The organism is Planctobacterium marinum (assembly GCF_020687805.1).
Taxonomy (GTDB): Bacteria; Pseudomonadota; Gammaproteobacteria; order Enterobacterales; family Alteromonadaceae; genus Planctobacterium; species Planctobacterium marinum.
In genome coordinates, this window is record NZ_JAJEWQ010000002.1 from 815,261 (window position 1) to 872,931 (window position 57,671).

Sequence of the window (57,671 nt, forward strand, 5' to 3'; positions counted from 1 at the left end):
CTGAACGCCAAGATTCAGAAAACCCAATGCACTGATATCCAGAATGGCGATAGACAACGCCAACGTGCCTTGTACCACCAACATTTCCACCATGTTTGGCAGAAGTGAAAATACGAAAATTCTGGCGGGCGAAGCACCGTCCAGTCGCGCCGCAATGACATATTCTTTGTTGACTTCTGTTCTGACGAAATCTCGTGTGTAATGGATAAATTGCGGAATTAAAGCCAACGTTATGGCCCACATGGAATTAACCAGCCCGGGTCCTAATATCGCAACGATGATAATGGCAATTAACAGCGTGGGAATGGCCATCATTGAATCTAACAAATGATTTAAAATACTACTGCGCATACCGGTATTCATACCGGCAAACGCGCCAATCAAAACCCCAATCAGCATGGCCACAAGTACCAGAAAAACACTGATGCCAAAGGTTACCCGGCTTCCGTGAATGACCCGGGTCAATACATCTCTGCCCAGTCCGTCCGTACCCAAAACATGTGATATACCGCCATTGCCATCCCAGGCGGGTGGTACCAGCAGGGCGTCTGTATTCTGAGTCAGTGGTGAGTATGGGGTGACAAATGGCCCCAGTATTACTATCAGCGTAATACTGGCCAGGATACACAAGCCTATAAAAGCAAGGTGGCTTTTCCGAAACTCATACCAGGTTTGGCGAAGTGGAGACGGAAATTGTTCTTCCTGATACAGATTAGATTTTAACACGTTGTCTGTATAACCTCTGTGGGTCGATGATTTTATGGACTATATCGATGGATACCGTAAAGATGACTACTAAACTTGATACTGCCAGCATGCCGCTTCTTATTGACGGATAGTCACCCTGATAAATGGCCTGAATAAGCCAGTTGCCTATGCCCGGCCAGGAAAAAATACTTTCAACGATCATGGCATTGGTAAGCAAGGTTGTAAATTGTAAGGCTAACTGCGGCATAATGGGAATAATAGTATTGCGAATACCGTGTCTCAAGATGACCTGGTAGCGATTCAATCCGCGTGCAGTAGCCGCTTTGATATATTCACTGCCCATAACTTCAATTACCGAGCGTCGGGTAATGCGTAAAATAATGGTGCTGGTTACAATTGAAATCGACAGCGTGGGCAGAAATAAATGCCGCAGTGCGTCGTTGAACGCATCCCATTTATAACTGACATCTGAGCGAATAATATCAATTAATATGAAACCGGTATCCAGCGGGATGTAATAGAGCAAACTGATGCGACCAGAAATGGGAAACCAACCCATTTGCAGCGATAAAATTAAGATCAATATTAAGGCCAACCAGAACACCGGGATTGAGTAACCAATAAAACTCATTGACAAAATACTGTAATCAGCCAGCTTGTTGTGACGCAAGCCGGCCAGGAATCCCAAAGGAATACCGACAACCAGTGATACAAAAAGTGCGTAAGCACTCAGTTCAATGCTGGCCGGAAGATAGGTGGTTACCTCCTGATACAAAGGTTGGTTGGAGCTAAAGCTTTGCCCCCATTCTCCTTGCCACAATAAGTCCAGATAAGCGATAAATTGCCAGAAAACCCCATCACTTTCTTTATACAAGGTGGCGTACAGTTGCCGTTGTTGTTCGGACTCGAAATGAATTCCGGTGAGGTTAGTCAGGTAATCACCCGGAAACAGGTAAGCCAATCCAAAAGACGCCATTGCCAACATGAATAGGGTGAACACCAATAAATTGAGCCGGCGCAAAAAATAGAAACTCACTGGGTATTCTCCACATCACCGAATCGGATACCGCCAAATGGGTTGATTTCCAGGTTAGACAAGCCTTGCCGGTAGGCCTGAAAGCGATATGCATGGGCGATAGGCACGATTGGAATTTGATCTGCAATGATGGCATTCGCGGTTTGATACAGTGCCGCTCTGGTATCAGTGTCTGAGTAGGTCAGTGCTTCATCGATAATTTCATCGAACGTTTCATTACACCAGCGCGCGCGATTTGTACCTGATTCAATGGCCGCGCAACTTAACACCGGTCGGTAAAAGTTGTCGGGATCGCCATTGTCTGCTGACCAGCCAATTAATACAGAGTCATGTGCGCCGCTGTCCAGGCGTCTTCTGAACAGGCTCCATTCAAAGCTTATCACTTCAACATTAATCTCTAATTGCTCCAGATAACCCTGGATAAGCTCAGCCATCATGGTGGCATTGGGGTTGTAGGCCCGCTCAACCGGCATTGCCCAGATATTCATGGTAAATCCCGGCTCGATGCCGTTTTTGCGCAACAGGTCTTTGGCCAGTACCGGGTTGTAGCTGTTATCTCGTAAATCTTCCTGAAATGCCCAACTGCTGGGGGGAACCAGTCCGTTTGCTTTTACTGCGCTGCCAAAATACACGGCTTCCAGTAAGGTGGTTTTATCGATACCCATCGCCAATGCCCGCCTTACCTCCGGGTTGTCAAACGGGGGCTTGCTGGTATTAAAGGCCCAAAATCCCACATTGAGTCCTGGTTTCTCATCCAGCACTAAATTATTGCGATCCCGGATGATATCCAGTTCGCTATGTGCCGGCAAAGACATAACATCACATTCGCCAGTCATTAGTTTGGCAAGGCGCAACGAGCTCGACGGTGTGATGTCATAAATGAGTTGTTTTACTGCGCGGTCGTGTTTCCAGTAGTTTTCGTGTTTTGCATAGCGAATAAAACGACCTTTTCGGTAATTGATATATTTAAAGGGGCCGCTGCCTATGGGCTTTTCGTCCAGTAATTGAGGCTGGTTTTTTTCCAGTAAGAATTCGGCATATTCTTTGGAAAGAATGATGGCGAAGTCCGTAGCCAGATTTGCCAGGAAAGAGCTGTCAGGCTTGTTCAGGTCAATCACGATGCGATAGCCGTTAATGCGGCGCACATCTTTGATCAATTTATCCAGGCCTAAGCTGACAAAATAAGGATAACCACTTACATCGATGTCGTGATAAGGATGCGATTCTAGCCGCCAGCGATTGATACTAAAAATCACGTCATCAGCATTCAGGTGCCGGGTGGGAGTGAAATAATTTGTTTCATGAAACGCCACCTGTTTACGCAACTGAAAGGTGTAGTGCAGCCCGTTTTCACTGACGCGCCAACTTTCCGCAATGCCCGGGATGATTTTACTGTCTTGCGGGTCAAATTCCAGCAGCCTGTCGTAAAGCTGGTGTGAGGTGGCATCGACGGTGGTCCCGGAGGTGTCCAGTTGCGGATTAAAGCTGGTAGGGCTGCCTTCTGAACAATAAATCAGGCCCTCATCTTTAAATTTCAGGTCGTGATTACCGCCACATGCCACCACACCTGTTAAAGTGAGCAAGGTGGCTAAAATCTGACGATAAAACACTTTAATCTTCAACAGAAGTATCCAGCAGGTTGTATTTTTTTAGGTATCCCCTGAGCTGATGGTAGGTCAGAGAGAGTTTGTCGGCGGTTTTCTTTTGATTGTAATGGCTGTCCGCCAGCGCCTGCTTAATCATATCAATTTCGTAACTTTGACTCAGCTCTTTTAAGTTCACCGGAAACTCAAAATCAAACGCCGGGTTAATGTCAGCAACGGCCGGTGCCGGTTGACTGTGCTGCACCGGATTGGGCGGCGTGTCGTTATCCTGTGGCTGAGAGGGTGATTGTGTAATTCTGTCCTGAGTTTTAATTCGGGTATTTGGGCGAAATTTTGATTCGAAAGGGTCAATTATAATTTCATGCACCGGCACATAAGGGTTGTTGGTACGGTATACGGATCGTTCCACCACATTTTTTAATTCCCGAATGTTACCGGGCCAGTCATAGTCCAACAACACCCGCTTGGCTTTTTCAGTAAAACCGCTGAACAACTCAAGTTCCATTTCTCTAATCATATTAATGGCAAAATGTTCAGCGAGAATAATGATATCTTCTCTTCTTTCTCGCAAAGGGGGTAGTGTGATGACATCAAACGCCAGTCGGTCTAACAGGTCTGCCCTGAATTCGCCCGTTTCTGCTAAGGTTGGTAAATCTTCATTGGTGGCGGCAATTAGGCGCACATCGACTTTGACAGAGCGAGATCCACCGACACGTTCAAATTCACCGTATTCAATCACCCTGAGTAGCTTTTCCTGAATTAACCCCGAGGTATTGGCCAATTCATCTAAAAACAAGGTGCCGTTGTGAGCCACTTCGAAGCGTCCTTCGCGTCGTTTACTGGCACCGGTAAAAGCCCCGGCTTCGTAACCAAATAGCTCGGACTCCAGCAAAGATTCACTGAGGGCGGCGCAATTCAATTTAATGTAGGGTTGATCCCAGCGTTTCGAGAGGTAATGTAAGCGCGCAGCAACAAGCTCTTTACCAGTCCCTCTTTCTCCTATCACTAATACCGGTTTAGTAAGTGTTGCGATCTGAGAAATTTGTTCCAAAACCTCCAGAAAGCTATTAGCCTGACCGATTAAATTATCTTGTTGGCGATATCGACTCATGAAAAACCTTATTATTTGGTGTATTTAACCAATTTGTGGTTAGAAGACAATGATAGGTCAATTCCCTTTAAATTGCTAAGCCAAATAATACTATGTAATTCAGTGGTTTAAACAAAATATTAGATTGGCCTGTTATTTGAATAACAAACTCCAACATTTTCGCAATCAGAATGAGATAAAAACTAAGAGGTAAATGATTATGGGTATTTTTTCTCGTTTTTCCGATATTGTAAATTCAAATATCAACGCATTACTGGACAAAGCCGAAGATCCGGAAAAAATGGTGCGTCTCATCATCCAGGAAATGGAAGACACCCTGGTAGAAGTGCGTTCAGCCTCTGCTAAAACCCTGGCAAACAAAAAGGATATTACCCGTCAGATCGACAAAATGGAGCAGGAATCTCAAGATTGGGCAGCAAAAGCTGAATTAGCGCTAAGTAAGGACCGCGAAGATCTGGCACGCGCCGCTTTACTAGAAAAGAAAAAATGTCAGGAACATGCTGAGAGCCTGAAACATGAATTGGGGCTACTCGACGAGCAATTGAGTAAACTTCAGGCTGAAGTTGAGCAACTGCAGGAAAAATTAGCGGATGCCAAGTCTCGTCAGAAAGCCATTATTATGCGCCAAAAAACGGTGAGTTCTCGACTTGAAGTTAAGAAGCGTCTGGACAGCAGTAAAGTCGATGATGCGATGGACAGATTCGAGCGTTACGAGCAGAAGATTGACAGTCTTGAGTCACAGGTGGATGCCTATGATCTGGGTAAGAAAACCCTCTCTGACGAGTTTGCGGAGCTGGAGTCCGAAAACAAAGTTGATGACGAACTGGCGGCTATGAAAGCCAAGCTAAAAAATCAAAAGAAAGCCAGTAAGTAATTAAATAATAAGACGCAGAGGTAACTGACCGTGGAAGATGTCATTGGAATTATTGTCGCACCCATAGTGGTATTTTTAGTCATAGTAGCGCCTATATGGTTAATTTTACATTACCGCAGCAAAAAGCAGTTGAGCCAGGGACTGTCAGAAGCTGAAATCAAAACGCTCAATGAACTGGCGCGTCAGGCCGAAGGAATGGCCGATCGCATCAAAACCCTGGAAGCGATATTGGACGAAGAGTCTCCAGAATGGCGCAGTAAGGTGTAGTTATGAAAAAAGAACTTTACAGAGACACTGAAAAAGGAAAAGTAGCCGGCGTTTGCGCCGGGCTGGCTGACTACTTTGGATGGGAGTTATGGTTAGTTCGAATCATTTTCATCTCTGGGTTTTTATTAACCGGCTCCTTTTTCTTCATGGCTTATGTTATTGGTTGGTTCATACTGGATAAAAAGTCCGACAAAGAAATAAAAAAGAGCGCTTTCGCGGTTGCGGCTGATAAATCCAAAGGTTGGGTATCTAACCTGGGTGAGGATGCAAAGGTCGAGGTCAAATCTAAAGTCTGGCAAGCCGGTGAACCCCCTAAACAGGCTTTTAAAGATATTCACAATCAATTTGGCAAACTGGAACTCAGATTACGTAAACTGGAATGTTACGTTACATCTTCTGAGTACCAGTTAAACCGGGAAATCAACAAGCTTTAACAATGCCTCTTCCGGCAAAAACCTCTGAATAGCACAGAGGTTTTTTGTTTTTTACAGTCTCACTTTTTTGTCTAATACTTCTAACGCCATTTCTTAGCCTGTTGCATCCTGTAAGGGGTGTAAACATCTCAAAAATAAGTGCTCAGCAGGCAATTTTAAGATTTGGAGAACAGGTTGAACAAACCGGAACCCTGCGTTGGCATATTTTGGTGTTACAGACAGCACATCATTGCAGAAACAACGCCACGACTAGCCGTTGCCACAGACTCTCTGGGAATAGTGGATAGTTACTTTCAACATATCGATAGTTGGGAACACAAGCACTTGTATTTACCTGATTTTCCGGAACTTTACGGATCGGAATATCAGGAGCTACCCAGAGGGCGAGTGCTGTACAATGCCCGGCGACAGCATTTTATTGTATACGCGGATCGCAGTGTTATGGTATCGACAATAAAGAAGCGTATTGCCGCGCGGTTCTCGTTTCCGGTTGCAGCCTGTCTCTGGCAAACGGATCCGCACTATCGGCATTTTCACAGGGTATCTGATGATTGATAGATACTTACGCCAGCTTGCGGTCAGGCAAGTCTTGTGTGGAGAATGTATCGCCCGCAGTATAAATGTGGCAGTACCGGAGCAGCCTTGATTATTAAACAAAGGGCAGTGCACAATGCCACTTCGGCAATCTTCGCCACGTTAAATGTTCCTGCAGTTTAAAAGAGGAAAAGGAAGATGGAAAATAACCTGCTGGTCAATTTGAGGAAGTACCGCCCCAGGGAAAATACTAATCCCCTTGAGAACTTTATTACTGAAGCGTTCGCACACTTGTTACGCAGTAGTGAAGTTATCACCGGCGCACTGGTGACTTACATCAATGGGTTACTGGAGGACGAAATTACCTGGCACGGGCTGGATTATCAGGTTTCCACGCAGGAGAATTTCGCCAACAAATACCCTGATATGGTGCTTAAGTGGGAGTCGGGGGTTTTGGTCTTCGAGCACAAGGTCCGGGCTGATTTGCATTTTCAACAACTCGAACATTACCGGAATTACGCCGCTGAGAATTTCAGCGACTATCGTCTGGTGCTGATCACCGAACGTGAGTATCAGCATCAACAATCTCCTGACTGTGCCTTTTGCTGGAATAACGTTTACAGCTTAATCAAAAAGCAGTTAGCGCATATTGAACCTGATGTTATCTGGTATGCCAAGGAGTTCATGGCGTTACTAAAGTCTGAAAGTCTCGGACCCGTTGCGCCAATCAATCCAATCGCAATTCAACATTATCTGGAAGCTAAAGCCCTGGATGATCAGTTAGCGTCTTTGTTTTGCATGGCGACATTGCCTCAGAATAACTGGCCACTAGGCAGCGGTTTTGGCACTGTGATTAACGACCTCAGTAAAAAAGTGGAGCAACGCTTTGGTATTGAGTTTCGCCCCATAGAAAATGGCTCAGCAAGAGGCTGGTTTCCCGGGATTTTTCACGGTGTGATTTTTGATGGAAGTGACCACCATTTTAATGAGGACATGGGCAATCGTTTGCATGTCGCAGTGGTGTTTGATTTTGACCGAAGAACACATCAGTTGTTACGTAAAAGCGATACTTTCAGACGTTTTAGTTTGGATTTTTGCCAGCGGATTGCTGCACTGAATGCTGACTGGAAAGTGATAAACAAGCCACAGCAGTCAGGTATACAGAACATTAACTGGTATCACCCGTTGGCTCTGATACAACCCATGGAGCAGTTTTTTGCAGGGCTACACAACGCAGAAGATCAACTTGCCCATTTTGTGCAGCAGATGAGCAGGGTGCAGCAGGTTATTGTCGAAAGTACAGATTTCGCATCATTAGTGGCTGAAATGTGTGATGAGCGTTTGTTAACTTAGTGTCGGACAACCTGTGAGGATAGCGATAAGCGCTTTTTGCTGAAATTATTTCTATGTTATGAGGTTTTTGTTACTGACTGATGCTTCCTTTTTGCAGGGTAATGAGATAAATTCGTAACATTATCTTTACAATAGATTTTGGGGTACGAAGTGCGTCTGGAGATTACCTGTCATGACAGACTCGGGATCACGCAGGATGTTTTAGACATTCTGGTTAAATATAATATTGATCTCAGGGGGATCGAAATCGATCCTAACGGAAAAATATTTCTGAGTTTTCCCACCATTGAGTTCAATGAGTTTCAACACCTGATGCCAGAAATTCGTAAACTCAGTGGTGTCACCGACGTAAAAACAACACCTTTTATGCCCATTGAGCGTGAACGCAATGAATTAACCGCGATTCTGGAAACTCTGCCTGATCCCGTGTTCTCTGTGGACGCCAAAGGTAAAGTCATGCTGACAAATGATGCCGCCGCTTCCAGCCTGGATGTCGACAGAAAGAGCTTGCTGGGTACTCATGTCGCGGAATTAGTTAAAGGGTTTAATGTTGTAAAGTGGCTGGAGGGGCGTGATATTGGCGTTCAGACCCACAAAGTAAAGTTCGTTGAGCAGGACTTCCTTGCTGACTTTTTTCCGGTATATGTTCCTGATTCTAATCAGGTATCCATTTTGGCTGGTGCGGTAATTCTGCTTAAATCAGAATTCAGGTTAGGCCAGCAATTCAGTGCCTTTCATCAACCCAACGAAGAGAGCTTTAATCATATTTTGGCGCAAAGCCCGGTAATGAAAAGAGCGATTAGGGAGGCCAAAAAGTTTGCTGAGTCTGCCCTGCCGCTGTTGTTTGCCGGTGAAACAGGCAGCGGAAAAGAAACGTTGGCAAGAGCCAGCCACTCTGTCGGAGCGGGACGTGATAAACCGTTCGAACAGATTGTGGTTTCGGGCCATTCACCACAAGAGTTGGAAGAGATGTTGTTTGGTGATTCTGCGTCTGGTGGTGTGCTCAATAACGTCAGTATTGGCACTGTTTTACTCAAAGAAGTGTGCGAGTTAGCGGAATCTACCCAGGCAAAATTGTGCGCCTGGCTGGAGCATGCTGAACAACTGCGCAGCAAGGCGCCGAATAAGGATGAAGAGCTACCGCGGTTGATGACCACAACACAACAAGATTTAAGTTTAAAGGTTGCTGAAAATCGTTTCAGAGAAGATCTGTATTTCCGACTTACCTCGTTGATCATTGTTGTACCCTCGTTGAGAGAAAGAAAAGGCGATATTATTGGTTTAGCTGAATATTTCCTGAAACAACAAGCCATGAAAATGGGCAAGCGAGTCCCCAAGCTATCCAAATCTTGTGTTGAGTTATTGCAATCTCATGCCTGGCCTGGCAATGTCAGACAACTGGAAAACACGGTGTGCCGGGCACTTTTGACGGTGTCTGGCCGGGAAATTCACAAGGAGCATATTCAGCTACCTGGCGCAGCTTCCAGCTTTAACTTTTCCTCCAGTGACTTTGAAGGGACGTTAGATGAAGCCGTTAAAAAATTCGAAAAGTCATTGCTAAGACAACTCTATCCTAGTTATCCCAGTACCCGACAGTTGGCGCGTAAATTAGGTTTGAGCCATACCGCAATTGCGAATAAGTTGCGTGAATATGGCATTAGTCGCAAAACAATTAAAATATAATTAAATTCTGAAAAGTGACCGAAGAAGTTGTTGAGTATTTAACGACAGGAGATAGAAATGAAACTGTATGGCTATTGGCGTTCATCGGCCAGTTACAGGGTTAGAATCGCGCTCAATCTGAAAGAGATTGATTATGAGTATATCCCCGTTCACCTCGTCAAAGACGGAGGAGAACAGCATAGTAATGAATACAAATTGCTAAACCCTGCCGAATTAGTGCCAACACTGGTGGACAGCGATAATGAATCAGACATTATCCTTAATCAGTCTCTGGCAATCATCGAATATCTGGATGAACGATTTCCCGAAACGAATAAGTTGATACCGGATCACAAACTGGATCGGGCCCGGGTTCGTGCCGTGGCCTATGATTTAGCCTGCGATGCGCAACCTATTCAAAACCTGAGGGTGTTGCAGTACCTTGAGCAGCACTTTAATGCTGATCAAAATGCCAAGACAGCCTGGGCAAAGCATTGGATAGAACAGGCGTTTGCCTCTGTTGAGCGTCGAATTCAAAACTCGGCAGCGGATTTTTGTTTCGGATTTAATGTGTCAATGGCTGATGTGGTGCTGGTGCCCCAATATTACAACGCACAGAGGTTTGGTGTTGATATGAGCCACTATCCATTGATAAAAAGAGTTGTAGATAATTGTAATAAGCTGGAGGCTTTTGTTCAGGCTGCACCGGAAGCACAACCTGATGCTCAGTAGCGGTCGAGACGCTACTGAGATTTAATCGGCAGTTCTGTGGTGTTTTTCACCTGTTTCAATGCAAACGTTGAACTCAGGTGATCAACACAGGGCAGGTGAGTCAGTTTAGATTTTAATAAATGCTCGTATTCTTCAATACTCTCAACAATCACTTTCAATAAATAATCTTTTTCACCACTGGTGGTGTGGCACTCGATGATTTCTGAAATGTCTTGTACAGCCTCTTCAAAGGCATTCAGCGATTCAGTATCGTGATTTTTTAGTGTCACATAAATGAAAACACTGACACCTAAGTTGAGCAACTTATTGTTTAGCAGTGTTACTTTGCTTTTTATAATGCCGGCACTTTCCAGCTTTTTAACGCGTCGCCAACAGGGGGTATGCGACAGACCAACCAATTGACTGAGGTCAGCCATGGATACGGTGGCGTCTCTTTGCAGAACGCGTAAGATTTCACGATCAAACTTATCTAATTTCATTTAGGAGATAGGGTTTTTATTTTTTGTGAAAGGTAACAGGATTTTTCTATTTCAGAAAGAATTTTAGTACAAAAAACTCGTTTATCGTGTATCTGATGGCAAAATTGGGTGAAAGATATTAATTCCTGAAAATCGCGAAATCCACATGGAATATTTTCCTTACAGCTATTCTGGTCTTACCCCGGATTTTCTTTGAGATCCCAGGTTACGACTGTGTCAAAATAAGTACAATCCGAACAACGCAATAATAATTGAAAAGAAAGAGTCCTATGTCTGTATTTGAACATCATGAATTTGATCAACACGAAAAAGTGTTATTTTGCAAAGATAAGTCGTCGGGCTTGCAGGCGATTATTGCAGTACATAACACCAATCTTGGCCCGGCTTTGGGCGGATGCAGAATGTGGCACTACGCCGATAGTAGTGAAGCATTAACTGACGTATTGCGCCTGTCAAAAGGCATGACTTACAAAGCAGCCATGGCCAATCTGAAATTAGGCGGTGGTAAAGCTGTTATTATTGGTAATCCTCATACAGATAAAACGCCAGCAATGATGACCGCGATGGGGCGTTTTGTGAACGCTGCTCAGGGCGACTATATTACCGCTGAAGACTCAGGTATCAGTATTGATGATTTAAATCTGATGTCTGAGCAAAGTCAGTATGTCGCAGGGATTCATTCTCGTTATAGTTTTCATGGCGGCCATGCCGATGGCAACCCGGCGCCGGCGACCGCCTACGGTGTCTTTGTTGGATTGAAAGAATCCGTCAGATACAAGTTAGGTACAGACTTAAAAGGCCTCAAAGTGGCAATTCAGGGATTGGGCCACGTAGGCTACCGTCTGGCACAACAATTAAAAGATGAAGGCGCAGAGCTGATTGTTACCGACATCTACGAGCAGCAACTAAAGCGCGCGGAAGCAGAGCTTGGCGCTATTGTTGTAAGTCCGGAAGAAATTGTGCAGCAAGATGTCGACGTGTTTGCTCCCTGTGCACTGGGTGCGGTGTTGAATGAACGCACCATCCCGCAGTTAAAATGCAAGGTAATTGCCGGTGCTGCTAACAATCAGTTGGCTAAAGAAGAGCATGGAAAACTGTTGGTGGAGGCGGGCATTCTTTACGCTCCAGATTATGTGTTGAATGCCGGTGGCATCATTGATATTTGCCATCAGAACCAGGAAGACAGCAGCGCACAGGCGCTGAAAACTCACCTTGAGGGTATTGCCCTGACCCTGCGCGAAATATACACCCGTGCTGATCAGGAGCAGTTGCCCACTAATCGCGTGAGTAATTTGATCGCTGAAGAGCGATTCGGAAAATCCTGGTAATACCCCGCAGGGGCTGAATTAAATTTGCAGTCCCAGGCTGAATTGGGCATAATGCGCGCCGCGATTTCAATGGCGGTCCTGTTGGTCCTCCCGCAATGATAATTTGTGAACTCGGTCAGGCCCGGAAGGGAGCAGCCGCAGCAGATGACTCATGTGCCGGGATGTGGCTGGCGGGATTGCCACCCTCAAATTTACTTTTATTTTTCGCCTCTGCTTTCCCTTTCGTCTAAAATCTTAATACCCAAATCTATGGCTTCTTCGACTTCCTGCTCCATTTGGATCCGTTCTAACTGCGGCAGAAAAAAAGCCATGTCTACTTCGTACCTGATGTATCTCGGCGGCACTTTATTCAATGCCAGACAGCATAAATCGGCAATATAATCTGCCGTCTTTTTCCTGGGTAAGTTGAGCTTTTCAATGCGCTCTAAAACCAGGTGTTCGTAATAGTTGTGAATATCATCATCAAGTTTCATGACCGGCCACAGTGATGTTAAACTCAGTAATTAATCGTTGACCTTGTATCAATTTAAATAACCGCTGTTGGTTGTTCAATTGAAACAGTTTTAACCTAATCTTTTATATAGACCAGCTTACTTCAAAGAGCAACATACTCGTTTTACAGAGCGTGGTGCAAATGTCGTGCAGGAGAACAAAATGAAAAAAAACACGACCCCGGTATATTACGGCGATTACCTACATCTTGATCGCATTTTAAGTGCTCAGGAACTTCAAAGTGAAAAGTATGCAACTGCCGCTCACGATGAAACCTTATTTATTATCGTACATCAGGTGTATGAGCTTTGGTTCAAGCAAATTCTGCATGAGTTGAGTACGGTTATTGACGTGTTTTCTCAACAGGCCGTGGAAGATCATCAATTGTCCACCGTGGTGCACCGGTTAAACCGGGTAATAAAAATCCAGAAATTACTCAATGATCAAATCAGCATCATGGAAACCATGACCCCACAGGAATTTTTGTCTTTCAGAGATTATTTAGTTCCCGCATCGGGATTTCAGAGCATTCAGTTTAAAATGCTGGAAATTGGACTGGGTTTGAAGTCGCAGTATCGCATCGATTTTGACAAGCAGTCTTTTTACCAACGGCTGGAAGAAAAAGATCGGCATTTTCTTGAAGCCCTGGAACAAAAACAAAGTTTGTTCGAACTGGTGAACGCCTGGTTAGAGCGACTACCTTTGTTGGAGTTTGATAATTTTAAGTTTTGGCAACACTATGAATCTGCCACTAAGGAAATGTTGAAGAGTGATCGGGAAATCATAAAAAATAACAATATGATTTCTGAAGAGGATAGGCAAAAAGAACTGCTGGAATTGCAAAAAACCGAAGCCAGCTTTAACGCCATTTTTGATGAACAATATTATCAAAAGCTGATGGAAGAAGGGCATTACAGGCTTTCTCAAAATGCACTGATGTCAGCGTTATTTATTCATCAATACAGCGAAGAGCCTGTCTTTAATCTGCCGTTTCAGTTTCTGACGTGTTTAACTGAGATTGATGAAAATCTAACCTTGTGGCGGTACCGGCATGCGATGATGGTACAAAGGATGCTGGGAACGAAAATAGGCACAGGTGGATCCTCAGGGCACGAGTATTTGAAAAAAACCACTGAATCCAACCGAATTTTTAAAGATTTTTTCAATATGGCGACTTTCCTGTTGCCGAAAGAGGTCTTACCTGCACTTCCCGTAAACGTAAAGAAAAACCTTGGGTTTTCACTGTTTTCGGTTTAGCCTTGTTACAAAGTGTAAACTTTTTATTACGTCAATTGAAATGTTAGGGAATTGTAAATTTGAACTTTCACTGATTTTTAAAAAGTTTTCAGCTTGACCCCGCTCTTTTCCTTTGTGTATATTGTTTGCGGGTTCACTACCCGTTAGGTTCACTACCTAACAATAATCGCCGCGACACGAGCGGCAATAACACTAAATAAATTAAAAAATTAGTGGTCCAGGGAGACAACACATGTATATTAAATCCAAACTGGCTAAGTCAGTTCGACTAGCTATGGCTTTTGGTGCCGTTTCTACTGCTGCATTCAGCGGTTCAACAATGGCCCAGGAAGAAGCAGCCCAAGAAGAAGCTGTAGAAAAAATCGCAGTAACAGGTTCTCGTCTACGTAGAGCGGACCTTGAAGGTTCTGTTCCAATTACTACGATTGACAGAACTCAGTTAGAGTTCTCCGGTCAAGTTTCTGTATCTGACCTTCTTCGTAACACCAGCTTCAACGCTGCTGGTTCATTCAGACCTCAATCAGGTAGCTCAGCACAGGGTGTTTCTACTGTTGATTTGAGAGGTTTAGGTTCAGAGCGTACTTTGGTACTTATCGATGGTCGTCGTTTACCTAAGTCGCCTTCAACAGGTTCTTCTGCTGACCTTAACTCAATCCCAACTGCTATCATTGAGCGAATCGAAGTATTAACTCAGGGTGCATCAGCGGTATACGGTTCTGACGCAGTAGCAGGTGTAATCAACATCATCACCAGAAAAGAATTCAACGGCGTTGAAATCAAACTTGGTGCGCATGAAATTGAGCACGAAGGCGGTGACCGTGAAGAAGGCTCGATCATTATCGGTACTTCAAGCGACAAAGGTAACATCGTAGGTGGTGTTTCATGGAACCATCGTGACATCGTATTCCAGAGAGACTTCCCTTGGTATGCACCAGGTGCATCTTTGTACGGTAACAGCTTCTCTACTGCGACTGACAACGGTGATGGCACATACACTGATGACTTCAACGTAACTTCTTTCCCAGGCGGCTGTAACGACGGTGAAGGTTTCTACGAAGTTGACTATGCAGCCTCTATCACTGGCCAGCGTTGTGCTTATAACTTTGCATTAGTATCTGCTGACGAAGCATCTACTGGTGTAACCAGCTTGTTCATGAACAGCGAATATGAAATCGCTGACGGTTGGAAACTACTGTCTAAAATGAACTGGAACAAAACTGATTCATTCGGTCGTTATGCACCAGTTCCAGATTCACCTTCACCGTTCGCTGGTGGTACTGGCAACCCAATCCCGGTTGATAGCCCGAACAACCCAACTAACCCAGAAAGTGCGATGTATGACCCAGCATTTGGTCCAAACGTACCAGTTTTCTGGTGGCACCGTTTTGACGCATTAGGTAATCGTGACAACGAAGTTGAAAACGATACGCAGAACCTGATGGTTATGGTTGAAGGTGAAGTGGGTGACTTTTTCGTAGACTTCGGTGTACGTCGTACTAAAAACAAAACTTACGATATCGGTCGTAACTACTTAGTACGTACCACTGCAGAAGCTTACATCAACGACGGTACTTACGATCTGCAAAACCCAAGCGCAAACCCAGATTCAGTTCTGAACGCGATGAAAGCAACCATTTCTCGTATCAGTATCTATGACCAGGACGAAGTTTTCGCTTCTGCTCAAACTGATCTGTTCGAAATGGGCGGCGGCATGTCTTCAATCATCTTCGGTGTTGAATGGCGGGAAGAAGATTACAACGACCAATACGATTCACTGTCTGAAGCTGGTGCAATCGGTGGTTCTTCTGGTAACTCTGCAGGTGGTGGTCGTACTGCACGTGCAGCTTTCGTAGAGACTTTGTTGCCAGTAATGGACAACCTGGAAGTCACCTTAGCGGGTCGTTACGATGACTACAGTGATTATGGTGATGACTTCTCTCCTCAGATCTCTGTTCGTTGGGAACCAATGGAAGATTTAGTTGTTCGTGGTGGTTGGGGACAAGGTTTCCGCGCACCAACACTGGACATCCTGACTCAGAAAGATTCTTTCGCAGCTGACTCTGTGTCTGATGACACTCACTGTGCGGCATTGAGTTTGCCAGTAGGTTGTTCTGTACAGATCAACGGTCTGCGTACTGCTAACCCGAACCTGAGTTCAGAGCAATCTGAGCAGTTGTCTGTGGGTATCGCTTATCAACCGCTTGACAGCTTAAGTTTCTCATTAGATTACTTCGATATTGAGATTGAAGAACGTATTAACTTCTTCGATGCTCAGGAGCTGGTAAACAGAGAAGCCGCAGGCGACCCAATCCCAGCTGGTTTAGGTGTTGAAAGATTACCTACTGGTGCGATTACTCGTATCGTTCAGGGTTATGGTAACGATGGTACACTTGAAACTTCTGGTGTTGACTTGAACGTTAAGTACTCTCAAGACCTTGGTTTTGGTGACCTGACTTCTTCACTGCAATACTCTTATGTATTCGATTACAGAACTGACGGTGGCAGAAACGAGATCGGTGATATCGGTCAGCCAGAAGACAGAGGTGTTTGGTCAAACACATTAGCGGTAGGTGACTTCAACGTTGCATACAACCTGAACTACATCGGTGACAACGCTGAGAACGTAGTTGACGGTGAGCAAATTGGTCACGTTGGTTCTTGGGTTACTCATGATATCAACGTAACTTACCACACGCCGTTTAACTCTAAAGTTACTCTTGGTGTGAACAACGTTGGCGGTAAAGAGCCACCTCTTGAATCATTCCGTGGGGGCGGTGGTAGCCGTTCTTATAACTTCGACTTGTACGATGGTTACGGACGTATCGTTTACGCGAGATACGTACAATCTTTCTAATTTGACTTAGAGAGAAACATAAATGAGAAAGCCAGCGCAAGCTGGCTTTTTATTTATGGGCCGATATAATGAAAACAAATAACAATAAGATTAACCCATACAATACCCGAAAGGGCGCAATGGTAAGCAATGCTATTGACCATTGAGACTCGGTATCTTTTCTATCATGCATAAGCAAACAATTCCCTGGCAGTCCTACTGGCAAGACGGCAACTTCGATACTTTTGGTAAATCCTTTTCTGATGGCAATCCGGTTGCTGATGCGTTAGCAGTAAAATTAAAAGAGATTGCACTGACAAACAGTGAAGTGCAGACTTTATTGGATTTGGGATGTGGTAAAGGTGAGCACTTTCAATGGTTAAGAGAGATGTTACCCGTTCAGATAAATCAACCCCTTCATATAGTGGGAGTTGATGCTGCAATTCCAACCATGGAAATTGATAGCCACACCAAAATTGTCAAAGATAACTTTGAATCACTGAGTCATGTACTGCAGTCAGAACAGTGCTTTGACGTTGTCTTTGCAATGTTTGCTGCGGAATATGGTCAGTTCAACAGAATCCTGAAAGCACTGCAGTTATTACATAGTGGACAACTGGATTGCATTTTTCTGATGCACACACCCGGCTCAATCATCACTGAAAAAACCAGGCACACTCTGGATTTTTACCGTTTGTTTTTAAATAAAGACCTTGATAAGGCCCTGAGAAAACTCAAAAAGACAACTAACATTAAAATGTTCGAGACAACTGTACTCAATAACCTTAACGCGGTAATTGGACTTAAGCGTTCTGAGTTGATGTACGACCTGCACACGGTGGCGGAACGATTACAGCGCTTGTTTAGTTCCATAAATCTGAGCCAGAAGTCAAAGCACGTAGAGCAGTTGTTGCATTACTTTGAGCAATTAAGTATGCATAAGTTGCGTTTGGAGCAGCAATTAGCAGCGTCTAAAAACAGTGAACTGTTAAACGGTGCATTGGCAGATGCGGGTCATCATATAAAAACTGATGAGATATTGTTTAATAGTTATGGTGAAATAGGGCGTTTTATTCACTTTGTTATCCAGCACTAGCGCAGACAAAATTATAGACTGAATAGAATTAATACACTTATGCCAAACATCTTTCCAAGCCATGCTTCCGCCATTGTTTATCGTCAGTCGACGCTGATGCTGGTTTCACTTTCTGGTGTGCATCCCGCAATTAATCTGTCGCTGGCGGACGTACTGCTTATTGATGCAATGTTGAGACACAAACAAAACCGTGATGTGATTGGAAGTTTTTTCTCCACTGCTATGGGGAAGCGCTTAAGACAAAGCGTCAGTGATGCTCAAATACTAAACAGAATAAATGAATTAGAAGTTGTTAAACATCAATGTAACGCATTCAGTGATATTGAGGTCGTGCCATTATCTGAACAGCCAGTAACCGATAGTGGCAAACTAACTTCGATGGATGAACAATTCTACCTAAGCATGCACCACAGTGTCTATTTGGCGCAATCCGGGTTTGTGTGTTATGCCCCGGCTATGGGCACCTATGTCAGCCTGACCGGTGAACAAACAATTTTGCTGTTGTCATTTGCCGGCGGCACCAAGCCAGATGCCTTGTTTTCCCATAATAATTTTGCCGGTGCAGACCAACAGGCGCTTTTTAGTTGGTTGCAAAGTATGCTAAATGCCGGGGTGCTGGTGACTAAATCTGTTATTGAAACACCCCAGAAAGCAAAATTAAGTTCATTCTCAACGCAATCCACTGACAATCCTACCATTGAATTGGATTGGAAAGCCGTTGATTCGGACGGTCGAATTCCCGTTTATTTTGTACCCCATATGGAAAATCATTTTCCGCTGGCTTTAGGGGTATTACTCAATGCCTTAAATGAACATAACTCGGGAGTGTTACGAGATAAGTTTCTGTTTTTGCCCATAACCTATCTGGAACCGACTGATTTGATCAATGGTCCATATCGAAAATTCGGTACCGGGATATGGTTGTTTTCCAATTATATGTGGTCAATAGACCTGAATATGCAAATCAGCAATGCGATTAAACAACATGATTCGGGTAATTTCACCATTCATGGCGGGCCCAGTACACCCGATTATCCAGAAGCGTGTGAAACTTTTCTGAAAGATAATCCTTCGGTTGATATTGCCGTTCATGGTGAAGGTGAAGTGACAATCACTGAAATATTTGAAGTCCTGGCGCAGTCATTTACTGCTGATGGCGATATAGATCGTTTTAGACTCAGTAAAGTGACGGGCATTACCTTTAAAGATCCCATTGCCAACAATATTATTCGCACCGGAAGTCGTGAACGCATGAAAGAACCGGACAGCGTGCCATCACCTTATCTTTCTGGCGTTTTTGACAATTATCAGGGCAGGGTGGAAGCAGCGATAATAGAGACCAACAGAGGTTGCCCTTACGGATGCACATTTTGTGATTGGGGGTCAGCCACTAACCAGAAAATACGCAAGTTCGACCTCGAGCGGGTGTATGACGAAATTACCTGGATAGGTCGAAACAAGATCCGGGTTATTTGGATTGCCGATGCCAACTATGGTTTGTACGAAAGAGATATTGATATTTCCAAACACATTGTTGCCACGAAAAAGAAATACGGCTTTCCACAAGAAGTTGTCGTTAATTACACAAAGAATTCAACCCGAAAACTCGTAGATATTATCAAGGTTTTCAGCGAGGGAGGGATAATTAGTCAGGGGATTATTTCCATACAAACCACAGATGAGAAAACCCTGGAAGTTATCAACCGCAAAAACATTCGCACAGAACGCTATGATGAATTGTCTGAGATCTTTGCTGAACAAAAGTTGCCGCTTTCAACCGATTTGATGATTGGCCTGCCTGGTATAACTGTGGATTCGTTTAAGTTGGATTTGCAGCGCTATATAGATAAAGATATTTCGGTTAAGGCCTATCCAACTCAATTACTGCCTAACAGCCCCATGGCTGACCCTGAGTACATTAAGAAGTACCAGATTAAAGTGGATAAAAATAATTTTATTCTTTCCACCTACAGCTTTACCCAGCAAGAGCTGGTGCACATGAAAGGGCTGTTTCAGGTTTATGAAATGGCAGAGGGTTATGGTTTACTGAGATACCTCACTCGGTACTTACAGTGGGAGTATGAGATTCAGGCAATTGAGTTTTTGGAAACATTACTTATCGACGTCAATGCCAATCCGAATACCTACCCACTGCTGACCTGGGGAGTTCATTATTTTAATGTAGAAAAGAACATTCCGGGTGGCTGGCACGCTTTTTATCGCGAACTGGCCAGCTACCTGATTAACAGGTATGAGATAGCCGATGATAGCCGATTAGCTACGGTGCTGGCCGTCAGTGCTGCCTCAATGCCAGATGATGGATTGCAATATCCCTACGTAGTCGAGACCGAGCATGACTTTGTCGCTTACTTCGTTGCAGCGAAAGAACAGTTCCAACCGCTCAGCGCCTACGGCAAGAGTGAGTTTTCAGTTTCTGATCCCAATTCTCTGGTGGATATCGATCTCAATGCCACGCAATATGATTCACATCAGTATTTTTGGGAGCTGCAATCCGAAATATCACGACCTAAATCGGTTGTAAAGGTATGATCAAAGCAGCGGCTTGCTGGGATTATAAGCAGCCTGGAAATATAGTGAATTTTACCCTATATAAAAGCCTGTAAACGTCAGCCTTTTATCGCAGAACTGCCCAACAAGTATTGGTTAAATGGCTGGTCGCCTTGCTATATTGTTATGACGCATTCAAAAATAGTACACAGTACGCCATTAATGATTGCTGAATTAAGGATTTAAACCCGGTTACTTACTGTTTAATGGTATTAGTTAGCGAATGAGTGCAGATTTATTTAAAAAAGCGTTACAGGCTCATCAGTCTGGTGATCTTCGGAGTGCCTCAGAATATTATCAGAAGGTATTGCAAAGAGTTCCGCGGGAGCACAACGCTTTACAACTTCTCGGAGGGGTTTTTCATGCGCAGGGTGACAACGCAACGGCATTAAAGTATCTGCAGGCCTCTCTGAATATAAAACCTGACCAGCCCCAGGTCATGCTCAATGTCGCAACTTGCCAAAGACAGTTGCAAGACTACAGCGGCGCCTTAACAACGTTAAAGCAATTAATGCGTCGCGATTCCGCCAATTTTGGCGCGTTCAAATGCCGTATGTTCGTATTGGTAGAGATGGGCGATTATGAAAGGGCCTATCAGGAGCTCAATGCACAGATACATAAATTTCCCGGCCATTATGAACTGTATAATTTATTGGGTGCGGTTGCTTCTGAATGTGAGCACTTTGAAAAAGCCATCAGAGCTTACCAGAAAGCGTTAAAGATAAGACCAAACTCCGACGTCGCCAGACATAATCTGGGGTTAGCCTATCGACAAAATGGCGAACCTGAAAAAGCCCTGAAAGAATATCAAATTGTTCTCAATAGTGGTAAACACAGCTATCAGCTAATGCACAACTTAGGAGATACCTATTTTGATCTGGGGCACTTTGAACAAGCTGCCACTTATTACCGCAACGCACTAAAGCTTAATTTTTCCAGTCTGGAATCTCATATCGGATTGAGCGAAACCTTGTGGCAATCCGGGGAAGACAAGTTGTTTTTAAGCAGCTTTGAAAAGGCAGTACTCAAATTCCCTGATAAAACCAGGTTACTCTACAGTTTTATACGACGACTGTGGCGTGTCGGGCAATACAAACAGGCGTTTAATCTGCTCCAAAGCCGTGAGGGTGCTTCTGGCACTGACCCGATATTCCAATTTTTGCTGGCTAAATGCTGGTTGGCAACCGGAGATACAGGTCAGGCTAATACTTGTTTTAAAAAGTCGCTGCTGGGACGAGAGCTCCCTTTATCTGATAAGTTAGAGGTGTGTCGGATATACCTGGACCAGGCAAGGTTCAGTGAGGCAATGACTATTTGCACCGACATCTTAAAGACGGCACCAAACCACACAGAGGCATTGGCATGGTGGGCCGTTTGTCTGGGGCAAAGCAAGGATAAGCAAGTTGATAAACTCTATGATTTTGAGCATTTGATTGGCAGTTACCAGCTGTTTGACAAAAACACAGACGGCAACCTTTATCGGGATCTGGTAGACGAGCTAAGCCGAAAGCACCGCGCCAATGAACCTGTCCGGGACAAGTCATTACACAATGGGACTCAAACGCGGGGCCATTTGTTCCGGAAGTCTCAAGTTTCCTGTCTGAACGAGCTGGAAAAACGGATGCTCGACAGGGTGGCAAGTTATTTAGAAGGCAGGCCGGAAACCGCAAAATTGCGACAGTGGCCAGACAAGGCACATTTTGAGCTAACCTCGGCTTGTTCTGTAAAACTCAATAGCAATGGCTATCAAACTACGAAAATACATGCTGAAAGTCAGCTTACCGGGGTGTTTTATTTAACCACTTATAAAGCACCATCTTCTGGTACTGAGGAGGGGGGATATCTAAAAATCGGTGAAGCGCCGCTGCAAAATCCGGAATCATCATCGGTAATGAAATTGCTAAAAGCCGAAGTGGGGCGGTTATATATATTCCCATCATACTTTTGGCACGCGACTTCGCCATTGGGGGATGCTGGTCAACAAATCACCGTATCGTTCGAAATTAACTCACCCAAATTTTCCTGAAAAAAAATTTGCTGCGGATTGCTAAAATTTTATTCGGATCTTTTAGCGTTTTATGCAAATTTCTTGCAAGCTTATGTATACAAAGCCCTTGTCGCAGCACTCCTGATTCCTTGTTTCAAAAATTTACAATCTGTTACAGCTTATTCGCATAATAATTAAACAAATGGCTGATGAAATTCATATTTTTGTTATATTTTTTTTAAGCTATTGTTGATCTGTGAGCCTTTGGCTGCTTGACTTAGTCTGTATATCCATGTGAATATCATTGGGTCCCAGTGCCGTATTAAATAAGTAGGCACTGACTCCAATAACAAAAAATTTTTCAAATATCGTCCCTTGTTATGCGATTCCAAATGTAACAAGGATTAAAGTTTAATTGGTTGGGAACTATGTCCAAGATGAGCAAGAGAAATTTAATTGCCTCAGCTGTCGTAGGTGTTTTAGCACTTGGCGGCAGTACCTTGGTCTCAGCAGATCCATTAAAAGATCTGCAAAATGAGGCTGGTAAAAATCACGCGGCTGCAGCGAAAGCCCAAGAAAGAATCAATAGCATTTACGAGCAAACTCAAGATTTGCTTATTGAATATCGTCAGGTGGTTGACGAAACTGAAAATCTGAAAGTATACAACGATCATATTGCTCGTCTTGTTGCAGACCAACAAGAAGCAATCGACGATCTGCAACGTCAAATTGACGGTATCGATGGTGTTAAAAAGGGCGTAGTGCCTCTTATGTATAACATGATCGATTCATTGGAAAAATTTGTCGATTTAGACGTTCCAATTCGTTATCAACAACGTAAAGACCGCATCGCTCGCCTGAAAGAAGTCATGGGTAACTCCAATGTAACTGTTTCTGAGCAGTTCCGTCTGATTCTGGACGCCTATTCAATCGAATTGGATTACGGCAACACCATCAACGCCTATCAGGGTGAATTGGATTACAACGGTCAGACAATCTCTGCTGACTTCTTCAATTTAGGTCGTACCGCCTTAGTTGCTCTGTCACTTGACCAGAAAAATGGTTGGGTTTGGGACAACAATGCACGTGCCTGGAATGCAATGGAAGACAGTTACCTGTCCTCGGTTAACAAAGCTATCAAGATGGCTAAGAAGTTAGAACCAGTGAACCTGGTGAAGCTACCTATCGTCGCGGCGGAGTAAATAATAATGAAGAATACTATTAAAGCACTATTAGTGGCTTCTTCTGTAGCCGCACTTTCGATGCCAGCGATGGCACAAAGCTCACTTGACCAGCTTCTGGACGAAGTTAAGAAAAACCGCGTTTCTGAAGCAAAAATCAATCAGCAACGCGAAGCTGAATTTTTATCAGCTCGTGCGGACAAGCAAGCCTTATTAAACAAGGCTCGCGCAGATCTGAGAGCAGAAACTGATCGCGGTGAGCGTCTGAAGAAGCAATTCGCAGACAATGAAATTGCGCTGGCTAACAAAGAAGTTGAGCTGGATAACGCAGTGGGCACCTTAGGCGAGATGTTTGGTGTAGTACGTTCTGCTGCTTCTGAGGCTTATGGACGTATTTCTACTTCAATCGTAAGTGCTCAGTATCCTGGCCGTACAGAATTGTTGGAAAAATTGTCCAACGAATCTAAAGGCTTGCCTAATATTAACGAGCTGGAAGAGATGTGGTTTGCTCTGCAAACTGAAATGACTGAATCAGGTAAAATTACACAGTTCCAGGCAGACGTTGTAAGTCTGGACGGCGGTTCTTCCACACAAACAGTGACTCGTATAGGTACCTTTAACCTGATCGGTGACGAAGGTTACCTGTTGTACAAAGATGACCTTAAACAAGTACAGCCTTTGGGTAAACAACCAGATGGTCACATGGTTTCTTCGGCTAAGTCTTTCACGACAGCAAGTGGACTGAATCCTCTTTTTGTTGACCCGTCTCAGGGTTCTATTCTGAGTCTGTTGACTCAGGCAGCTACGCTTGAAGACCGTTACCACGCAGGTGGTATCCCAGGTTATATCATTACCGTTATGTTAGCTATCGGTGCGCTAATCGCACTGTATAAAGTGGTAACATTGACAGTGATGGGCGGCGCAATCAGAAAGCAATTGAAAAACATTGACACGCCGTCAACTAAAAATCCTCTGGGTCGCATTCTGACAGTTTATGAAGAGAACAAGAGTGCAGATACTGAAACGCTTGAGCTTAAAGTTGATGAAGCTATTTTAAGAGAACTGCCTTCGATTGAAAGTGGTATCAACATTATTAAGATTTTGGCTGCAATCGCTCCGTTATTGGGTCTGTTGGGTACCGTTATCGGTATGATCGCGACCTTCCAGCAAATTACTTTGTTCGGTACAGGTGACCCAAGAATCATGGCGGGAAGTATCTCTATGGCGTTGGTAACAACAGCTCAAGGTATTATCGCGGCATTACCTCTAATCCTGCTTCACGCTATTACTGCAGGTAAGAGCAAGAGCATATTGCACATTCTCGACGAGCAAGCTGCTGGTATCGTAGCTTCACGTGCAGAAGGGGAGAAAGCGTAAGATGTTATTCCTGATAGAGACATGGGAATCTGTCAGGGATTTTATCGCTACTGGCGGCGACGTATTGTATGTCGTCGCAGGAGCGCTCTTCTTAATGTGGATTTTTATGATTGAGCGCTTTTGGTTTCTTAACGCAGTTTTTCCAGGTATGCACAAAGGTATTGTTGCTAAATGGGATTCTCGTGAAGACACCACTTCCTGGTATGCGCATAGAATTCGTGACGCTTGGATTTCCGAAGCATCGGATAAGTTAAATGAGCGCATCTTGTTAATAAAAACACTAGTTGCGATGTGTCCGTTAATCGGACTGTTGGGTACGGTAACCGGTATGATATCCGTATTCGAGACAATGGCTACACAAGGGACAAGTAACCCTCGTTTGATGGCCGCAGGTATATCAATGGCGACAATTCCTACGATGGCAGGAATGGTTGCAGCATTGTCAGGACTGTTCTTCAGTTCTCGTCTCGAAACCAAAGTGAAAATCGCAAAAGAAAAGTTGATTGACAGTTTGCCTCATCACTAGAGAGAGAATTATATGGCTCGCAAAGAACGTGAACAGGGAGAAGACGCAGCGATCGACATGACGCCCATGCTGGACATCGTGTTTATCATGCTTATCTTCTTCATTGTTACTACATCGTTTATCAAAGAAGCAGGCATCGAAGTTAACAAACCTACAGCCAAGACTGTGGTATTGAAGAAAGGTGCCAACATTTTCGTGGCCATAACTGCTGATGGTGATGTGTGGTTAGATAAAAGACAAATTGACCCTGGTACGGTAAGGGCCAATATTGAACGTCTTTTAGCTGAGCAGGCTTCAGAGGTAGTTATAGTTCAGGCGGATGAAGACGCTGAACACGGAAAAGTGGTCGACGTTATGGATCAGATAAAAGCCGCAGGTGTTAATCGCATAGCGGTCGCGGCGATAGGTGGTTAATTATGGGTAGAATTATCGTTTCAATCATCGTTGGTGCTGCGATTACTTTTGCCTTGTTCTTCGTAATGGCTGAGTTAATTTCTAACTCACAACGTCCGCCAGAAGAATCGCCACCACCGCCAATTATCGACATCGTGATGAACGAGCCGGACGCATCTGTTCAAACCAGAACACGCGTTCCGCCTCCGCCACCGCCGCCACCACAACAGCCGCCAAAGGTGCAACCTACAGAACCTGAGGTTGCCGATGCAAACACTGATGGTATGTCATTTAACATGCCGGGTGTGGACTTAGGTGGTGCCAGCATTGATATCGGTGGTCCAGGCTCAATGCAGCGCGATGGTGAAGCAACACCAATCGTGCGTATTGAACCCAGATACCCAATTCAGGCTGCCCGGGATGGTAAAGAAGGATGGGTAAGACTGTCGTTTACCATCAATGAAGTCGGTGGAGTTGAAGATGTTGAAGTAATCGAAGCTGAACCAAAGCGTGTATTTGATCGCGAAGCAAAACGCGCGTTGAGAAAGTGGAAGTACAAGCCTAAAATTGTTGACGGTAAACCGGTCAAGCAATTTAACATGAAAGTGCAATTGGACTTCAAATTGGAGGGTGATCAATGATTAACGTGAAATCATCAATCGCTAAGCTTTTAGGTGCATCAGTGTTGTCTGTGGGGTTATTGGCCACAGGCACTGCTCAGGCCCAAACGCCACCTATTTTGTGTCCAGATTACAAGCGTGGCCCAACCAGCATACCGGGTCAAAGAACCGGTAAAAAGGTGCAGGGCGCGTTTGAAGCTTATTCTGCTGACCTGATTGATGAAGCAATTGAGATTTTGAGAGAAATCGAAACCAGTGACCCATTTGACCGCGCGTATGTCGATCGGTTTTTGGGTAACTTGCTCGCTTCACAGGAAGGCCAGGGGCAAAATGCATTAGATTATTTGCTAAGAGCGGTTAAAGACCAAGAGCTGAATGACAATGAACATGCTCAAACATTGCGTTTGATCGGCGATTTGAACATGCAGCAACGCAACTTCAAGCAGGCAATTGAGTTCTACAACAAATGGATGGACTTTACCTGTAAAGAAGATGCTGATGTTTATACCCGTATGGCTCAGGCTCATTACGAAAATAAACAACTGCCAGAGATGATTGCACCTGCCAATAAAGCAATTGCAATGTACGACAAACCTAACAAAAACCCTTATGTACTGAAATTGACCTCTTACTATGAGCGCAAGATGTACAAAGAAACCATTGAAGTGGCGGAAATCTTAGTTAAATTATTCCCCGAAAACAAACAATGGTGGACGCAGTTAGGTTTCTTCTACATGTTGGTAGAAGACTATAATAAGGCAATGCAGACGTTTGAGTTAGCTTATACTCGTGGCTATCTCGAGAAAGCGTCTGAGATCAGAGCGTTAGCACAGCTTTACGGGACATTAGAAGTCCCCTATAAGTCTGCTGTAATTCAGGAAAAATATCTTAAGTCCGGTTTGTTAAAAGCCGACGAAGATACATTATCTCGTGTTGCCAATGCCTGGCATCGCGCGAAGGATTACCTGAAGGCTGCTGATTATTATGGTCGTGCTGCAGCTATCGGAAACGATGCTGAACACTATCGCAAGCAAGGCACTTTGCTGTTGTCAGCTGAAAAGTATCCGGAAGCTATTACTGCATTACAAAAAGCGCTGGACGCTGGCAGTGATAAAACCGGCTCAATTCAGATGGCAATAATGGAAGCATATTTCTATCAAGGTAAGTTCAAACAAGCTTATGTGCATGTTAAGGAAGCAGCTAAAGATAGCTCTGTTGCCCGAAATGCCAAAGCCTGGGAGCCTTACATAAAAGAAAAAGCTAAAAATCGAGGTATATCGATTTAATTTAGAAAAAGCCCGAAAGGGCTTTTTTTATGTCTGCTTTTCAGTGCAGGCGTGTTTTTCCGCACATATATTATTATTGATAGCTATCAGGGGCTGTTGCTCTTCGCTGTAAAATTGTACCGCAAAGTTTAACAGCCCCTGGTTCGAATCGTCTCAAATTCTGGATTTTTAGGTTAAAACTCCCAAATAAAACGATTAATGAAATCGTTTTTTATCTAACCAGGTCTATACTGATGGAAACGATTTAAAGATGTCGTGCTTATCAACATTGATTTAAGGAATCAACTATGAAACAAGTTAAAAAGTCAGGTATTGCAACAGCTTTAGGTGCTGTAGTCATCGGTTCTTTGGCATCCGTTAGCGTACAGGCAAATGCCAGTCCTTTCGCTATAAGTACTTTGGATTCTGGTTACATGCAAAGTGCCGCGGAAGGTAAGTGCGGCGAAGGCAAGTGCGGTGGCGACAAATCCGGTAAAGAAGGTAAGTCGGAAAAAGAAGCTAAGTGCGGCGAAGGCAAGTGTGGCGGCGACAAGTCTGGCAAAGAAGGTAAAACCGAAAAAGAAGGTAAGTGCGGCGAAGGCAAGTGTGGCGGCGACAAGTCTGGAAAAGAAGGTAAAACCGAAAAAGAAGGTAAGTGCGGCGAAGGCAAATGCGGCGGCGACAAATCCGGTAAAGAAGGTAAGTGCGGCGAAGGCAAGTGCGGTGGCGACAAATCCGGTAAAGAAGGTAAGTGTGGCGAAGGCAAATGCGGCGGCGACAAAAAAGAAGATAAAAAAGGCAAAGAAGGTAAGTGTGGTGAAGGTAAATGCGGTGGACAGGCCTAACCCCTCACTGACAAGTTAAGAAGGCTGGGGTACCAGCCTTTTTTGATCCGGGCTTCCGTCCAGGGGCGGGCTGTCATCAAAGGAGAATATAAATGCATCAATTGTCAGGCGCAGGACTGGGGTTCAGGCGAGAAATGTCAGCAGAGTTACACGATGGATTGCCTGCCGATGTGGACTTTTGGGAAGTGGCCCCTGAAAACTGGATACCCTTTGGTGGAAAATACGCAAGGCAACTACAGGCTTATACTGACAATAAGCGTTTTGTCAGTCATGGCTTATCTTTATCCATTGGGTCACCTGAAAAGCTGGATGTCAACTTTGTCAAACAGGTGAAATCTTTTCTGGAGCAACACAATATCTTGTACTACAGCGAGCATTTAAGTTATTGCTCAGGCAAAGGTCATATGTATGATCTTATGCCGATTCCTTTTACTCCTGAAGCAGTGCAGCACGTAGTTAGCAGGATCCATCAGGTACAGGAAATTTTGCAACGACCACTGGTGTTAGAAAATGTGTCTTATTATGCTGCGCCGGGACAGGAAATGTCTGAGCTGGAATTTACCCAACAGGTGCTGGAACAGTCAGGCTGTTTATTGCTTCTGGACGTAAACAATATTTATGTTAATGCCATTAACCATGGCTATGACCCGGTCTCATTCCTTGAAGCACTACCCACTGGAAAAATCGCTTATGGTCATATTGCCGGACACTACAATGAAGCAGAAGACCTCATTGTTGATACCCATGGTGCGGATGTGATAGAGGAGGTCTGGAGTTTGCTGGACAGGGCCTATCAAATTCATGGTGTTTTTCCCACCTTACTGGAGCGGGACTTTAATATTCCACCCATGCAGGAACTACTCAAAGAAGTACATAAAATAAAACGTATTCAGGCTAAATATCAACAAACAAACAGTATGAGGGCCTGATAATGGGCTTTAAACAAACTCAGGCTGATTTTATGGCGCATATACGAGACCCGGATAATGTGGCCACTTTGCCCGATATTGAAGAGCGCCGAATGCAGATTTACCGGGATTTGTTTTTTAACAATATTCTGGGCTTTTTAAATTCAGGGTTTCCCGTACTAACTGCCGTTGTGCATGAGGCGCAATGGCTGGCAATGGCAAGACATTTCTTTAAAACCCATGATTGTCGTTCACCTTATTTCGTTGATATCAGTAAAGAGTTTGTAGAGTACCTGGCAAATGAGTTACCGGAACAGGAGTATCCCTATCCATTTATCGCTGAGCTGGCACATTATGAGTGGCTGGAACTTGATCTGAGTGTTCGAAAGACTGAGGCTTTTATCAGGTGGCAAACCGGCGATGCGTTCTCGTCCATCAGGGTGTCACCATTAGCCGAATTGGTGAGCTATCATTGGCCGGTTCATCAGATTTCTGCGAAGTTTATTCCTACTCAATTGTCTGCAGAACCTAACTACTTTGTCGTGCATCGCGACCACAGTGATAGTGTTCACTTTTCTCAGATCAATCAGGTTACCGCTTTTTTAATTAATCAATTGTTAGAGCAGGAGGTAAGTAGTTTGTCTGAATTGCAACAAATCATGCAGACAGTGTTACCCCACTTACCCGTGGAACAGGTGGAAAAAGCCACCCAGGATATCGTTTTGGAAATGCTCCAAAAACAAATATTTATACCCACTTAAATATAATTGTTCTGATTCTGTACAGTTATCAGCAAGTTTCACCGCATCTGATTGCCTCGCAGGGCTAAAATGATTAACATTGAGGCATTGTTTTATCAGGTGAAAGTAACATGGCACACGAACCACATGACGGTCCACACGACCCGTTTAACATGAAGTATGTTGTCGCAATTCTTGTAGCGGCGGTATTGTTTCCTTTAATGCATATTATTGTTGGCATTGGCGTGTTTTTGTAACACAAGATATTCAAGGAAACGTTATTTTGACTGCTGAAATCGTTAAATCCGCAATTGTAACCGTACCGGACTACCCCAAGCCTGGTATCATGTTTCGCGACGTCACGTCGCTGATGCAGGACCCTAAAGCGTTTAAATTGTCTATCCAGTTACTGGCTGAACAATTTTCCGGCATGTCTTTTGACCGTGTCGCAGGCACTGAAGCGCGAGGATTTATTTTTGGCGCACCTTTAGCGCTGGAATTAGGCATTGGTTTTGTGCCGGTTCGCAAACCTCGTAAGCTGCCCAGAGAAGTGATTAGTGAAAGCTATCAATTAGAATACGGCGAAGACTGTCTTGAGATGCATAAGGATGCGGTTTTTCACGGCGAAAAAGTGCTGATGATTGATGATTTGCTGGCGACGGGTGGCACTATGGTGGCCACTGCAAACCTGATACGCCAGCTGGGCGGTGTCGTCGAGCACGCAGGTTTTGTGGTGTCATTACCGGATTTAGGTGGAGAGCAAAAGTTAGCTGAACACGGTATCAAGAGTGCTGCCTTGTGTCAGTTTGACGGAGATTAATTCCCTTGAGTTATCAGGTGCTGGCCAGAAAATGGCGTCCAGGAAAGTTTTCTGAATTAGTCGGGCAGGAACACGTTGTTAACGCTATCAGTAATGCCTTAGACAACAACCGACTACATCATGCTTATTTGTTTACCGGCACCCGAGGGGTGGGGAAAACCACGATAGCCCGTATCTTTGCCCGAAGTCTCAATTGCGAACAGGGCATGTCTTCCAACCCTTGTGGGGTATGTTCAAGTTGTAAAGATATTGAGCAGGGCAATTTTGTCGATTTATTAGAAATCGATGCCGCTTCCCGAACTAAAGTGGAAGATACCCGAGAGTTGCTCGACAATGTGCAATATCGCCCAACGCGCGGGGACTATAAAGTGTATCTTATTGATGAGGTACACATGCTGTCTAAGCACAGTTTCAACGCTCTGTTAAAAACCTTAGAAGAGCCACCACCGCACGTTAAATTTTTATTGGCCACCACAGATCCGCAAAAGTTACCGATCACCATTTTATCTCGTTGTTTGCAGTTTAATCTGAAAGCCTTAACCAGAGAACAAATCAGTGGTCAGTTGTCTTACATTCTGCAGCAAGAGCATTTGCCCTTTGACGAACAAGCCCTGGCGCTGTTAGCCAAGTCAGCTCACGGCAGCATGCGTGACGCACTGAGTCTGACCGACCAGGCAATTGCGCAGGGCAATGGTGAAGTCAGATCGGCAGTGGTCACTGACATGCTGGGTTTGATTGATAACGATAAAATCAGCCGAATCATTCAGGCCATACTAAAAAAAGAAAAGCACCAGGTGTTTCAGCTGGTGGAAGAGTTGGCCCTCAGTGGTGCTGACTTTAAGAGCGCGCTATCAGAACTCATGAGTGCTTTCCATCAGATTGCCTTAACTCAGTTTGTACCGGAAGCCTGCAAACTGGAAACAACTCAGGCGCGGCTGGTATTTAACTGGGCTCGCTCTGTTCCTCCTGAGCAGGTGCAGCTTTTGTATCAGATTGCCTTGCAGGGGCGCAAAGATATTGACTGGGCTCAGGAAGCGCGAATTGGATTCGAAATGACAGTGTTGCGAATGTTGGCATTTATGCCAGATAACATCGCCGCTAATCTGGAGAAATTCAAAACTGCAGCGAGCGAAGCCGCAGAAAATATTGGTTCGCTTGCGCAATTCCCAACGGCTCAATCTGCTGGTAAACAAGAAAATGATGCGCTGATGCCTGAATCAGAGGACACAATATCAGACAAAGAGGCTGAAAAAAAAACTCTGACGCCGTTGATTGATGCAATCTCCGCAGAGCAGTCTCCTGCAGAAAGTGACCCAAACAAAGTTACTCAACAAGTAGCCTCGTCATTGGAAGACAGTTTGGACGGCGGTGATGACAGTTTTCCGGAAAGTGAGGAAGAGTCTGATGCCACAATTACTGTTCTGCAGACTGAAATAACAGAAATTCTGGAGCAGGCGGAAAGCCTTAGACCAGCTAAAGCTCAGGTTGCCGATACACACAAGTCTGAATCTTCTGATATTGACAATCTCTCCGGGGACGACAGAGCCCCTGAGGCGGAAAATGCTGATCATCGGCAAGCAAGCGTAGCGAACAATAATGATTCTGAAGCCTTAACAGTCAGTAATACTGGCAATCACTCAGGCGCAGAAGGGCATAGCCACATAAACAACCCGTTCGAAGCTAATCTCTATCCGGAGCACGACTACGCTGAGGAATCAACCGTCGATGATTATCAGATGCTCTCGGCAATGGGGGATATGTCGGTCAGTTATGAGAATGTGCAACCTGAAGACAGTCATCATACCGCTATGGTTGAACCCGTTTCAGGAAGTCAGGCTAAAACAGCCGCTGAAAATCAAAAGTCATCGTCTCAAAATACCCATTCATTACTGGAATTAATGGGCACCCTGGCAAAGGTCACTGAAGAAGAAAAAAGTACCGAAAAACCCAGCAGTTACGAGAGTGAAAAAGCGCCACGGGAATCCGGGGCAGTAGTCAGTAATGACAGCAAACCTCCCGTTAAAGCACCTGAGGTCACCAATGACGAGGTGGCGCTTTCTGACGCTGGCAATGAGCAAAGCAGGGCAGCAGATAAGCCTGGTCCCGGGGTCTACCAGGATGACATATTACAAACGGGTGAGGCTGTTAAGTCGACTTTGTCAGCAACGACCGAAGCAGGTCTTGCAAATAACGCTGTTCAACCTCATATCTCTGATACTGAGGAACATAGCCACTCAGAATCTGCACAGTTGGAACAAACCGACGAAACAGCAGAGCCGGAAGAATTATTTTCGGCGGAGTCTTTTGTACAGGAACATCCTGACGCGCAACTAAACGACAGTGAAGCTGCGAGAGATAATGAACATCTGGCAGAGGCAAAAGCGGGCGAGCTACCGGAAGAAAGCGATACTGACAACGCGGACACGGCGTCTGCAGGTGCCGGTTATGCAGCTGAATGGTCGGCCGGTGATGATGATGTTCCCTGGGATACCGATGATGAACAGGCAGATACGTCTGTAGCATCTGCAGATACCGGGGACACTGAATCCCACTCTGAGGATGATGAAGAAGATTATCATGAACTCTTTGCCGGGCCTATTCCTAAGGTATCCGTGGATTTTGAGATCCCCTTTAAGGTCAATGACAAAAAGGTGACAAAAGCCAGTCAACTGGATACCTGGAGTCAGCTAATTGAACAATCTGGCATTGGTGGATTAAACAAACAGTTGGCCCTGCATAGTAATTATGTTTTACAGGGCGACAATGTAAAGCTGATGGTGTCGGAGCATCAACGGCATCTGTTTACAGATACTGCACTAAACGCTATTGAAGAAGCGCTATCTGAAGCGCTCCAGCACGATGTGCGCGTTTCTGCCCACATTGGGGAAGTCATCGATACGCCGGCAGCCGTGCAATATGCAATAAATAATATGCGTCAGCAACATGCTGAAAAAACAATACATGAGGACAGAGGCGTCACGGCCCTTTGTGAGGCTTTTTCCGGCTCTGTACTCAACGATACAATTGAACCAAGATAACATCGGAGAAGATTATGTTTAAAGGCGGTGGTATGGGCAACATTATGAAACAAGCCCAGCAATTGCAGGAAAAAATGCAAAAAGCACAGGAAGATATCGCCAACCTGGAAGTGGTAGGCGAAGCCGGTGCGGGCATGGTTAAAGTTACCATGATGGGCAATCACAACATCAAGCGCGTTGATTTGGACGACAGCCTGATGGAAGACGACAAAGAGCTCATTGAAGATTTAATGGCGGCAGCGGTTAATGACGCAGTGCGCCGTGTTGCTGAGGCTTCTCAGGAAAAAATGTCAGAAGCGACGGGTGGTATGCCGTTACCTCCCGGCTTTAAAATGCCGTTTTAATTAAAGGGTCTGACAGGCGATAAATTCGGATGAAGTTCAGCCCACTGATTAATGAGTTAATCGACAGTTTACGCTGTTTGCCTGGCGTTGGAGCAAAAAGTGCCCAGCGCATGGCATTCTCGTTATTGCAAAAAAATCGCACCGGAGCGCTAAAGTTGAGCGCAGCGCTACACGATGCGATGGAGCACGTACAGCATTGTGAAACTTGCCGGAATTTTACCGAGCAGCGTTTGTGTGAGATTTGCAGTGATGAAGAGCGCACAGCTTCGGGATTGCTCTGTGTAGTGGAAAGTCCACAGGATGTTATTGCCATAGAGCAAAGTGGTGAATTTTCTGGTTTGTACTTTGTACTGATGGGGAAATTGTCACCACTTGATGGTATAGGTCCGTCTGAAATTGGGATGCCTTTATTACAGCAACGTCTGACTGAGGGCGCTGTGAATGAGGTGATCTTAGCCACCAACTTCACCATGGAAGGAGAGGCCACGGCCTATTACATCACTGAGATGTGCAAGGGGCTGGATATTCCTGTCACTCGCCTGGCTCAGGGGGTACCTATTGGTGGTGAATTAGAGCAGGTTGACAGCAATACATTGGGCCGGGCCTTCAAAACCCGCAGCTCTCTTTAATACCAGGGTTTATAACTTCATTTCAGAACTTATTCCAACAGCATTAACCAAATTAGTGCTTTACTTTTCCCTTTCGACCTATCTCGCAAAAATACTTCGCTATCAGTACTCCAAACGCCTTCGCAGGACATTATTCTTTAGTTACTTTGTAAAATTGGCAGTAAAATATTGTGGTGTTATGATGTTTTAACTCCGAATTAATGGTGAGTTTTACAATGAGCAATTTATCAAAGCGTTCTACTGTTTACTTTGAACCAGCTATCCATCAAGCGTTAAAAATGCGAGCTGCATCTTCAGATGTGTCCGTATCTGAATTAGTTGACGAAGCTGTTCGTTTATTTATGCGAGAGGATCAGGAAGACTTATCTGCCATATCAGAGCGCTCTAACGAGCCTGATGTCAGCTATGAGGATTTTCTGAATGAGCTAAGAAGCGATGGCAAAATATAAAGTCACCTTTAAAAAATCTGTGAGTAAAGATTTTAAAAGTATCCCTAACAAAGATGTTAAAAAAATTCTGGATGCTATTGAAAGACTGACGGAGGATCCCCGAGGGGAGGGTTGTAAAAAGCTTTCTGGCTCAGAGCACTATAGAGTCAGACAAGGGTTATATAGAATTATTTACGAAATTCGAGATCAAGTGCTAATTATCAATGTAGTTAAAGTGGCACATAGATCCAAAGTATATAAGAGTCTCTGAACTGGAAATCAAAAGTATCGGGTTATCAATTTTTCGACCCTGACAGAAGTAAAAAACTGCCAATCCTGACGCAGAGCTGTCTGTTTACTCAGAGAACGGGCTAAGAATGCAATCACATTTGTCCTGATAATTACTCCTGAAAGGAAAGTCTCAGATTTCTGGCAATTTACTATTGAAAATAATGTTGCTGCCCCTATTTCCTTCCATGTAAAAAAAATGTGATCTGGCAGTTTTCCAGAATCAGGTCGGTAAGACCTATATGAATAAGCAATGCAAATTAAGCCGCGGCTCTCGCAATGCCTGACGCAGACTTGTGTCACCGCTCAGTTTGCATTGGTTTATTGATATTCAAGTTATATCAGGAGTAGAAAAGCAATGGCTGACGCTGTGCAACATGAAACCCACGGTTTTCAAACAGAAGTAAAACAACTTCTGCAATTAATGATTCACTCTCTTTATTCTAATAAAGAGATTTTCCTACGTGAACTTATTTCCAATGCTGCAGACGCGGCAGACAAATTGCGTTTTAACGCGTTGTCGAACGATAGCCTGTATGAGAATGATGGTAATTTGCGGGTGCGTTTAAGCATCGACAAAGACGCCGGTACTCTGACGATTTCCGATAACGGTATCGGGATGACAAAAGACGAAGTTATCACTCACCTGGGTACCATCGCTAAATCAGGTACTGCAGAGTTTTTCAGCAAGTTGTCTGGCGATCAGGCACGGGACTCGCAACTGATTGGTCAGTTCGGTGTTGGTTTCTATTCTGCCTTTATCGTCGCCGACAAAGTGACTGTCAGAACCCGTAAAGCCGGTGATGACGCTGCTGCGGGTGTTGAATGGATATCTGAAGGTGAAGGTGAGTTTGCGGTTGCCACTATTGAAAAGGCCAACCGTGGTACTGACATCATTCTGCACCTGCGCGACGATGAAAAAGAATTCCTCGATGACTGGCGTTTAAAGTCTATCGTTACTAAGTATTCTGACCACATTTCTATTCCGGTAGAAACCTGGAAAGAGGAAGTACCTGAGTCTGAAGGCGAAGACGGTGAAAAAATCGAAGCGGTACCGGGCGAGTGGCAAACAATTAACAAAGCAACTGCGCTTTGGAGCCGCGACAAGTCAGATATCAGCGAAGAAGAATACAAAGAGTTTTACAAACATATCTCCCATGATTTTGGCGATCCGCTAACCTGGTCGCACAACAAGGTAGAAGGTAAAAACGAATATACATCACTGCTGTATATCCCAACCAAGGCGCCATTCGACCTGTGGAATCGCGATCAAAGTCACGGTCTTAAACTCTATGTTCAACGCGTATTCATCATGGATGACGCAGAGCAATTTATGCCGGTTTACCTGCGTTTTGTGAAGGGCTTGTTAGATTCCAACGATTTACCACTGAACGTATCTCGTGAAATTCTGCAGGACAATAAAGTGACGCAGTCTATGCGTCAGGCCTGCACCAAGAAAGTATTGCAGATGCTGGAACGCATCGCTAAAAATGACGCAGAAAAATATCAGGGTTTCTGGAATGAGTTTGGCAATGTATTAAAAGAAGGCCCGGCCGAAGATTTCGCTAACAAAGAAAAGATTGCTGGCCTGTTGCGTTTTGCTTCTACTCATGAAGATTCCAGCGCTCAAACCGTCTCGCTGGCAGACTACATCGGACGGATGAAAGAAGGTCAGGAAAAGATTTACTATGTGACAGCTGACAGCTATGAAGCAGCGAAAAACAGCCCTCACCTGGAGATTTTCAGGAAGAAAGGCATTGAAGTATTGTTGATGGCTGACCGCATCGATGAATGGTTAATGTCACACCTGACGGAGTTTAACGAAAAGTCTTTCCAGTCTATTGCACGCGGTGCCCTGGATTTAGGTGATCTTGAAGACGAAGAAACCAAAAAAGCACAGGAAGAAGCTGAAAAAGAAGTGGCAGGTTTAACTGACCGCATCAAAGAAGCACTGGGCGATAAGGTGAAAGACGTGAAGTTCTCTCATCGTCTGACAGACTCTCCGGCCTGTGTGGTGGCTGACGAATTTGGTATGACAACTCAGATGAAGAAGTTGATGGAAGCAGCTGGTCAGGCCGTTCCTGAGATGAAGTACGATCTGGAGGTCAATCCGGAGCACGCCTTGATTAAGGTAATGGCGAATGTGCAGGATGAAGAACAGTTTGGCAAGTGGGCCAATGTTATCCTGGATCAGGCGTCATTAACCGAGCAGGGTAATCTGAAAGATCCAGCCATCTTTGTGAAGCAGTTGAACAGTCTGTTGTTAGATTTGGCTAAATAACCATAATTTATCCTGAACAGGGCAGAAGTATCTGCCCTTTTTTATTGGTGTAAATGTAAATTTCACTGGCTTTACCACTAATTCTCCGTAAGTCGGGCATTTAGCCTTGTTTCGCTGTCATTGAATGTGTAAAGTTTCGGATTAATTTTTAATTTTTGTCGGTTCAGTCTAGGGAGACAAACAGTATGCGCATCATTCTTCTCGGTGCACCCGGTGCAGGTAAAGGCACTCAGGCCCAATTTCTGATGGGCAAGTTCGGTATTCCTCAAATTTCAACTGGGGATATGCTGCGCGCAGCCATTAAAGCGGGTACAGAGTTAGGTTTAGCGGCCAAAAAAGTCATGGATGAGGGTAAACTTGTCTCTGACGAAATTATTATTGGTTTGGTTAAAGAGCGTGTTGCTCAGGCAGATTGCCAGAAAGGTTTCCTGTTAGACGGTTTTCCTCGCACCATTCCGCAAGCTGATGCAATGAAAGATGCCGGTATTACAGTCGATCACTGTATTGAGTTTGACGTTGATGACGAAATTATCGTTGAGCGTATGGCTGGCCGTCGTGTGCATCCAGGTTCAGGTCGTGTTTACCACATCAGCTACAATCCACCTAAAGTTGAAGGTAAAGATGATGTAACCGGCGATGATTTAGTTATCCGTCCTGATGATGAAGAAGCAACAGTGCGCAAGCGTTTGGGTGTTTACCACGAGCAAACCAAACCGCTAGTAGACTATTACAAAGCGGAGGCGGACGCCGGAAACTGCCAATATCACAAGATTGATGGCTCACAACCCGTTGCGGAAGTCAGCGAAAAGTTAGGTAAATTACTTGGCTAAACTGTAAAGTGTTTGAAAAACCCACGTCAGTGGGTTTTTTTTTATCTTCATTCAGGGCTACAATTTATAAAAAACACTCAGGCAACCCTATGTTACTCCCGATAACGGCCTTCTACGGCAGTCTCTTAGCCGCATTTTATTTGTATCTTTCAGTTATGGTAATTGTTCAGCGACGCTCAAGTCAGGTGGGACTGGGGGATGGTGGTGACAAACATATGTTGCAGGTGATGCGCGCCCACGGCAACTTTGTGGAATATGTGCCTTTTGCACTGCTGTTAATGTGTATTGCCGAACTCAATGGCACCACGGGAATCTTACTGCATGTCTGTGGCTGGTGGCTAATCGCTGCCAGGTTGATGCATGCCTATGGATTGCGCCATCATTTTGGTGTCAGTTGGCAGCGTTTTTTTGGCACGCTTTCTACCTTTATTATTTTCCTGATTTTGATCGTAGCCAACTTGTTACCCCTGTATACCGAATCATCGCGTATCTAAACCAGAAAAACCCCGGCAAGCCGGGGTTTATGGGAAACGCACAATTCACTAAGTTGCGGTTATTTACTTTCCAGCAAATTGCTGCCAATTTCAATTTTTCTTGGCTTCTTCGCTTCGGGAATGATCCGTTCAAGATCAATATGCAATAAGCCATGTTCCATATCTGCAGTTAACACTTTTACGTGATCACCCAGTTGGAATTTGCGTTCGAAGTTACGCTCGGAAATACCCTTGTGCAAAAAGCGTTTTTCGTTTTGTGTTTCTTTGCTGTCTTTTTTACCTGTTACTGTCAGGGTGTTTTCCTGCACTTCAATGGTAATATCGTCCTGACCAAATCCGGCAACGGCCATGGTAATGCGATATCTGTCTTCCTCTAACAACTCAATGTTATAGGGAGGGTAGCTGGTTTGTTTTTCGTTTTGAGAAGCCGCATCTATCATGGATGCCAGGTGATCAAAACCGATAAAAGAACGGTATAGTGGTGATAAATCAATAGTACGCATAGTCATATCCTCGTTAAGCAATATGTTAAGATGTTAAAAAATTGCCCCGTTATGGCGGCAGTTTTACGACCCTCATCAGCGTCGTTGATAAATAGATAGGTTGGCGGCCGATTCATTCAAGAGAAAAATTTAAAAAAATCTATAAATAATCGTAACTAGCTGATAAATAATATATTTAATAGAAATAAGGTAGATATATCATTGGACAACACGGATAAAAAACAACAAGTTCGCAATGAACGGCACAAGGCCAGAATGGCCAGGTTGAAGGAAAAGGTAGACGCTAAAATTGCCGCCGCAACGGACGACAAAGGCTTGTTGCTGGTGCTGACAGGCAATGGTAAAGGCAAGTCAACATCCGGATTTGGCATGATTACGCGAGCAGTTGGCCATGGTCTGTCAGCGGGTGTGGTGCAATTTATTAAAGGCAACTGGGAATGTGGTGAACGCAACTTACTGGAAAAAGTCGGTGTAAGTTTCGCTGTAATGAATACCGGGTTTACCTGGGACACTCAGGATCGGGAAAAGGATATTGCAGCCGCTGAAACGGTCTGGAAAGAAGCGAAAAAGTTGTTAGCAGACCCGACGATTGATGTGGTGATGTTGGATGAAATCACCTATATGTTGTCCTACGATTACCTGGATTTAGACGAAGTGCTTGACGCTATCAGTCATCGACCGGAACAACAACATGTGATTGTCACAGGACGCGGTGCCCATAAGCAACTGCTCGAAATGGCAGACACAGTCAGCGAGATCAACAATACAAAACATGCTTTTGAAGCCGGTATTAAAGTGCAAAAGGGTATCGACTGGTAAAGCATATCCTGAGTATTTGTCGTTTGCACTGTTGCTGAAAATATCTACAAAGCTTTGTGATCTTACCGGCTTGATGGTAATGTGGCTGCTCATTGATTTCAGGAAGCCAGACCGGTGTCGTTTCAGCAAGCTCTGATGTGGTGTGATGCCTCAAATACTCAAGAATTGCTCAATACCTATGAGCATTTTAAGTGTACCCGACGCTTTGAAAGCAAGCTGATTGCCTGCCTGAAACAAACTGAAAGCGATCGGGCAGCCTCATGGATTCTAAAACACCATCTTGAACAGGGTTTCCAGTTGGATGAAGCGCACAGCATTCAGGTTCTGGATTGCTTTATGCTGATGCAGCACTGGGAAAGTCGCTTACACATTCTGCAATCATTATCCCAAATCAGTATCGCCAGTGAAGTCAGCCATAACCTGTTTCAAAACTTAAAAGCGCTGCTCGATAATTCCCGGAAATTTATACGGGCCTGGGCTTACAATGGTATCCACGAAGTGGCATTGCAGTATCCTTATTATCAGTCAGAAGTGGCCAGCTTGTTACAACGTGTAGACGATACTGAAGTGGCTTCAGTGAAGGCCAGAGTTAATAAAATACTAAAGACCGGTTATTATGATCTGCAAAGGGAATGTGGATAAAAAAGCTCGCCATAAGACGAGCTGAGAAGAACACACAAATAGCACTGAAGGGTGCTGTAATTGGTTACGCCGCAGGTTATAAAAAGGATCACTAACCGGGTTCAATTCCAAAGGCGGCACAGTCTGCCAGATAATTATCTACTGAATTTTTGAAGCTGTTTTCCAGTTCAGCAATAGACGCGGCCTGATACATCACTTTGTCCCGCTTAAGTTGCAGATTACCAAAGTAATAACAGGCATCAGAATGAAAATTCAGACTCCCCAGAAATCCCTTGTATTCCAGATTCACCATGACTAATCATCAACATCGTTGTTTATTATTTGTTATCGGCCAATATAACATCAAAATGTGAAATAAATTATGCCAAAACATGAATTTGGGATAAGTGAATGGTTTTAGGGGATAAATAGTTTGGTTTTCACAAAAACAGAGGCTGACAGCGGAGGCCAGCCTCATATTTTTTCATTGTTTGCTTATTTATGACGCTCTCTGAGCACCTGAATACTGTCCTGCAACGACAGATCACTGGCCTGCATCAATACCATCAAATGATAAAGCAAATCAGCGGATTCATTTTTGAGCTCTTCCAGATCGTTAACCGTCGCGGCCAGGGCGGTTTCAACGCCTTCTTCACCCACTTTCTGGGCTATGCGTTTAATGCCTTTTTGGTACAGCTTTGCTGTATAGCTACTGTCTGGGTCGGCATTTTTGCGTTCAGCCAGTAACTTTTCCAGCTCAGCTAAAAAGGTGAAATCGGCACTTTCGGCTGCATCCCAGCAGGTGGGCGTGCCCAAATGACAGGTAGGGCCATTGGGTTTCGCCAGCGCCAGCAAGGCATCCTTGTCGCAATCTGCGCTTATGTCGGTTAAATCCAGCGTGTTTCCCGAGGTTTCGCCTTTGGTCCAGAGGCGTTGCTTGGAGCGGCTGTAAAAGGTGACTTTACCTGTAGTAAGGGTTTTTTCCAGCGCTGCCTGATTCATATAGCCCAACATTTGTACAGAACCTGTATAGCTATCCTGCACTACGCAAGGCAGTAAGCCGTCCATTTTATCCCAGGCCAGTTGTTCAATATTGTCTGTAGTTATGCGCATGGACGTATCTCTATTTGTTGTTCAATTAAATATTGTTTCAGGCCAGGGATAGCAATAATGCCTTTGTGAAATACCGATGCGGCTAATGCGCCATCGACATTGGCTTGTTCAAATACATCTTTAAAGTGCACCATTTCACCGGCACCGCCTGAAGCGATAAGCGGTACTGAACAAATGGCACGAATATTTTGTAGTTGCGCCAGGTCGTAGCCCTTTCTGACACCGTCCTGATTCATGCAATTTAACACGATTTCTCCGGCGCCCCGTTGTTGCACTTCTTTTACCCAGTCGGCGGTTTGCTTGCCAGTATTTTGTGTGCGCTTTTCATCACCGGTGAACTGGTATACCTCGTAGGTGTTGCTATCGGCATTAAAATAGCTGTCTATGCCCACCACAATACACTGCTTGCCGAAGCGTTGGTTCAGTTGGGTGATCAATTCTGGATTGGCCAGCGCTGGCGAATTAATGGAAATCTTGTCAGCACCCATTTCCAGAATTGTTTGGGCATCCTCCAGGGTTTTGATCCCGCCCGCAACACAAAAGGGGATGTCGATGACTTTGGCGATACGGGTTACCCAGCTTTTATCAACCACCCGTTGATCACTGGAGGCCGTAATATCATAAAATACCAATTCATCGGCTCCGGCTTCGGCATATTTTTCTGCCAGTGGTACTATGTCGCCAATGATTTCGTGATTGCGAAACTGGACGCCTTTGACCACCAGGCCATCGCGTACATCCAGGCAGGGAATTATGCGTTTTGCTAACATGGTTATTGTGCTCCCCGTTGCTGCCATAGGGCTATGGCCTGCTCGACAGTAAACTTACCTTCCAACAAGGCCCGGCCTAAAATCACGCCCTGAACATTCGTGGGCTTCAGCTTTTCGATGTCGTCCAGGCTGCCAATACCACCGGAAGCCTGCCAGTTCACTGAAGGAAATTGCTGCACCATTTCCTGATACAACTCGTAGTTGGGGCCTTGCAGGGTACCGTCTTTACTGATGTCGGTACACAGTACCTGTTCTACACCAAAATCCAGATAGCTTTGTAACAGCTTACCCAGTTCAACTCCGCTGTCTTCTTGCCAGCCATGGGTAGCGATGCGTTTTTCACCAGCTGCGTTGATGTTGATATCCAGGGCCAGTACAAAATGTTGTGCGCCGTATTTTTGCATCCAGGATTGCACAAGGTCCGGATTTTTGACCGCGAGTGAGCCAATCACGACACGAGCCACACCGATATCGAGAAGTTGTTGCACGTCCTGTTCGCTGCGGATACCGCCGCCACACTGAAATTGCATGCGTTTAGTCGCCACCATTTCTTTGATAAGGCTAAGCTGGCGCTTTTCGGTGTCCTTGGCGCCGGTTAAATCAACGATGTGCAGCCATTCGGCACCTTGATCGGCATAACTGTGTACCACGTCTACCGGAGCCAGTTGGTATTGTGTTTTTTGTTGGTAATCGCCCTGATAGAGCCTGACGACACTGCCGTCTATTAAATCAATTGCTGGAATAATCACGCTGTGTCCTTAAATCTGCTCAATAAAGTTTTTAATCAGTTGTGCGCCGGCATCACCAGAACGCTCAGGGTGGAACTGTACCCCGAAGACATTGTTGTTGCGGATACTGGCGGAGAACGGCTGGCTGTATTCAGTGCTGGCTAATGTATGTGGCCCCACGGGTACACAGTAGCCGTGTACAAAATAGAACCAGCTGCCACTGTCGATGTTGTGAAACAGTGGGCTGTCTTGTGCTACCTGAATTTGGTTCCAGCCCATGTGGGGCAGAGTCAGGGTGTCTGATTGCATCAATTTGACTTGTGTATCCACCAGGCCAAGGCATTCAGCATCGCCTTCTTGGGAATGGTGAGTGAGTAACTGCATACCCAGACAAATTCCCAAAACTGGTTGAGTTAAAGCTTTTAAGCAGTCGGTCAGTCCTTTTTCGGCAATTTGTTGCATGGCTGCGGCGGCGGCGCCAACACCGGGCAGAAATACCTTATCAGCGGCGGTAATTTTGGCCGGGTCATCAGTAACTAATACTTTATAACCCAGGCGCTCTACCGCAAATTGTAATGAGGAAATATTGGCACAGCCTGTGTGCACAATAACCAGATTCTGGCTCATTTATAACGCTCCTTTACTGCTGGGTAACACGTCACCTTGTTTGGTAACCGCCTGACGCAGTGCCCGGCCAAACACTTTAAACAGGCTTTCTACCTGATGGTGAGCGTTGCCTTCTGTCGTGGATAAGTGCAAGGAAATGCCCATGCTGTCACTCAGCGAGCGGAAAAAGTGACCCACCATCTGGGTATTCATCTCACCGACATTTTCCTGACTAAAATCAGCATCGAACTTTAAGAAGGGACGGGCCGAAATATCCAGTACACACTCAGCACGGCATTCATCCATTGGCAGGGCAAAACCAAAACGGCCAATACCGCGTTTATCGCCCAGCGCTTTGCGCAATGCTTCACCAATAGCCAGTGCGGTGTCTTCTACCGAGTGGTGGTCATCTATGTGCAAATCACCGTCAACATTGACGTTCAGGGTAATACCGCCGTGAGTGGCAATCTGGTCCAGCATGTGATCAAAAAAGCCAATGCCGGTATTGATACTGGATTTTACCTGTTTGTCTAAGTCAACGTCGACACGGATATCGGTTTCTGAGGTGGTTCTCACCACAGTTGCAGTGCGCTCTGACTGATTAAATTGTTCTACAATGTGAGACCAGTTCAGGGTTTCGCGATTGTATTTGATGCCGCGAATACCCATGGCTTGTGCCAGTTGAATATCGGTATCGCGATCGCCGATAACCCAGGAGCGGGTAAAATCCACTTTACCTTCTGTGAGGTAACTTTGTACCAGTCCCAGCTTTGGTTTGCGGCAACTGCAGTTGTCTTCCTGAAAATGCGGACAGATTAATACCTCGTCGAAGTGCACGCCCTGACTTTCAAATAGTTGCATCATTTTGTCGTGAGGCGCATCAAAGTCAGCCTGTGGAAAGCTGTCGGTTCCCAGACCGTCCTGATTGGACACCATAACCAGTCTGAACCCCTGAGACTGTAATTTTAGTAGTGCCGGAATGACATTGGGTTCAAACACCAGCTTTTCCAGAGTATCCAACTGTTTATCTATTGGCGGCTCTTCTACTAACGTGCCGTCCCGGTCGATAAATAAAATAGCTTGCTGGCTCATGCGGCTTGTCCTTCTTGATAAAACTGTTGAATAAGCGCCACCAGACGCTGGTTTTCTTCGCGATTACCCACTGTGATGCGCAGGCAATCCTGTAATAAAATTTGTTTTGACTGGTCGCGGATAAGCACGCCATTTTGCACCAGGTATTGCATCAGAGCGTCTTTTCTCTGGCAGCGATACAGCAAAAAGTTAGCCTTGTTGTCGCCTTGCAGTTGCATACCCGGCAGGCTTGCCAGTTGCGTGCGCAACCATTCCTGCTCATTTTGCAGATAACTTACCTGCTCCTGCATCAATGCGACGCCTGAGCTGGATAACGCCTGTCTGGCTATCTGGGCCACGGGATCTGACACCGGATAGGGTGCGATAACCTTGAGTAACACTTTGATGATGTCGTTGCTGGCCAGGGCGAATCCGCAGCGGATCCCCGCCAGTGCGTATGCTTTTGACAGGGTGCGCAAAATTACCAGGTGCGGAAATTGTGCTAATAAGCAGGTTTGGGTTTGATCTTTGCTAAATTCGATGTATGCCTCATCAACCACCACCAGTGATTTTCCGGCAAACAGCTCCAGTACTGCCAGAATTTGATTTTGTGGGATCACCGTCCCTGTCGGGTTATTCGGGGAACACAAAAATACCAGTTTTGGTAAGTTACCTGATTGAGCAATGTTCTCCAGTGCAGCAAGATCCAGACTAAAGTCACTGTTTAACGGGGCTTTTTGCACATCAACATTAAAGGTCTGGGCGCTGATGGCATACATGCCATAGGTTGGCGGACAGATTAATATGCTGTCTTTGCCCGGATTACAAAAGCCACGGATCAATAGCTCAATGCCCTCATCAGCACCGCGAGACACCAGAACCTGTTCTTTGTCTAAACCGGCGTATTGTGCATAGGCGTTTAATACGGATTCAGGCTGACAGTCAGGGTAGCGGTTAAAGCGCTGTGTATCGAGACTAAAATCATTGCTGAAGGGCGACTCGTTGGCATTTAGCCAATCATTACCGCCACTGAATAAACGTCTGGCTGACTCGTAGGGAGTGAGATCCCGGACGAAGTCGCAGGTTAAATTATCGATAAATTGTTTGTCCATGAGGTTACTTGTCCTCCTGAGCCGCTAAGCGTATGGCGACGGCATTTTTGTGGGCATCCAGACCTTCTGCATCGGCCAGGTCCATGATGGCGTCACCAATTAATTGCAGTCCGTCAAAACTCAATTCCTGTACTGTGTAACGTCGCAAAAAGTCGGCGACGCCCAGGCTGGAGTAATTGCGGGCATAGCCGTAGGTAGGCAATACGTGGTTAGTGCCACTGGCATAGTCACCCGCTGATTCAGGTGACCACTTTCCAAGAAATATAGAGCCAGCATTTTTAATGGCGGGCAATAACCCTCTGGCATCCTGAGTTTGTACAATCAGATGTTCTGGCGCATACAGGTTACTCACAGCAACTGAGGTTGCCACCGAATCGGTCAGGATGTAGCGGGCATTTTGCATTGCCGCTGCGGCTATTTCGTTGCGACTCAACGTCTGCAATTGTTGGGTAACTGCCTGTTGTGTTGCTTCAATAAGCGATTGGCTGTCAGACACCAGGATGGCCTGGGAATCTGTGCCGTGCTCAGCCTGAGACAGCAAATCAGAAGCCACAAAATCTGGATTGGCGGTATTGTCGGCAAGTACTAATACTTCTGACGGGCCGGCCGGCATGTCAATTGCCGGGCCACCGGGCAGGGTGCTCACCTGCTGCTTGGCTTCAGTGACAAAGGCATTGCCCGGGCCAAATATTTTATCTGCGCGACTGACCGTCTCAGTACCAATTGCCATGGCGGCGATGGCCTGAGCACCGCCCACAAGATTGATTTCTGTTATACCGCAACGCAAAGCGGCATAGGCAATCGCGGGATGGATTTCGCCTTGCTGATTGGGGGGAGTGCACAGAATACGCTTTTCACATCCGGCCACTTTGGCAGCAACGCCCACCATTAATACGGTTGATGGCAGGGGCGCCGTACCGCCGGGAATGTACAGACCCACTGCTTCTATGGGAGCGTAACGCAGTTCACAGGTTACCCCCTGCGATGTCTCTGTGGCGAAGTCCTGATAAGCCTGTTTCTGGTGAAACTTCAGAATGTTGTCATAGGCTACATCAATGGCCTTTTGCACTTTAGCATCGAGTTTGTCGGCTAATGCCTGCGTTGCAGCGGCACTCAGTTGCAGCGATTGTAATTGTACTTTATCAAACTGCAGGGTTAGCTGCTTTAAGGCGGCATCCCCTTCGTTTTGGATGCGGGTTAATATCTGCGCAACCGCCACTCTGACATTGTCGGCATTGCTGGCTACCGGACGAGCCAGGGCCGCTTGTTGCTGTTGTGGACTAGCCTGTTGCCAGTCGATTAGGTTTGGCATGATTGCTGACATGGTTATTCCATCATCTTTTCGATGGGCATCACCAGGATAGAACGACAGCCCAGGGCTTTTAAGCGCTCCATGGTTTCCCAAAACAGATTTTCCGGGCTGACTACGTGTACGGCTACGCTTTCCTGGTTTCCGGCCAATGGCAGTACGGTTGGATCTTCAGAGCCAGGCAACAATTGTTTCACTTCCTCAATACAGGCGATCGGGGCGTGTAACATGATGTATTTACTTTCTTTTGCCTGCATTACACCATTGATTCTGGGCAGTAGTCGGTCAATCAGGTTTTGCTTTTCAGTGCTTAACGGTTGCGGTCTTTGAATTAAGGTTGCGGTGGAGCGGAAGATGACTTCCTCTTCTTTCAGGCCATTGGCTTCCAGTGTGGCGCCGGTAGAAACCAGATCGCAGATAGCATCAGCCAGCCCGGCTCGCGGTGCCACTTCTACTGAGCCTGTCAACATGACGCAGGTGGCATCCACTTTCTGCTCCTTAAAAAAGCGTTCCAGCAGGTAAGGGTAGGTCGTTGCTACCGTTTTACCGGCAAGTGAGTTCACCGAGTTGTATTGAAACTCATTGGGTACCGCAATAGATAAACGGCAACCACCGTAGTCCAGTTGGCGCAATACTTCGTATTTGTAGTTTTTACCGGCGGACTGGCGTTCCAGCATCTTTTCTTCCAGTTCGTTTTCACCGATAAAGCCAAGATCAACTACACCATCCATCACCAGACCGGGAATGTCGTCATCGCGCACCCGCATCAGATCGATAGGCATGTTGGTGGAATGCGCCATTAACAAACGATCCTGAATTGCCAGTTTCACGCCAATGGCTTTGAGTAAACTGATACTTTTCTCGCTAAGTCGTCCAGATTTTTGTACTGCAATTCTGAGTCTTTTGGCATCTGTCATGGTTCATTCCTGTTAATCAATGCTAAAAAGTTTGGCCCCTAAAACGAAAAAACCCCCGAAAGTCTCCTTCCGGGGGCAATTAAATTCAGTCTCCGGAAGGCAATCATATAGACCTTCCGGCATAAACCTGAAAGGTCACGCTGGATGATGGTGGTGAGAGTAGGCTTTCAGGTTAAACATAATTCGGTAATTCTTTCCAAATAGGTAGCTGTAATAAATTTCGTGAAAAACAATAACGAACATTCTGACAAAATGCAATCGCCTGTTTTACGCACGGGTATTCCAAAATGGTATCTTTTATACAAGTTTTAAACAAAAACGGGAACAAAACAGGCCTTTACACTTGATTTGTATGAAATATGACCGATATAGAAAGTAAGCTTATTGTAAAGGAGCGATGTTATGGCCGGGGATATGTTGTTTTATATTCTGCCCAGACTGAGTCGGGTTCCCTACAAGCCCGAGCCCAGAAACGTTAAGCCTGTTGACAAGGAAGCTCGCTTTCGGCCTTTAAATGACGAAGAGAAACAATTATCGGCCAAAGTTAATCACAAACAAAAAATCGTTGAGGAAGATGATTCTCCAGGATTATACAAGGACAAAGATGGTCAGAAGCACTTTGATGACTATGTGTAATGCAAATTCTCTGATATCGACAATACTTGGGTTATTAACGCGTTGTTTTTAACCAGGAATATTCATGCAATTACGGCCAGCCTCGATAGCAGACCTTGAGGTGTTACAATGGTGGCATCAACAGGCCCATGTGGTGGATGCGGGCTCAGACGCCCATTATAACTGGCAAAAAGAATTGCAACGCAAACCACAGTGGCGCGAGCAACTCATGGCAGAAGAAGATGGTCAGCCTATTGGTTTTTTGCAAATTTACGATCCTTATGACGATGAAGCACAACGCTGGGGTAATGTCTCTCGAAGGCTAAGGGCTATTGATATCTGGATTGGAGAAGCGGAGAATCTCAATAAAGGTTACGGTACTCAAATGATGCAACTGGCCATGGCGTTGTGTTTTGCTAATCCGGATGTGCATGCCTTGCTGGTGGATCCGATAGCCAACAATATCAAAGCTCAGCGATTTTATGCCCGTCTGGGTTTTAAGTTTGTTGAAAGCAAAAAAATTCAGGGTGAGAGTTGCTACGTGTTAAAAATCCGCCGTGACCAATATGAAAAGGCGATTGCCTGATAATTCTGTTTAAACCTTATCTCGAAGATATTAAGGAAGATCATGACCCCAGCAATTAACCTGGCTAAAAAGGCCAGAGTAGCGCACAAAATCCACGAATATCAACATGATACAGCAGCCGAATCCTGGGGGGGTGAAGCGGCTGAAAAATTAGGTGTAGCCGAAAATCGGGTGTTTAAAACCCTGGTGGTTAAACTGGACAATGGCCGTTTGGCCGTGGCGGTAATACCGGTATCCTCGATGCTGAGTATGAAACTTATGGCTAAAGCCTGTCAGGCTAAAAAGGCGGCAATGGCGGAGCAAGTCGAAGTGGAACGTGCAACCGGCTATGTCCTGGGAGGGGTCAGCCCGCTGGGACAAAAAAAGCGATTATTCACTGTTATCGACAGCGCCGCTGAATCACAGGAAAGCATCTATATCAGTGCCGGACGGCGCGGCCTTGAAATTGAATTATCCCCTGGCGACCTTGCTAAATTATTGAGTGCTCGCTTTTCAGATTTACAACAATAACGCCTGTCAGATGTCATTTGTCGGAAAAGTATGACGCTGACCGTTTGAGACTTTGATTTTATTGTTGGCTATGTCACAAATGACCGAAAAATAACTGGAGCAACAGAATGTGTCGTTCAACTTTTCTGTTATTGGGACTCGTTGTGACTATGTGTAGTTTCGCCTCGTCTGATAAAAAAGTACTCTCCGATGGCGAACAGCAGTTTCAAACATTTTACTGGCCAGCCTCTCAACCATCGGAAAACACGGTGGTATTACTATCAGGCCCAAATGATCACTGGAATTCCGATGCCGCATGGTGGGTAACTGTAGCCCCGTTACTGCAAAAGCAATTTAACGTTCTGGCCATCGACAGACCGGCAATCGGTTTGGGCAGTGAATCGCCGGGCCTTGGTTATATCGCTTTTGCCAGCCAGGTTGATACCGCACTCAAAGAATATAGGGTTAAGCAGTTTTCGATATTGGCCTTTGCTTCATCCAATATGACGGTTTTAAAACTGTTAGCTGATTACCCTAAGTGGTCTCCTGAGAAGGTGTTACTGGTGGACCCGGATGTATTAACCGAGTTTTCTGTGGCACGTTATCAGTCCGATGCCAGCCCTTTTGTTGAAAACCAGCAAAAGTACGCTGAATTTCTATCTGAGGGCAAATATATTGCGCGTGTACAGGAAAAGAATACCGTTGAACTGGAACACATCAAGCAATTGGCTCCGAATCTGAGCGAAGCGCAACAAAGCTGGCTGCAGCAGATTATGGAGGCCCGTGAGCAGATCCCGAATCAGGTGAACTTATTTCAGGAGATAGCGGTTTATGGCGAGGATCTGCAGACAGCAAGCCAGCTGACCTGGCCGGAAAAAACAGCAATTGTGATTGTTGATACTGATTTTGAACAGGGCTATATCAACCGCAGTGATGATGCTGAAGCCATTGAAGGTTTGCAACAATGGCGTAAAGATGCGCGGGCTCATTACAAAGCATTGACCAAAGCCAAACACAGACAGCTGCTGGTACTGGAAAGTCAGGAGCACCTGGTGATGATTGAACAACCTGAATTGTTTTTACAGTTGTTGCAATAATCCGGTTTCGAAAAAGCCAAAAATTGGTTTGACTGATGCAGCCTGGGCCTTCAGTCGCCACCTCCGCAGCCACTACTGCATCCGCTGCTGTCTCCTGAACAACTTCCTGCACAACCACTACCGCAACTGATATGTGAGCCGCAATAAGGGTGACTGTCCGCTTTGCTACAATCAAGGGCATAGTTGAAGCCATCGGGTATATTCAGTTTAGCATCAAGGGCAAATAACAAGGGCAGTTTGTGTGGGGATTTGGGCTGGATGTTTTCTCTGAAACAGGCTATACGCCAGGCGGTTTTTATGCCTTTTTGTGCTTCTGTGGCAGATTTCATGGCCTCAGCGGGTGTGTGATGTAAAAAGCGGCCAAAACTGCGCGAGCAAAAATTCTGGTATAACCGGGTAAAGAGAATAAATTCGTGCCAGGCTACATCAACCACCTGGGAGGGCATGGATACCCTCTTTCGACCGGCTATATTACAAATATGAAAATACTCGCGCAGACCATCCATCGCCATATCAACCTCTGCTGAATCCAGGTGCGGGTATTTGTCATTCACTTTCTGTGCGATGCTGGTGGGAAATTCAAAATTATCGATTAAGTTTTCTCTTTTGAGCCGACGCGCCTTTTTGACTATGGCAATGACAGTCAGACAAACAATGACGATAAACGCCACAATGAGAAATTGCGCCATTGCTCTTTACCTTCTGTGTTCAGACATTGTCAGACTTGTCGTGAGCACCTGATACAGAAAGTCCATATTAAAGGGTTTGCCCACATGGTTCACGAAGCCTAATGCCTGATAACGCTGTATGTCATCTGCCATGACATTGGCTGTCAGAGCAACAACCGGGACTTTGGGGTTAATTTGCTGAATTTGCCTGAAAGCTTCAATTCCATCCATTTCGGGCATCTGAATATCCATGAGTACAATGTGAAACTGCTGGGCTTTGAAAGCCTCCACAGCCAGCCTGCCATTTTCAGCCAGGGTAAGGGCGGCGCCGGTCTTTTCCAGCATAGATTCTATGATAGCCTGGTTAATTTCATTGTCTTCTGCTATCAGCACCTGAACGCCACTCAGATCAGGAATACTTGTCGGTGTTTCATCATTGCCAGCGGTTTGCAGGTCAGTTTGTGCTAATGGCAGGGTAACCTGTACCGATGTTCCCTTGCCTTCATCACTATCAAGACTGATCTCGCCATTCATTAAATGTACCAGGCTGACGGTTATCGACATGCCTAATCCAGTACCGCCATATTTTCGGGTGGTAGAGGTATCGGCCTGAGTAAAACGCTCAAATATTTTACGTTGTGCAGCTTCGCTCATGCCAATGCCCGTGTCTGAAACCGTGAATCGGATAGCCATATTGCCTTGCTGCTGCACGGTTTTGAGTACAATACTGACACTGCCTTCATGGGTAAACTTGACCGCATTTGATGCCAGGTTAAGCAATATTTGCCTGACCCGGACAGAATCACCTAACCAACCATCAGGGAAGCCGGGCGCTATTTCCGTTTTTAACTGAAGGCCCTTTTCGCTGGCGGGGGGGTTAAATCAGCACTCACCGAATCGACCACTTCCACCATTGAGAACGGTGCGCTTTCCAGCGAGAGTTTATTGGCTTCTATTTTTGAAAAATCCAATATGTCATTAATAATCGTTAACAGCGACTTGGTCGAATACAGGGCTTTGGACACCAGTGGTTGCAACGTTTTATCTTGCAAGTCTCGCTGAATCAACTGCAGCGTCCCTAAAATTCCATTCATGGGGGTGCGAATTTCATGGCTCATGTTAGCCAGGAATTCACTTTTTGCTCTGGAACCTTCCTCAGCTTTAAGCCATGCGCTTTTCAGCTCTTGATTTTGCCGTTTTATTTCTTTCCTGGAGCGATTAATGATTTTTGTGGATTGACTATTGAAATATCCGACATTACAGCAGTAGAGGTAAATACTCGTGGCGGCAATAACTTTTCCACTGAAAGGGGTGTACTCAATTAATTCAAACCCAAGCCACAATCCACCTGACAGCATTCCCAGCAACATAACCAGGATAGCGATAGCGTAATTTTTTAATCCACCTGCGATAAGGCTATTTAACGAAGTTACAATTAATAATGCGAATACTATCCACAATTGAAACCCTACTACTGCAGACCATAAACCATAAAAAAAGGCATCGCAGTGTTGATTAATTAGTTCTGATTGCCGGGTTTCGCCAGCGAGTTTACTGTGCAGACGTGCAACATGAGGCCAGACTAAACAGTTAGCTATTAACCCTATTACCACATTGAAAGATTCTACAGGGTAAAATACCGCCAGCATCATAATCCCCATGATTACATAACCAATTATTCGGGGGATATACGATATTTGTGGTAACTGGCTTTTGTTTAATGAGTCAGGTCTTGTTACATTGAAGTTAAACATTGTTTATAGTTCAGACTCTCTTGCTAACGTTTCGCTGTATAGTTTGAGATATCGAAGCACTTAAAAACCGAGTAGTACACTGGGTTTACTATTTATACTGGTAAATAGCAAATATTTTGTCTTTAAAAGAAAATCTTATCGCTATCTGATGGCAGGAAAATGGATTCAAAACTGAAGCGAGTCTTAACTTTCGCAAAATTGTCAAAAAATGGCTGTTGACATTTAGACGTCTAGATGGCAATCTCGTCCCAAGTTCAATAAATAAGCTTGCACAGGCACTCAATCGGAAGACTCACATGCACCTTATCACCAGCATTATGATGACGATTATTATGACCGGCACCATCTCCACGGAGAGGGTCACTGGCTAGTGCAAGCATAAGAATAGCAAAAGCCCGTGACCTACCAGGAAACGGGCTTTTTTTTTAGGTTTTCAAAATTAGAGACTCTGTCGGAGTCAAAAGTTAAATCGGTAAAAAAGCGGTAAGCGGAGTGTAAAATGAAAGTATTGAAGTTTGGTGGGTCCTCGCTGGCGGATGCGGTCAGATATCTGAGTGTCAGGGATATCAGTCTGCAGGCACATGAAGAATCAGGTGCGGGGGTGGTATTGTCAGCTCCGAAAGGCGTCACTAATACACTGGAGACGCTGTGTCACAAAGCGGAGCAGGGTGAGAATTACGAGGTGGAATTTGCCGCTTTAAAACAAACCCTCACCAGTATCGCCTCCGACTTAAATGACTCTCTCGACAACTTCAATTATCAAGCACTTAACACCCTGATTACCGAAAAACTCAATGGTCTGGTAAAGCATCTACAAGGCATTGCTTTACTCAATGCCAGTCCGGCCGCCATCACCGCACAAATTTTGAGTCTGGGTGAATATGTCAGTGTCAACATATTCAGCCAAATCCTGACCGCTTCAGGGGTAAAAAACCATATTATTGACCCGGTAGAGTATGTTGTTGCAGAAGGCGATTACCTGGACTCTATCGCTGACCTTAGCGCCAGCCGCGCCCGTTTTGCCGAGCTCAATACCGATAAAGATTGTTTGTTGATCATGCCTGGCTTTGTGGCGGCAAATGATGCCGGAGAAAAAGTCACTTTGGGGCGCAATGGCTCTGACTATTCTGCTGCCATTTTAGCTGCCTGTATTGACGCTGAGTGTTGCGAAATCTGGACCGATGTTGATGGTGTGTATAACGCAGACCCGCGTCAGGTAGAAGGTGCAGTACTACTTGATAAGCTGACCTATCAGGAAGCGATGGAGTTATCTTACTTTGGTGCCAAGGTATTACACCCTAAAACCATTGGTCCTATCGCTCAATACTCCATTCCGTGTCTTATCCGCAATACCCTGAATCCTGCGGCACCAGGCACTTTGATCAGCCATGAAGCCAGTGAGAAATGGGTCCAGGTTAAGGGTATTTCCCTACTGGAAAACATGTCTATGTTCAACATATCCGGGCCAGGTATGAAAGGCATGGTGGGCATGGCTGCACGGGTTTTTGAAGTGATCTCCAACGCCAATATTTCTATCAGCCTGATCACGCAGTCTTCTTCTGAGTACTCCATCAGTTTTTGTATTCAGGGTAAAGATCAGGAGCGCGCCAGAAATGTACTGGAAGATGCCTTTGCTCTGGAAATTGACAACCATCTGTTAGAGCCAATTCAAACCAAGGAAAACCTGGCGATTGTGACATTGGTTGGCGATGGTATGCGTCACACTAAAGGTTTGGCTGCCCGCTTCTTTAGCGCACTGGCGCAGGCCAGGGTGAATAATGTGGCCATTGCCCAGGGTTCATCAGAGCGTTCTATCTCAACGGTTATCGAAGCCAGAAAAGCGAAAAAGGCAGTGAAGGTGATCCATCAGAATTTTTTCTCTAACCTCCACACCATTGATGCTTTTTTGGTGGGGTGTGGCACCGTGGGCGCGGAACTACTTAACCAAATTAGCAAACAACAAGCCGCGCTGTTAAAGCGCGATATCAGTCTGCGGGTTTATGGTATCGCTAACAGTCGTAATTTGCTGTTAAGAGAGGGCGGTATTGATCTGGCAAATGGCTGGCGTGAAGCACTGGAAGCCAGTGAAGAAAATCTGGATGTCAGAACCTTGCAGCGATTTGCACATGACAATAGTCTGGTAAACCCGGTGATCATCGACTGCACCACCAGTGATGATATTGCTGAGCAGTACATCGATTTTATGGAAGCCGGTTTTCACGTAGTGACACCTAACAAAAAGGCCAATACATCAGACCTGGCTTTTTACAAAAAGCTAAGAGAGGTGGCACGTCAGAACAATCGCCAGTTTCTCTATGAAACCACGGTAGGCGCAGGCTTACCGGTGATTGATAATCTGCAGAACCTGATCTATGCCGGGGACGAATTATTGCAATTTGAAGGAATCCTGTCTGGTTCGTTGTCTTTTATCTTTGGCAAACTGGATGAAGGACTAAGCATTTCTGAAGCCACCAAAATTGCCATGCAAAACGGGTTTACCGAGCCCGACCCCAGAGACGATTTAAGCGGTATGGATGTGGCCCGTAAACTGCTGATCATGGCGCGTGAGTCAGGTCTTAAGTTGGAACTGTCAGATATCAGCATTGAATCTGTAATACCGGAGTCTTTTGACGCTTCGGGTTCGGTGGACGAGTTTGTCGCCAGACTACCGGAGCTGGACAATCATTTTGCGTCGCTAATCGACAAAGCTGCCTCAGAAGGCAAGGTGCTGCGTTATGTGGGGACTATCAAAGAAGGGCACTGTGCGGTGAAAGTGCTGGCAGTCGATGCAGTTCATCCACTTTACACTATTAAAGACGGTGAAAACGCGCTGGCCATTCACAGTCAATATTATCAGCCAATTCCCTTCGTGATCCGAGGTTATGGCGCTGGAGCAGAAGTAACCGCAGCCGGCGTATTTGCCGATGTGTTGCGCACCATGCCCTGGGCGGGAACTCATTAAGTGTGCGTTGTAGTACATTAATTCCCGCGTTAAATTAAAACTAAATATTAGGCATAAGGCGACACTGTACAATCCGATTGGGTGTGGTAGCCTTATGACCCTTTTATCAAATTGATAGGAAAATCTCGATGAAGCACATCGCCTACGCGCCTGCTTCGATAGGAAATGTCTGCCTGGGTTTTGATATCCTTGGCGCTGCAATTGCCCCTATAGATGGCTCACCGTTGGGTGACACGGTAACACTCGAACACGCTGAGCAGTTCAGCTTATCTGTTGTTGGTCGGTTTGCTCATAAATTGCCAACCGATACCTCCACGAATATTGTGACTCACTGTTACAATGCCTTTCACGAAAAGCTAAAAGCGCGCAACATCGAAGCGCCAGCCTGTAAAATGACCCTCGACAAGCACTTGCCCATTGGCAGTGGTTTAGGCTCCAGTGCCAGCTCCATCGTAGCGGCCCTGGATGGTCTGAACAGCTTTTACGACACACCATTCAGTGAAGATGAGATGCTGTTGTTAATGGGGGAGCTGGAAGGACAGATCAGTGGCAGTATCCATTACGACAAT

59 protein-coding genes, 1 other RNA gene and 1 other annotated feature (2 of these 61 running past the window's edge) are annotated in these 57,671 nt (G+C 45.3%); of the genes, 41 read left to right on the forward strand and 19 right to left on the reverse strand.

Going from position 1 to position 57,671, the window contains the following annotated elements; all coding sequences use genetic code 11:
- The 4 genes in view from LJ740_RS08990 to pspF are tightly spaced (at most 47 nt apart) and all read right to left on the reverse strand, a layout consistent with a single transcriptional unit that may run on beyond the window.
- Nucleotides 1–726: the 5' portion of an ABC transporter permease subunit gene (locus LJ740_RS08990; protein ID WP_229528732.1), read on the reverse strand. The gene continues 168 nt to the left of window position 1, outside the view; only the first 726 of its 894 coding nucleotides appear in the window; its start codon is at nt 724–726; the stop codon falls past the left edge of the window.
- A complete protein-coding gene (locus LJ740_RS08995; RefSeq protein WP_229528906.1) occupies nt 713–1,693 on the reverse strand; it encodes an ABC transporter permease subunit in 981 nt (326 codons plus the stop codon). Before LJ740_RS08995 ends, LJ740_RS08990 begins: the two co-directional genes overlap by 14 nt.
- Before the next feature lie 47 nt (nt 1,694–1,740).
- Complete coding sequence (locus LJ740_RS09000) at nt 1,741–3,366, reverse strand: ABC transporter substrate-binding protein (RefSeq protein ID WP_377307129.1); 1,626 nt, start codon at nt 3,364–3,366, stop codon at nt 1,741–1,743.
- The gene (gene pspF / locus LJ740_RS09005) at nt 3,356–4,459 is read right to left on the reverse strand and encodes a phage shock protein operon transcriptional activator (RefSeq protein WP_229528733.1); all 1,104 of its coding nucleotides are present in this window, start codon (nt 4,457–4,459) and stop codon (nt 3,356–3,358) included. Before pspF ends, LJ740_RS09000 begins: the two co-directional genes overlap by 11 nt.
- 199 nt (nt 4,460–4,658) lie before the next feature.
- Here pspF and pspA point away from each other — a divergent pair, with 199 nt between their 5' ends.
- The 7 genes from pspA (at nt 4,659) to maiA (ending at nt 10,315) form a co-directional block, all read left to right on the forward strand.
- A complete protein-coding gene (pspA, locus tag LJ740_RS09010) occupies nt 4,659–5,333 on the forward strand; it encodes a phage shock protein PspA (RefSeq protein WP_229528734.1) in 675 nt (224 codons plus the stop codon).
- 30 nt (nt 5,334–5,363) lie between these two features.
- Nucleotides 5,364–5,600 carry an envelope stress response membrane protein PspB gene (gene pspB / locus LJ740_RS09015; protein WP_229528735.1) on the forward strand — a complete coding sequence of 79 codons (237 nt, stop codon included), beginning with the start codon at nt 5,364–5,366 and terminating at the stop codon, nt 5,598–5,600.
- Nucleotides 5,601–5,602: 2 nt separating this feature from the next.
- Nucleotides 5,603–6,034 (forward strand): envelope stress response membrane protein PspC, encoded by a 432-nt coding sequence (pspC, locus tag LJ740_RS09020; protein WP_229528736.1) that lies wholly within the window; start codon nt 5,603–5,605, stop codon nt 6,032–6,034.
- Between the two features lie 174 nt (nt 6,035–6,208).
- Complete coding sequence (locus LJ740_RS09025) at nt 6,209–6,589, forward strand: hypothetical protein (protein ID WP_229528737.1); 381 nt, start codon at nt 6,209–6,211, stop codon at nt 6,587–6,589.
- A gap of 177 nt (nt 6,590–6,766) precedes the next feature.
- Nucleotides 6,767–7,921 (forward strand): PD-(D/E)XK nuclease family protein, encoded by a 1,155-nt coding sequence (locus tag LJ740_RS09030; protein WP_229528738.1) that lies wholly within the window; start codon nt 6,767–6,769, stop codon nt 7,919–7,921.
- Nucleotides 7,922–8,071: 150 nt separating this feature from the next.
- Nucleotides 8,072–9,604 carry a TyrR/PhhR family helix-turn-helix DNA-binding protein gene (locus tag LJ740_RS09035; RefSeq protein WP_229528739.1) on the forward strand — a complete coding sequence of 511 codons (1,533 nt, stop codon included), beginning with the start codon at nt 8,072–8,074 and terminating at the stop codon, nt 9,602–9,604.
- Between the two features lie 51 nt (nt 9,605–9,655).
- The gene (maiA, locus tag LJ740_RS09040) at nt 9,656–10,315 is read left to right on the forward strand and encodes a maleylacetoacetate isomerase (protein WP_229528908.1); all 660 of its coding nucleotides are present in this window, start codon (nt 9,656–9,658) and stop codon (nt 10,313–10,315) included.
- 11 nt (nt 10,316–10,326) lie between these two features.
- Here the strand turns inward: maiA and LJ740_RS09045 are convergent, their stop codons facing one another.
- Nucleotides 10,327–10,794 (reverse strand): Lrp/AsnC family transcriptional regulator, encoded by a 468-nt coding sequence (locus tag LJ740_RS09045; protein WP_229528740.1) that lies wholly within the window; start codon nt 10,792–10,794, stop codon nt 10,327–10,329.
- 269 nt (nt 10,795–11,063) lie between these two features.
- Between LJ740_RS09045 and LJ740_RS09050 the strand changes: the two genes are divergently transcribed.
- Nucleotides 11,064–12,122 (forward strand): Glu/Leu/Phe/Val family dehydrogenase, encoded by a 1,059-nt coding sequence (locus tag LJ740_RS09050; RefSeq protein WP_229528741.1) that lies wholly within the window; start codon nt 11,064–11,066, stop codon nt 12,120–12,122.
- A 79-nt stretch (nt 12,123–12,201) separates the two neighbouring features.
- An RNA gene (gene ffs, locus LJ740_RS09055) (signal recognition particle sRNA small type) lies at nt 12,202–12,298 on the forward strand.
- A gap of 21 nt (nt 12,299–12,319) precedes the next feature.
- Here the strand turns inward: ffs and LJ740_RS09060 are convergent.
- A complete protein-coding gene (locus LJ740_RS09060) occupies nt 12,320–12,595 on the reverse strand; it encodes a late competence development ComFB family protein (RefSeq protein WP_229528742.1) in 276 nt (91 codons plus the stop codon).
- A gap of 181 nt (nt 12,596–12,776) precedes the next feature.
- On the opposite strand from LJ740_RS09060, the gene LJ740_RS09065 reads away from it, so the two are divergent.
- The 24 genes from LJ740_RS09065 to LJ740_RS09175 all read left to right on the forward strand — a co-directional run bounded on the left by LJ740_RS09065 (nt 12,777) and on the right by LJ740_RS09175 (nt 39,362).
- Nucleotides 12,777–13,871, forward strand: coding sequence for a tryptophan 2,3-dioxygenase family protein (locus LJ740_RS09065; protein WP_229528743.1), 1,095 nt, complete (start codon nt 12,777–12,779; stop codon nt 13,869–13,871).
- A 232-nt stretch (nt 13,872–14,103) separates the two neighbouring features.
- Nucleotides 14,104–16,725 (forward strand): TonB-dependent receptor, encoded by a 2,622-nt coding sequence (locus LJ740_RS09070; RefSeq protein WP_229528744.1) that lies wholly within the window; start codon nt 14,104–14,106, stop codon nt 16,723–16,725.
- A 166-nt stretch (nt 16,726–16,891) separates the two neighbouring features.
- Nucleotides 16,892–17,800 (forward strand): class I SAM-dependent methyltransferase, encoded by a 909-nt coding sequence (locus LJ740_RS09075; RefSeq protein ID WP_229528745.1) that lies wholly within the window; start codon nt 16,892–16,894, stop codon nt 17,798–17,800.
- Between the two features lie 39 nt (nt 17,801–17,839).
- Entirely contained in the window at nt 17,840–20,350 is a 2,511-nt protein-coding gene (locus LJ740_RS09080; protein ID WP_229528746.1) for a B12-binding domain-containing radical SAM protein, read from the forward strand.
- A gap of 241 nt (nt 20,351–20,591) precedes the next feature.
- On the forward strand, nt 20,592–22,394 hold the full coding sequence (locus tag LJ740_RS09085; RefSeq protein WP_229528747.1) for a 2OG-Fe(II) oxygenase family protein: 1,803 nt from the start codon (nt 20,592–20,594) through the stop codon (nt 22,392–22,394).
- Between the two features lie 398 nt (nt 22,395–22,792).
- On the forward strand, nt 22,793–23,557 hold the full coding sequence (locus LJ740_RS09090; protein ID WP_229528748.1) for a DUF3450 domain-containing protein: 765 nt from the start codon (nt 22,793–22,795) through the stop codon (nt 23,555–23,557).
- Nucleotides 23,558–23,563: 6 nt separating this feature from the next.
- The gene (locus LJ740_RS09095) at nt 23,564–24,913 is read left to right on the forward strand and encodes a MotA/TolQ/ExbB proton channel family protein (protein ID WP_229528749.1); all 1,350 of its coding nucleotides are present in this window, start codon (nt 23,564–23,566) and stop codon (nt 24,911–24,913) included.
- A 1-nt stretch (nt 24,914) separates the two neighbouring features.
- On the forward strand, nt 24,915–25,439 hold the full coding sequence (locus LJ740_RS09100; protein WP_229528750.1) for a MotA/TolQ/ExbB proton channel family protein: 525 nt from the start codon (nt 24,915–24,917) through the stop codon (nt 25,437–25,439).
- Between the two features lie 12 nt (nt 25,440–25,451).
- The gene (locus LJ740_RS09105) at nt 25,452–25,853 is read left to right on the forward strand and encodes an ExbD/TolR family protein (protein ID WP_229528751.1); all 402 of its coding nucleotides are present in this window, start codon (nt 25,452–25,454) and stop codon (nt 25,851–25,853) included.
- A 2-nt stretch (nt 25,854–25,855) separates the two neighbouring features.
- Nucleotides 25,856–26,473: an energy transducer TonB gene (locus LJ740_RS09110; RefSeq protein WP_229528752.1), complete on the forward strand. Its 618-nt coding sequence runs from the start codon at nt 25,856–25,858 to the stop codon at nt 26,471–26,473.
- 5 nt (nt 26,474–26,478) lie between these two features.
- Nucleotides 26,479–27,738, forward strand: coding sequence for a tetratricopeptide repeat protein (locus LJ740_RS09115; protein ID WP_377307169.1), 1,260 nt, complete (start codon nt 26,479–26,481; stop codon nt 27,736–27,738).
- Between the two features lie 287 nt (nt 27,739–28,025).
- A complete protein-coding gene (locus LJ740_RS09120; RefSeq protein WP_229528754.1) occupies nt 28,026–28,562 on the forward strand; it encodes an HvfA family oxazolone/thioamide-modified RiPP metallophore in 537 nt (178 codons plus the stop codon).
- A gap of 92 nt (nt 28,563–28,654) precedes the next feature.
- On the forward strand, nt 28,655–29,491 hold the full coding sequence (locus tag LJ740_RS09125) for an HvfB family MNIO-type RiPP peptide maturase (protein WP_229528755.1): 837 nt from the start codon (nt 28,655–28,657) through the stop codon (nt 29,489–29,491).
- A 2-nt stretch (nt 29,492–29,493) separates the two neighbouring features.
- Entirely contained in the window at nt 29,494–30,231 is a 738-nt protein-coding gene (locus tag LJ740_RS09130; RefSeq protein WP_229528756.1) for an HvfC family RiPP maturation protein, read from the forward strand.
- 110 nt (nt 30,232–30,341) lie between these two features.
- Nucleotides 30,342–30,467: a hypothetical protein gene (locus tag LJ740_RS23095; RefSeq protein ID WP_267498185.1), complete on the forward strand. Its 126-nt coding sequence runs from the start codon at nt 30,342–30,344 to the stop codon at nt 30,465–30,467.
- 26 nt (nt 30,468–30,493) lie between these two features.
- The gene (gene apt, locus LJ740_RS09135; protein ID WP_229528757.1) at nt 30,494–31,030 is read left to right on the forward strand and encodes an adenine phosphoribosyltransferase; all 537 of its coding nucleotides are present in this window, start codon (nt 30,494–30,496) and stop codon (nt 31,028–31,030) included.
- Nucleotides 31,031–31,035: 5 nt separating this feature from the next.
- The gene (dnaX, locus tag LJ740_RS09140) at nt 31,036–34,068 is read left to right on the forward strand and encodes a DNA polymerase III subunit gamma/tau (protein WP_229528758.1); all 3,033 of its coding nucleotides are present in this window, start codon (nt 31,036–31,038) and stop codon (nt 34,066–34,068) included.
- 14 nt (nt 34,069–34,082) lie between these two features.
- Nucleotides 34,083–34,412 (forward strand): YbaB/EbfC family nucleoid-associated protein, encoded by a 330-nt coding sequence (locus LJ740_RS09145; protein ID WP_229528759.1) that lies wholly within the window; start codon nt 34,083–34,085, stop codon nt 34,410–34,412.
- A gap of 29 nt (nt 34,413–34,441) precedes the next feature.
- Nucleotides 34,442–35,041: a recombination mediator RecR gene (gene recR / locus LJ740_RS09150; RefSeq protein ID WP_229528760.1), complete on the forward strand. Its 600-nt coding sequence runs from the start codon at nt 34,442–34,444 to the stop codon at nt 35,039–35,041.
- A gap of 215 nt (nt 35,042–35,256) precedes the next feature.
- Nucleotides 35,257–35,490: a ribbon-helix-helix domain-containing protein gene (locus LJ740_RS09155; protein WP_324255601.1), complete on the forward strand. Its 234-nt coding sequence runs from the start codon at nt 35,257–35,259 to the stop codon at nt 35,488–35,490.
- A complete protein-coding gene (locus LJ740_RS09160) occupies nt 35,477–35,740 on the forward strand; it encodes a type II toxin-antitoxin system RelE family toxin (protein ID WP_229528762.1) in 264 nt (87 codons plus the stop codon). Before LJ740_RS09155 ends, LJ740_RS09160 begins: the two co-directional genes overlap by 14 nt.
- A gap of 375 nt (nt 35,741–36,115) precedes the next feature.
- Nucleotides 36,116–38,038, forward strand: a complete 1,923-nt coding sequence (htpG, locus tag LJ740_RS09165) for a molecular chaperone HtpG (RefSeq protein WP_229528763.1) — start codon at nt 36,116–36,118, stop codon at nt 38,036–38,038.
- Between the two features lie 185 nt (nt 38,039–38,223).
- Nucleotides 38,224–38,868: an adenylate kinase gene (gene adk / locus LJ740_RS09170; protein ID WP_229528764.1), complete on the forward strand. Its 645-nt coding sequence runs from the start codon at nt 38,224–38,226 to the stop codon at nt 38,866–38,868.
- 89 nt (nt 38,869–38,957) lie between these two features.
- Nucleotides 38,958–39,362, forward strand: a complete 405-nt coding sequence (locus LJ740_RS09175) for an MAPEG family protein (protein WP_229528765.1) — start codon at nt 38,958–38,960, stop codon at nt 39,360–39,362.
- 59 nt (nt 39,363–39,421) lie between these two features.
- On the opposite strand, the gene LJ740_RS09180 is transcribed toward LJ740_RS09175, so the two are convergent.
- On the reverse strand, nt 39,422–39,865 hold the full coding sequence (locus LJ740_RS09180) for an Hsp20 family protein (RefSeq protein ID WP_229528766.1): 444 nt from the start codon (nt 39,863–39,865) through the stop codon (nt 39,422–39,424).
- A 201-nt stretch (nt 39,866–40,066) separates the two neighbouring features.
- Here LJ740_RS09180 and cobO point away from each other — a divergent pair, with 201 nt between their 5' ends.
- Together cobO and LJ740_RS09190 are read left to right on the forward strand one after the other, a co-directional pair.
- The gene (gene cobO / locus LJ740_RS09185; protein ID WP_267498186.1) at nt 40,067–40,684 is read left to right on the forward strand and encodes a cob(I)yrinic acid a,c-diamide adenosyltransferase; all 618 of its coding nucleotides are present in this window, start codon (nt 40,067–40,069) and stop codon (nt 40,682–40,684) included.
- A 114-nt stretch (nt 40,685–40,798) separates the two neighbouring features.
- Entirely contained in the window at nt 40,799–41,326 is a 528-nt protein-coding gene (locus LJ740_RS09190; protein WP_229528767.1) for a hypothetical protein, read from the forward strand.
- A 91-nt stretch (nt 41,327–41,417) separates the two neighbouring features.
- Here LJ740_RS09190 and LJ740_RS09195 read toward each other — a convergent pair whose 3' ends face one another.
- The 9 genes from LJ740_RS09195 to hisG form a co-directional block, all read right to left on the reverse strand.
- Nucleotides 41,418–41,618, reverse strand: a complete 201-nt coding sequence (locus LJ740_RS09195) for a hypothetical protein (RefSeq protein ID WP_229528768.1) — start codon at nt 41,616–41,618, stop codon at nt 41,418–41,420.
- A gap of 182 nt (nt 41,619–41,800) precedes the next feature.
- Nucleotides 41,801–42,418 carry a bifunctional phosphoribosyl-AMP cyclohydrolase/phosphoribosyl-ATP diphosphatase HisIE gene (hisIE, locus tag LJ740_RS09200; protein ID WP_229528769.1) on the reverse strand — a complete coding sequence of 206 codons (618 nt, stop codon included), beginning with the start codon at nt 42,416–42,418 and terminating at the stop codon, nt 41,801–41,803.
- Nucleotides 42,409–43,188: an imidazole glycerol phosphate synthase subunit HisF gene (gene hisF, locus LJ740_RS09205; RefSeq protein WP_229528770.1), complete on the reverse strand. Its 780-nt coding sequence runs from the start codon at nt 43,186–43,188 to the stop codon at nt 42,409–42,411. Before hisF ends, hisIE begins: the two co-directional genes overlap by 10 nt.
- A gap of 2 nt (nt 43,189–43,190) precedes the next feature.
- Nucleotides 43,191–43,937: a 1-(5-phosphoribosyl)-5-[(5-phosphoribosylamino)methylideneamino]imidazole-4-carboxamide isomerase gene (gene hisA, locus LJ740_RS09210; RefSeq protein ID WP_229528771.1), complete on the reverse strand. Its 747-nt coding sequence runs from the start codon at nt 43,935–43,937 to the stop codon at nt 43,191–43,193.
- 9 nt (nt 43,938–43,946) lie between these two features.
- Nucleotides 43,947–44,543 (reverse strand): imidazole glycerol phosphate synthase subunit HisH, encoded by a 597-nt coding sequence (hisH, locus tag LJ740_RS09215; protein WP_229528772.1) that lies wholly within the window; start codon nt 44,541–44,543, stop codon nt 43,947–43,949.
- Nucleotides 44,544–45,614 (reverse strand): bifunctional histidinol-phosphatase/imidazoleglycerol-phosphate dehydratase HisB, encoded by a 1,071-nt coding sequence (gene hisB, locus LJ740_RS09220; protein WP_229528773.1) that lies wholly within the window; start codon nt 45,612–45,614, stop codon nt 44,544–44,546.
- On the reverse strand, nt 45,611–46,705 hold the full coding sequence (hisC, locus tag LJ740_RS09225; RefSeq protein ID WP_229528774.1) for a histidinol-phosphate transaminase: 1,095 nt from the start codon (nt 46,703–46,705) through the stop codon (nt 45,611–45,613). Before hisC ends, hisB begins: the two co-directional genes overlap by 4 nt.
- Before the next feature lie 4 nt (nt 46,706–46,709).
- Nucleotides 46,710–48,029, reverse strand: a complete 1,320-nt coding sequence (gene hisD / locus LJ740_RS09230) for a histidinol dehydrogenase (RefSeq protein ID WP_229528775.1) — start codon at nt 48,027–48,029, stop codon at nt 46,710–46,712.
- 2 nt (nt 48,030–48,031) lie between these two features.
- Nucleotides 48,032–48,931, reverse strand: a complete 900-nt coding sequence (gene hisG, locus LJ740_RS09235) for an ATP phosphoribosyltransferase (protein ID WP_229528776.1) — start codon at nt 48,929–48,931, stop codon at nt 48,032–48,034.
- A 43-nt stretch (nt 48,932–48,974) separates the two neighbouring features.
- Nucleotides 48,975–49,088 (reverse strand) — a sequence feature (His leader region).
- Between the two features lie 245 nt (nt 49,089–49,333).
- On the opposite strand from hisG, the gene LJ740_RS09240 reads away from it, so the two are divergent.
- From LJ740_RS09240 to LJ740_RS09255, 4 genes are all read left to right on the forward strand, one after another.
- A complete protein-coding gene (locus tag LJ740_RS09240; RefSeq protein WP_229528777.1) occupies nt 49,334–49,567 on the forward strand; it encodes a hypothetical protein in 234 nt (77 codons plus the stop codon).
- Nucleotides 49,568–49,631: 64 nt separating this feature from the next.
- A complete protein-coding gene (locus tag LJ740_RS09245) occupies nt 49,632–50,132 on the forward strand; it encodes a GNAT family N-acetyltransferase (RefSeq protein WP_229528778.1) in 501 nt (166 codons plus the stop codon).
- 42 nt (nt 50,133–50,174) lie between these two features.
- On the forward strand, nt 50,175–50,642 hold the full coding sequence (ybaK, locus tag LJ740_RS09250) for a Cys-tRNA(Pro) deacylase (protein ID WP_229528779.1): 468 nt from the start codon (nt 50,175–50,177) through the stop codon (nt 50,640–50,642).
- 107 nt (nt 50,643–50,749) lie between these two features.
- The gene (locus tag LJ740_RS09255) at nt 50,750–51,718 is read left to right on the forward strand and encodes an alpha/beta hydrolase (RefSeq protein ID WP_229528780.1); all 969 of its coding nucleotides are present in this window, start codon (nt 50,750–50,752) and stop codon (nt 51,716–51,718) included.
- Between the two features lie 50 nt (nt 51,719–51,768).
- On the opposite strand, the gene LJ740_RS09260 is transcribed toward LJ740_RS09255, so the two are convergent.
- The 3 genes from LJ740_RS09260 to LJ740_RS09270 form a co-directional block, all read right to left on the reverse strand.
- A complete protein-coding gene (locus LJ740_RS09260) occupies nt 51,769–52,407 on the reverse strand; it encodes a glycine-rich domain-containing protein (protein WP_229528781.1) in 639 nt (212 codons plus the stop codon).
- A 6-nt stretch (nt 52,408–52,413) separates the two neighbouring features.
- Nucleotides 52,414–53,166, reverse strand: coding sequence for an ATP-binding protein (locus tag LJ740_RS09265; RefSeq protein WP_229528782.1), 753 nt, complete (start codon nt 53,164–53,166; stop codon nt 52,414–52,416).
- A 65-nt stretch (nt 53,167–53,231) separates the two neighbouring features.
- Nucleotides 53,232–54,140 (reverse strand): histidine kinase dimerization/phospho-acceptor domain-containing protein, encoded by a 909-nt coding sequence (locus LJ740_RS09270; RefSeq protein ID WP_267498187.1) that lies wholly within the window; start codon nt 54,138–54,140, stop codon nt 53,232–53,234.
- 499 nt (nt 54,141–54,639) lie between these two features.
- Here LJ740_RS09270 and thrA point away from each other — a divergent pair, with 499 nt between their 5' ends.
- The gene (gene thrA / locus LJ740_RS09275; RefSeq protein WP_229528784.1) at nt 54,640–57,102 is read left to right on the forward strand and encodes a bifunctional aspartate kinase/homoserine dehydrogenase I; all 2,463 of its coding nucleotides are present in this window, start codon (nt 54,640–54,642) and stop codon (nt 57,100–57,102) included.
- Between the two features lie 128 nt (nt 57,103–57,230).
- Nucleotides 57,231–57,671: the 5' end (the start) of a homoserine kinase gene (gene thrB, locus LJ740_RS09280; protein WP_229528785.1), read on the forward strand. Its footprint extends 510 nt past the window's final position; only the first 441 of its 951 coding nucleotides appear in the window; it begins with the start codon at nt 57,231–57,233; the stop codon falls past the right edge of the window.

Coding starts and splice junctions, on each gene's coding strand:
- hisD (WP_229528775.1), bottom strand. CDS start 48,029: ATGTCAGCAATCATGCCAAACCTAATCGACTGGCAACAGGCTAGTCCA.
- LJ740_RS09105 (WP_229528751.1), top strand. CDS start 25,452: ATGGCTCGCAAAGAACGTGAACAGGGAGAAGACGCAGCGATCGACATG.
- LJ740_RS09245 (WP_229528778.1), top strand. CDS start 49,632: ATGCAATTACGGCCAGCCTCGATAGCAGACCTTGAGGTGTTACAATGG.
- LJ740_RS09085 (WP_229528747.1), top strand. CDS start 20,592: ATGAGTGCAGATTTATTTAAAAAAGCGTTACAGGCTCATCAGTCTGGT.
- LJ740_RS09110 (WP_229528752.1), top strand. CDS start 25,856: ATGGGTAGAATTATCGTTTCAATCATCGTTGGTGCTGCGATTACTTTT.
- hisIE (WP_229528769.1), bottom strand. CDS start 42,418: ATGCGCATAACTACAGACAATATTGAACAACTGGCCTGGGATAAAATG.
- LJ740_RS09240 (WP_229528777.1), top strand. CDS start 49,334: ATGGCCGGGGATATGTTGTTTTATATTCTGCCCAGACTGAGTCGGGTT.
- hisF (WP_229528770.1), bottom strand. CDS start 43,188: ATGTTAGCAAAACGCATAATTCCCTGCCTGGATGTACGCGATGGCCTG.
- LJ740_RS09050 (WP_229528741.1), top strand. CDS start 11,064: ATGTCTGTATTTGAACATCATGAATTTGATCAACACGAAAAAGTGTTA.
- LJ740_RS09255 (WP_229528780.1), top strand. CDS start 50,750: ATGTGTCGTTCAACTTTTCTGTTATTGGGACTCGTTGTGACTATGTGT.
- LJ740_RS09175 (WP_229528765.1), top strand. CDS start 38,958: ATGTTACTCCCGATAACGGCCTTCTACGGCAGTCTCTTAGCCGCATTT.
- LJ740_RS09065 (WP_229528743.1), top strand. CDS start 12,777: ATGAAAAAAAACACGACCCCGGTATATTACGGCGATTACCTACATCTT.
- LJ740_RS23095 (WP_267498185.1), top strand. CDS start 30,342: ATGGCACACGAACCACATGACGGTCCACACGACCCGTTTAACATGAAG.
- LJ740_RS09155 (WP_324255601.1), top strand. CDS start 35,257: ATGAGCAATTTATCAAAGCGTTCTACTGTTTACTTTGAACCAGCTATC.
- pspF (WP_229528733.1), bottom strand. CDS start 4,459: ATGAGTCGATATCGCCAACAAGATAATTTAATCGGTCAGGCTAATAGC.
- LJ740_RS08995 (WP_229528906.1), bottom strand. CDS start 1,693: ATGTTGGCAATGGCGTCTTTTGGATTGGCTTACCTGTTTCCGGGTGAT.
- LJ740_RS09080 (WP_229528746.1), top strand. CDS start 17,840: ATGCCAAACATCTTTCCAAGCCATGCTTCCGCCATTGTTTATCGTCAG.
- LJ740_RS09030 (WP_229528738.1), top strand. CDS start 6,767: ATGGAAAATAACCTGCTGGTCAATTTGAGGAAGTACCGCCCCAGGGAA.
- hisC (WP_229528774.1), bottom strand. CDS start 46,705: ATGGACAAACAATTTATCGATAATTTAACCTGCGACTTCGTCCGGGAT.
- LJ740_RS09090 (WP_229528748.1), top strand. CDS start 22,793: ATGAGCAAGAGAAATTTAATTGCCTCAGCTGTCGTAGGTGTTTTAGCA.
- LJ740_RS09125 (WP_229528755.1), top strand. CDS start 28,655: ATGCATCAATTGTCAGGCGCAGGACTGGGGTTCAGGCGAGAAATGTCA.
- adk (WP_229528764.1), top strand. CDS start 38,224: ATGCGCATCATTCTTCTCGGTGCACCCGGTGCAGGTAAAGGCACTCAG.
- LJ740_RS09145 (WP_229528759.1), top strand. CDS start 34,083: ATGTTTAAAGGCGGTGGTATGGGCAACATTATGAAACAAGCCCAGCAA.
- pspA (WP_229528734.1), top strand. CDS start 4,659: ATGGGTATTTTTTCTCGTTTTTCCGATATTGTAAATTCAAATATCAAC.
- hisG (WP_229528776.1), bottom strand. CDS start 48,931: ATGACAGATGCCAAAAGACTCAGAATTGCAGTACAAAAATCTGGACGA.
- LJ740_RS09045 (WP_229528740.1), bottom strand. CDS start 10,794: ATGAAATTAGATAAGTTTGATCGTGAAATCTTACGCGTTCTGCAAAGA.
- thrA (WP_229528784.1), top strand. CDS start 54,640: ATGAAAGTATTGAAGTTTGGTGGGTCCTCGCTGGCGGATGCGGTCAGA.
- recR (WP_229528760.1), top strand. CDS start 34,442: ATGAAGTTCAGCCCACTGATTAATGAGTTAATCGACAGTTTACGCTGT.
- LJ740_RS09120 (WP_229528754.1), top strand. CDS start 28,026: ATGAAACAAGTTAAAAAGTCAGGTATTGCAACAGCTTTAGGTGCTGTA.
- LJ740_RS09260 (WP_229528781.1), bottom strand. CDS start 52,407: ATGGCGCAATTTCTCATTGTGGCGTTTATCGTCATTGTTTGTCTGACT.
- LJ740_RS09100 (WP_229528750.1), top strand. CDS start 24,915: ATGTTATTCCTGATAGAGACATGGGAATCTGTCAGGGATTTTATCGCT.
- LJ740_RS09195 (WP_229528768.1), bottom strand. CDS start 41,618: ATGGTGAATCTGGAATACAAGGGATTTCTGGGGAGTCTGAATTTTCAT.
- LJ740_RS09160 (WP_229528762.1), top strand. CDS start 35,477: ATGGCAAAATATAAAGTCACCTTTAAAAAATCTGTGAGTAAAGATTTT.
- ybaK (WP_229528779.1), top strand. CDS start 50,175: ATGACCCCAGCAATTAACCTGGCTAAAAAGGCCAGAGTAGCGCACAAA.
- LJ740_RS09070 (WP_229528744.1), top strand. CDS start 14,104: ATGTATATTAAATCCAAACTGGCTAAGTCAGTTCGACTAGCTATGGCT.
- hisB (WP_229528773.1), bottom strand. CDS start 45,614: ATGAGCCAGCAAGCTATTTTATTTATCGACCGGGACGGCACGTTAGTA.
- htpG (WP_229528763.1), top strand. CDS start 36,116: ATGGCTGACGCTGTGCAACATGAAACCCACGGTTTTCAAACAGAAGTA.
- LJ740_RS09180 (WP_229528766.1), bottom strand. CDS start 39,865: ATGCGTACTATTGATTTATCACCACTATACCGTTCTTTTATCGGTTTT.
- LJ740_RS09130 (WP_229528756.1), top strand. CDS start 29,494: ATGGGCTTTAAACAAACTCAGGCTGATTTTATGGCGCATATACGAGAC.
- LJ740_RS09270 (WP_267498187.1), bottom strand. CDS start 54,140: ATGTTTAACTTCAATGTAACAAGACCTGACTCATTAAACAAAAGCCAG.
- LJ740_RS09095 (WP_229528749.1), top strand. CDS start 23,564: ATGAAGAATACTATTAAAGCACTATTAGTGGCTTCTTCTGTAGCCGCA.
- LJ740_RS09075 (WP_229528745.1), top strand. CDS start 16,892: ATGCATAAGCAAACAATTCCCTGGCAGTCCTACTGGCAAGACGGCAAC.
- LJ740_RS09060 (WP_229528742.1), bottom strand. CDS start 12,595: ATGAAACTTGATGATGATATTCACAACTATTACGAACACCTGGTTTTA.
- pspC (WP_229528736.1), top strand. CDS start 5,603: ATGAAAAAAGAACTTTACAGAGACACTGAAAAAGGAAAAGTAGCCGGC.
- hisH (WP_229528772.1), bottom strand. CDS start 44,543: ATGAGCCAGAATCTGGTTATTGTGCACACAGGCTGTGCCAATATTTCC.